The organism is Ensifer sp. ENS08, from assembly GCF_014852195.1.
GTDB lineage: Bacteria > Pseudomonadota > Alphaproteobacteria > Rhizobiales > Rhizobiaceae > Ensifer > Ensifer adhaerens.
Genome location: NZ_JACVBF010000006.1, coordinates 113,128 through 166,709, shown reverse-complemented (window position 1 = coordinate 166,709; position 53,582 = coordinate 113,128). Strand labels below are relative to the sequence as shown.

Below are 53,582 nucleotides of genomic sequence, written 5' to 3'. Positions count from 1 at the left end.
TCCGGCCCGGGCGGTGCGGTGACCGCCACCCGTTGCGCGGAGGCGGGCAAGTCCGTGCTGATCATCGAGGAAGGTCCGCATCTGGCGCTCGAGTCTGCGCCGCATTTCTCCCGCGAGGAAATCCTTCAGAAGTACCGCAACGCCGGCATCAACATCGGCTTCGGCGCGACGAAGATCGCCTATGTCGAGGGCTGCTGCGTCGGCGGCGGCAGCGAGATCAACCGCGGCCTCTACCACCGCACGCCGCAAGCGGTGCTCGACCGCTGGCGCCGCGACTATCGGGTCGATGCCCTGACGCTCGAAGAACTGACCCCGCATTTCGACGCCTGCGAGGCAGTAGCCCGGGTCGAATACCTGCCTGGCCCTGCGCCGCAGCTATCGACACGGCTCGATGAGGGTGCGCAGCGGCTCGGATGGTCTTCCCTCGAAGTGCCGCGCCTCTTTGCCTACGCCGCCGCGGGGGCCGGCGGATCTCCGGGCCGCAAGCAATCGATGTCGGCAACCTTCGTGCCGCGCTTCCTCGACGCCGGCGGTATGCTCCTCGCCGATACCTGCGCGACCAAGCTTACCCATGCGAACGGGCGGTGGACGGTGCATGCGCGCAGCAAGGGACCGGCGGGCACGCGACAGATCGAACTGAAGGCAAAAACCGTCTTCGTTGCCGGCGGCGCGGTGCAGACCCCGTGGCTGCTGCGCCGCTCAGGCATCACGCGCCATGTCGGCGACAGCTTGCGCTTCCATCCGATGCTGAAGGTGGTGGCAGTCTTCCCCGACGAACTCAACACCCCTGGCGAACTCGAACCCGTCCACCAGATCAAGGAATTCGACCCGCGCTTCAGCATGGGCTGCTCGATGAGCAAACGGCCGGCGCTGGCGCTGGCCATGGCGGCGCACCCGGAGATGATCGATGCGGTCGATCGAGACTGGCGGCGCATGGCGATCTACTACGTGCAGAGCACCGGCGGATCCGGCAAGGTGAGATCCCTGCCCGGCTTTCGCGATCCCCTGGTGCGGGTCGGCCTTCAACCGTCGGACCTGAAGGAACTGGCCGTCGGCCTTGCACGCCTCGCCGAAGTGCTCTTTGCCGCCGGTGCCCTTGCAGTCTATCCGAGCATTCCGGGCTATCCGGTGCTGAAATCGCTGGCCGATATCGCCAAGCTTCCCGAAACGCTCCCTCCCAAGCAGGCAAACGCCACTGCGCTTCACCTCTTCTCCTCCTGCCCGATGGGCGAGGACGCCGAAAAATGCGCTGCGAGTTCGTTCGGGCGCGTGCATGGCGCCAGTAATCTCTACATCGCCGACGCTTCGCTTCTGTGCGGGCCGACGGTCGTCAATCCGCAAGGGACAGTGATGGCCGTCGCGCATCGCAACATCACACGCGCGCTCGAGGATCGGGCGATCTGATCAGAAAATTCCCGCAGACAGGGGCTGGAGGGACATATGCGACATCTCATCACCGGCGGATCGGGCTTCATCGGCAACCTCGCAGCTCGACGGTTGCGCGAACACGGCGACGAGGTGCGGGTGCTCGACCTCTGGGAGGATCGCTCCCGCCCGGCGGACATCGAGTTCGTCAATTGCTCCGTGCTCGACCGCGACGGCGTGCGCGCCGCCATGCGCGACGTCGACGTCGTCCACCACAATGCGGCGCTGGTGGCGCAGACGGATGCGGGGCGCGACTACTGGAACGTCAACGTCGAGGGGACCCGTATCGTCTGCGAGGAAGCCGCAAGAGCGGGCGTCCGGTCACTGATCCATGTCAGTTCGACCGCCGCCTACGGCATCCCGCCTTCCGGCCCGATCACGGCGACAACCCCGCTGAGCCCGGTGGAGCCCTATGGAAAATCGAAGCGCGCCGGCGAAGAAGTGGCCGAGGCCATCTGCACGGCCGCCGATATGACCCTGATCACCATCCGGCCCCGCGCCACCCTTGGCGGCGGCCGGCTCGGCATCTTCCAGATCCTCTTTGAATGGATCAGCGAAAACCGCGCCGTCTATGTCATCGGATCCGGCAACATCAAGTTCCAGTTCGTCCACGCCCATGATCTCATGGATTTCTACATGCTGGCGCTCAAGGCCGGTCGGAGCGGCACCTACAATGTCGGCACCGACAGCTTCGGCACGCTGCGCCATGACCTGGAGGCCCTGATCCGCTATGCCGGCAGCACATCGAAAGTCCGGAGCCTTCCGACCTCCGCTACCATCAACACGCTGCGGGCGCTGCATTGGCTGAGGGTCTCGCCGCTGGTGCCCTGGCACTACCTCACCTACCACAAGGAATGCTACTTCGACGTCGAGCCCCTGCTTGCCATGGGCTGGCGGCCGAAATACTCCAACGAAGCCATGCTGCAGGAGAGCTACGACTGGTATCGCCAAAGCGCGAAGCTCGCGTCAGCCGTCACCGCAAAGAGCCCGCACCGCGCGCCGCTCAAGCAGGGCGCGCTCTGGCTGCTCAAGATGATATCGTAAGCGAGCGGGGCGCCGGAGCCGGCGCGCCCATCGGCTGCGGCTCCGTCACTGGCCAAAAGATCTCGTCGTCATAGCCGCGGAATGTATCGACGCCGGCAATTGGGCTTGCGCTGCGAATCAGGGCGCGCATGCCGTGGCTCTGCGCCACCGCCCAGTCGCGCTCCACCCGGTCGCCAATCATGATCGCCTGCTCCGCCGGCACCTGCGCACGATTGAGCACATGGGCAAGACCGGCCGGATGCGGCTTCAAAGCGCCGACTTCGGGATCCATGGCGGAGACGACGATGCTGGCGCCAAGGCCAAGCGCCTTCAGTTTCTCCGACGCCGGATAGTCGGACAAAACCGCAATCGTCTTTCCCTGAACCGCAAGGCCGGCAAACACCCGCTCGACGCCGCGGCACCGGCAAGCCGGAAGGAGATCGAGCGGACGCCGTTCGATCCATTCCTCGACCGTCTTCCGGACGCTCTCCGGCGACTGCCCGCACCGCTCCGCAGTCAGTTCGTATTGCCGGGCTGCCACATCGGTCGCCAACGCATCGCCCAGTTCCTCGCGGCAGTCGCGAAAGGCGCGCAGGACGCGGATGGTGCCAAGGCTGCACCTGCGCGCCGCGTCAGCAACAAGCCGCAGCAGCATCCGCGCCCGCAGCCGCCGCTGGTCGTAGAGCGTGCCGTCGAGATCGAACACCACGAGACGCACCCGATCCCAATCCACCGGTCCATTTGGCAAGGCCCCGTTCGGCAGCGTCGAACCGGTCATTGCAGCGACGATATCGGCACGAGGAACGAAGCGGCCAGGAAGTCCAGCACCGGCACGTTGACGAAGCTCGCGAACAGGAAGACGACGATGGTCAAGGTCAGCATGACGTCCAGCCGCCGGGAGTGAAACAGCCTTTCCGGCCGTTGCACCACCGATCCGGGGCGCGTGGCAAGCCAGAGATAGACGGCGAAGAGGCCGCTGATGAACGGAAAGACGAGGATGTATTCCACCCGGTATTTCACCAGGAAAACGCCAAGCAGAAACGCCGTCATCATCGCGTAGACGAAGCAGGAAACGGTGAGGCTCTCCTCGGTGTAGTATTCGAACGACCGCCTATATTTCTTCAGGACGGCGACCCCCGCATTCGTGGCGATGTCGCGATACTCCCCGAGCCGCTTGGCCGCCATCAGGAAGGCGCCGGCCATCCAGTAGGCCGCAAGCACGCTGACCGGCGGCAAGGTCACCTGATCGACGATGGCCCAGCCGAGCAGGAAGCGGATCGGATTGTTGAGGCATTCCGTCAGCACATCGAGATAGGGCTTGTCCTTCGCCCGGATGGGCTCGACGTTGTAGAGGATGCCGGACAGCAGGAAGAGCAGCGACGTGGCAAAGAACAGCTTGCCGACGACCGACGCAAGCAGCAGTCCGATGACGGCAAGCAGCAGATATTCGCCGTAGACGATGCGCGGCTGCATCTCGACGACGACGGCGCGACGTTGTGATTTGGTCGGATGGGCCGCGTCGCGTTCCCGGTCGAGCCACTCGTTGATGACGTAATTGGCCGATGCGATCGAGACGGCGCTCAGAAGCCCCACGGGAATATTGATGACGAGAGCGGCCGGATCAGGCTCGCTGAGGGCACAGGCAAGGATCAGCCCAGGCAGGATGAAGACGTGCTTGGTGACATGGTCGAACCGGGCCAGCGACAGGTAGTCGCTTGCCCTCCCCCGCGGTTGGGGCCCCAACGCCTCGATAGGCGTCGTCTCTTCCGGGTTTGCTGGCATGTCCCTCTCCTTGTCTAGAGACCACGCGCCTGATTCGGGACGCCTACGGCGCGCCGGTACTTGCCGTCTGGTAGATGCGACCGTCCCTCTCGGAGCGCACGAGCTTCAGCTTGGCGAGTTTGACGAGCTCTTTCTCCGTCACCAGGTAGAACCGCCAGTCGATCGCATCGACGAAGACGACATAGGCATTCTTCTGCGCCATATCCTCGCGAAACCGCTCTAGCTGTACGTCGAGCGAACCCGCGTCACTCTCAAGGCCGGTTCGCCTTTCGCTGTGGGAGGGGATCCAGTCCGTCGAGCGGCGCGTCAGGAAATTGAGCGGGTCGCACGCATTGGTGAAGATGACCGCATCTGCCGGCAACGCCCTGACTGCGCGCACGATCGGCGACGACTTCCAGGCCGTGCTCTGAAACCCCACCCCGTCACGGAAGGCCTCCGCCGTCTGGGCGGTGCTGCGCAGTCCGTGGATGGCGAGAAGGCAGAGCAGGATCAGCGCAAGCGAACGCCGGACGACAGGTGCTGCATCGACGCGACCGCAATAGTCCGCCGCCGCAATTACCAGAACGAAGATGATGGCGACATAGAAGGGAAGCGAGTAGCGCGAATTAAGCTGCAGGTTCGCCTCCACATGCACGGCGAGCACGACGAACAGCAGATAGAAATATCCAAACAGGCCGAAGATGAGGGTCATCAGATCGTGGTCGTCCGGCTGGCGTTCGGGCCAGTTTCGCTTCAGCGTCTGCACCAGAACAACCGTCGCCGCGACAAGCGCGAGAAGCAGCACCGGGATGCGGATCACCTGCGGCACCTGGCTCGGCAGGAGAAAGCTCGCCAGAAGCGACAGCCCGCCTAGCCAGCGATCGGCATCGGCATTGCCATAGAACCAGAGCGCGCGGCCAACCGACCGGCCGACAAGCAGCTTGCTGACGATCACCCAGGCGAGAAAGATACCGGCGCTACCAGCGAACAGGAGGACGACCTCGAGGAGCCTTTGGCGAAGGGATCGCGCCGAATTGTAGAAGAGCGCGATTGTGGCAAAAGCCGCCCCGACCGGAGGCGCCACGAAGCGAGCGAGCATGGCAAGCCCGACGCAGGCAGACGAGGCAAGCAAGGGCCCCCGCCCTTCACCGCGCATATAGCGAATGAAGAAACGGATGGCGAGAAATGTCAGCGCAAGGAACAGCGCCTCCGACATCGCTATCGTGCTCGTCCAGAGGAATGTCGGATTGACGATGATCAAAAGCGTTCCGACGGTCACGAAGAACGGTTGATCCGGTAGCGCCGTCCTGAACAGCGAAAAGACGAGCCAGGTATTGAGAAGATAAAGCAGAAAGGCGATGCCGAGCGCGACATGCTCAAGCGCAAACCCAAGGGATCCCCCGGCACCCAGCATCCACGCGTAAAGCGGCGCGTCATAGGGCGTGCTGACGATCTGCATGTAACGCGTCGAATCCGGTAGGATGCCGATACCGTTCCAGGTGTTCAGCACGAAAAGCACGGCCGCGAGAGCAACAAGAAACATCAATGCGGGATCGGAGCGCAGCCTCTCCAACGCCGGTTCGCCGGTCGTGAGATATCGGTTGACCAAAACTTGCCCCCTCGCCTGAAACAATTACGCGAGCACTGGGTACTGGAGCACTTGGTTACTGGAACGCCTGCCTACTTGAGCACTGGGCACTTTAATTTAGAATTATCTTTAATGCAGAATTTATAACGCGCCGCCTTTCGTCGCAAGGACGTTCGCCTGACCAATTCTAGCTACATCGGGTGGGTGATCCCGTCAGATGGGTTGGCCACCCCCCGGGCGCCATTGCCCGAAGCGATGCGCCGCGACCACAACGCAAGCACAGGATGGCGGTTTCTACCACAATCTCTTGCAATGACCATTGAAGCGGCGCGCAAGCTAGGCTAAGAACCGCTCACAGCCTGCTTCGGCGGCCCTGCCGCCAACGGATGCACCCGTAGCTCAGCTGGATAGAGTGTTGGATTCCGATTCCAAAGGTCACAGGTTCGAATCCTGTCGGGTGCGCCATTTAAATTTCAGCCAGATTGTTCGCCTTCAAACGAGTTGACCCGCAAAGCGCTCATGCGCCTGCGCACAACGGTTCTCGCCATCGAGCTGTGCTTTTGCGGACAGAGCCCGCTCAAGTCGCGTCGCGTTCCGTCCTGAGATTGGAGACGACGCGCCGGTTCTGGACCTTGCAGGAGCGCTCGGTGCAGTCGCGCACCTCGCGGTCGTTGCCGTAGCCTTTGGCCCACAAGCGATTGGGGTCCACACCCTTGGACACCAGATAGGCCATTACCGCATCGGCGCGTTTCTGCGACAGCGATTCCATCTTGGAAACAGAGCCGCTGTCGTCGGAGAAGCCCTGTAGCTTGACCAGCCAGCGCGGGTTGCTGTTGAGCCAGATCGCCTGCTTGTCGAGTGTCGCCTTGGCGACGCTGTCGAGTGCGGAGGAATCCTGGGTGAAGTAGGTCCGGCGGCCGACATTGAGGATAAAGTCCTCTTCGGTACCGACCGATACGGTTTCGAAGCCGGGTGCCGGGTCGTCGGTTTTTCCGGTCATCGGCACGGCTGCGGGCTCTTCGACTGCGGCCATCTCGGTGGTGTTGCAGGAAGCAAGCGTCAAGAGAATGGCGGCCGCGGAAAGCAGCCTCGTCAATCCGGTCATAGCGGGCATCGGGTGATATTCCTCATTCGACCGGAGTTGCGACCGGGGTTGCTTGGCTGACCTCGGGGGCCTTTTCGGCGATATGCGGCAGCACCTGCACCGCCGTGCCGATGGGGCAACGCTGGTAAAGGTCGATCGCATCCTCGTTGAACATGCGGATGCAGCCGCTGGAGGCATCCTTGCCGATGCTGCCCGGCTCCAGCGTGCCATGGAAGCGGTAGCCGGTATCGACGCCGTCGCGCAGCAGGTACATGGCGCGGGGGCCGAGCGGGTTTTTCGGCGAGCCGCCCTCGACGAACTCAGGCAGTTCGGGATGGCGCTCACGCATCTCCGGTGGCGGCGTCCAGCGCGGCCACAGCGATTTCCGGTCGATTGTCGCCCGGCCGTACCATTTGAAACCCTCTTTCCCGACGCCGACGCCGTAGCGGATGGCCGTCTTGTTCTCCATGATTAGGTAGAGAAAGTGGTGCCTGGTATCGACGACGACGGTGCCGATCGGCTCGCTGCTGAAATACTTGACGACCTGGCGCTGCCATTTCCTGTCAATGTTGGCGAAATTGGTGCTCCGGTATGTGACGCCGTTATCCACGGCCGGGCCGGAAAAATAGGCTGTCGCCTTTGCCAGTGCCGGGCTCTGAAGCGCATTGGCGCCAAGCAGCGCCAAACCACCAAGCATAGTCTCCCTGCGGGTCCACACCATCGGCAATATCCCCCGAAAGCCAATTAGCGAGGCTGCAGTAAATCAGATTTTTGAACTGCTACAACAGAAAATTCTCAAGCATCGATTCTTTCGCGACGACCGGACAATAGATTGGATCTTCTCGGCGTTCGTCGCAAACGAACAGCCGGCAGACATCGCCAGCCCACCGCGGACGTGCCTTCGCCCGCCTCGCCGTTGCAACTGCGCGGCGCCGGCCGCGGCGCAAGCGTCAGCTGCGTTTACCGGCAATATGCGGCGAACTACTTGATATCGCGTGCCTGACCTGACGCCCTGAGCTCCGCGAGCGTCTTTCCAAGGCAACTCCCGCCGGCATCAGAGCCAACCGCCTTGGCCGCGCCGTCCAGAGTGATCGTACCGGCGAAGTTGTCAGAAGCCTGATAGGTTGCGGTTCCATCCGCCGTCACCTTGGACAAATAGAAGGCGTGCTGGGTGCCCTTGTATTCGCAGGCAACGGCAAACGGAAATTGATCGAACAGGACGCCTTCGGCACGTGCCGAGGTACCGAAGGACTGAACGCTGGTCGCAACCAGCAGTACTGCCAGAGACTTGGACATATTCGCAGAGCGTATGCGCACCATCGATCCCCCAACCCAGTTAGATAAAGGTATCCGTCGAGCGCGATGGTGCCGCCTAGCATGCGCTTTGACAAGCCCGACTGGCAGATTCAAGCACAGCAAATATCGACCAGCGGTTGGCCGCTCCTTCCCGCTTCAAGCGGATGGCGCCAAGGAACAGGCGGCAGGCGTCGCGCCAGCGCAAACAAGATCGTTCTGAACGGCCAGTCACGCCGGATGGCTGAAGCGGGCGATCTGCGCGCCCCGCATCAGGTTGCGGAAATTCGCGCCGCTCATGTGCACCAGCGTCCGGTGATCGCCGCCTTCGAAATAGACGTCGCTGACATCGCCGAGGCTTTCGTCTAGCAGCACCGGCACGTCATAGGCCGAACCAACCGGCGGCACGGCGCCGATGTCGCAATCGGCAAAGAGATTGCAGACCTCCTCTTCCGAAGCGAGGCCGAGGCGGCGGTCCATTACGTCCTGCAGGGTCGAGAGTTCGACCCGGTGCGTGCTCGGCACGACGGCGAGCACGTAGCCCATTTCGTGGTGAACGACCACGGATTTGGCAAGCCGGCTGCCCGGCACATGCGCCGCCCGTGCCGTCTGGCTGGTGGTCGCGGTGCGGTGATGGTCGACGGTGTCATAGGCGACACCCGAACCGTCGATATAGTCCTGAAGTTTTCTGGCGATCGTCATCGTCGACACCCCTTCTCTCTCGTGGTGGCGCGGAGAGGTTATTGTCCTCCCATCCCTCACGAAGTCAACGACGGGCGGCGACGATCCTGTTCGGCAGCAAAGGGAGCGCCTGGTCGCGCGGCGACATTTGCGAGACCGGCAACGGCCAGCCGATCGCGAGCCCCGGATCGAGCGGGTTAAGCCCGCCTTCGGCCTCGGGCGCATAGGGCTTGTCGTGCAGATAAATCAGCTCGCAATCCTCGGTCAGCGTCTGGAACCCGTGGGCAAAACCGCCAGGGATCATCATCGAGCGACCATTGTCCGCACTCAGCACCTCCCCGTGCCATTGCAGATAGGTCGCAGAATCCGGCCGCAGGTCGACCGCCACATCGAAGACAGCGCCGGAAAGGCAGGAGACGAATTTCGCCTCGTCGTGCGGCGCCTGCTGGAAGTGCAGGCCGCGGATCGTGCCTGCTGCCTGCGTCAGGGTATGGTTGATCTGCGCGATCTTTCCATCACCGCCGAAATCGGCCAGCGCCTCGCGACAGAAGAAGCGCGAGAAGAAACCGCGATCATCGCCCCTGCGTTGCCGCTCGACGACAGTGAGACCCGCTATGGGTGTATAAATTCGATCGAATCGCGACATGGTTCCTTCCGTCCGAACCAAGCACTACCCGTCTTTTCGTCCTTAAGAAACCGCCCTTGACCCTATTTGCAATTGCCGACATGAAAGCGTTCACAGGAAAGCGTTACGAATCGGCGAAAGCGCCATGGATCGCGATTCGCAGTCGAAAACGTATCCATAGGTTGTATCCGAAGAAGGGCATCAGACAGCAATGGCAGTGGAAGACGATCGTCTCGCATTCGAAGCCCACAAGACGGAAATGGCCCTTGCGCTCGGCAAGGACGAGGACGCCTTCCAACAGTCGCTCGACACCTTGGTAACGCTCGACAAGTACGACTATTCCTATCTCTGGTCCTTCATGGGCGTGCCGATCATACAGATGCCGGCTGACGTCATGGCGACCCAGGAAGTCATCTGGAACACGAAGCCGGACATCATCATCGAGACAGGCGTTGCCCGCGGCGGCTCGGTAATCTTCATGGCCGCGATGCTGCAGCTGATCGGCAAGGGCAAGGTCATCGGCGTCGACATCGACATCCGCGCCCACAACCGCGACTCGATCGAAAAACACCCGATGTCTTCGCGCATCAGCCTGATCGAGGGTCCCTCGACGGCGGCCGAGACGCTGGCGAAGGTGAAGGCCGAGATTCCCGCAGGCGCCTCCGTCATGGTCGTTCTCGATAGCGATCACAGCCGGGACCATGTGCTGGAGGAGCTGCGCGCCTATGGTCCGTTGGTGACCGAGGGCCAGTATGCAGTCGTTGCCGACACGCTGCTTGGTTGGGGTGAGGCCTCGCAGACGCCGACAAAGCGTTCAAAGGTCTGGCATCCCGGCGACGAGCCCTATGCGGCGCTGAACGCGTATCTCAAGGAAACGGATCGCTTTGCGGTCGATGAGGTGCTGAACGGTAAGCTCGTCCTTTCCAGTTCACCGGGAGGCTATGTGCGTTGCGTCAAGAAGTAGGATCGGACGTGGGCCGCGTCGCCTTTCGCGATGTTGTCGAGGATGATCTCCCTCTCCTTTTCGAACTGCGCCGGGATCTGTCGCTGCAATCGCTGCTGTTGACCGTACCGGACGCGCTGGACGACGCATCCTTGCAGGCCTGGGTCGCGCGCCGGCGCCAGGATCCGGGCGGCCTGTTCCGGATGATCATCGACACCGCGGCCAACGAGGCGGTCGGATACACGCAAGTCAGCCAGGTTCACCGAAAGAACCGCACCGGCTATGGCGGCATTTCGCTTGCGGCAAAAGCGCGCGGACGAGGTCTCGGCCAGGCAACTCTGAGAGAACTTGTCCGCACCGCCTGCGAAGAGCTTGGTTTGATCAAACTGCTTTCCGAAGTCAGGGTCGATAATTTTGCCGCGCTGCGCCTCAACCTCTCGGTCGGCTACCGCATTGTCGGCACGCTCGAAGATCACTTCACCGACAGCGTCGGAGAGACCCACGATGCTCTGCTCCTCGAGCGAAAGCTGAAACTGACCTGACATGACAGCAGTCGTCATTTCCCAGCCGATGCTTTTTCCCTGGCCGGGCTTCTTCGAGCAACTGATGCTCGCCGATAGCTACATCTATCTCGACGACGCGCAGTTCTCGAAAGGCAGCTTTACCAACCGCATTCAGCTCCTGAACGGCGAAGATCGAAGCTGGATGACGATTCCCCTTGCCGGCAAGGGGAGCTTCCAGAAGATCCAGGACCTGTCGGCGACCGGCGGCGACTGGCGAACCAGCCATCGCTCGCTCCTGCGCCAGTCCTTGAGCGGCGCTCCCTACATCGACGATGCGCTGACGATCTTCGACGAAGTCTATGCCCAGGAGGCGATCTGCGATCTTTTGATCGCCAGCATCGACGTGCCCGCCCGCTATCTCGGCATCGGCGCCGAACGGACCTCACGGCGATCGAGCGAAATGGCGATCGACGGCACCTCGTGGCAGCGCGTGCTCAACCTCGTGCTTTCGGCCGGTGGCACGCGCTATCTGACCGGGCACGGCGCGGCCAACTATCTCGACCATCGGGCATTCGAAGCCGCCGGCGTCCAGGTCGAATACATGAAATATAGCTGCACTTCGTGGGCACAGCCCCGCGAAACCTTCACGCCTTATGTTTCCGTCCTGGACCTCATTGCGCGCACTGGGCCCGATGCGCGCAAGCATTTGTTACCAAAAACCATTTCGTGGCGGGAATTCCTGAAGGAGGAAGCAAGCGTATCATGAAGAACGGCACCATCATTTCCGAAAGCGCGCGCCAGGAATTCGAGACCAAGGGTTATTACGTCGTACCCGGCTTCTATGACATTCAGTCAGAGATTGCGCCGATCCACGAAGGCATCCGCCAGACCCTCGAACTGATCTGCAACAAGTACGGCGTCGACGCCCCGACCGACACGGCGCACGAGGCGATGACGATCGCCTATCGCAAGCTCATTGCGGTCAACCGCTCCTGGGGCGGTGAAGTCTATGATGCGATAAAGCAGATCCCTGCCTTTATGCGGCTCGTCAGCTCGGCTGCCAACGACGAGGTGTTTAAGGCACTTCGGCCCGGCAGCATCCCGGGCATCGCAGCTGGCGGCTACGGCATGCGCATCGACAATCCCGGCGAAGAAAAGTTCCGCGCGCAGTGGCACCAGGAATTCCCATCGCAGCTGCGCAGCGTCGACGGGATCGTCTTCTGGACCCCGCTCCTGCCGGTCACCGAGCACATGGGGCCGGTCCAGATCGCCGAAGGCTCACAGGCCGAGGGCCTCGTTCCGGTCTATGTGGATGACGCCGGCGCCGGCAAGACCGGTGCCTATGCGCTGCATCTTCACAAGGGCGAGGAACGCCTTGCCCGTTACAAGCATGTCGCCCCCTTGAGCAAGCCCGGTGATCTGATCCTCATGGATTTTCTGACCTTGCATCAGTCTGGCCACAACATCTCGCAGACCCCGCGCTGGAGCATCCAGTTCCGCTATTTCAACTTCGCCGAACCCGTGGGCATCCGCATCGGCTGGAAAGGCTCCTTCGCGGCCGGGGTGAAGTTCGCAGAAGTGCTTCCTGAGCTCGTCGCCCCACAAGGAGAACCGGCATGACTGCCTGCCGGGTTTGCGGGACGAACATATCCAGTCCGACCTACGAGGTGCCGGCGCCCGCACTGACATCGATCATGACGCTGCTCGACGTGCCGACGCGGGTTTTCGTATGCGCAGCCTGTGGCCACGCGCAGAGCGACGATATTCCCGACATTCAGGCCTTCTACGATACGGGCTACCGAATCTCCCTGAACAGCGAAGATCACGATCAGATCTTCGCTGTTTCGGCGGATGGTACGATCACTTACCGCACCGACCATCAGGCAGCACTTGCGCTCCGGCTGCTCGACCTGCCAAACGGAGCCTTGATCCTCGACTACGGCGCCGCCAAGGCCGATACCTTGCGAAAGATGACCGTCAGCCGCAGCGATCTGCGCCCGCATGTTTTCGATGTCAGCTCCGACTACGCGGCTGCCTGGCAGAGTTGGGTGCCGCAGGCTGCACAAGCTACCTACTCGGTACCGGGGACCTGGCAAGAGACGTTTGATGCCATAATGAGCCATTTCGTCATCGAACATGTGGCCGACCCGGTCGGCTTCATGCGCGAGGTGCGCGCGCTCCTGCGGCCTGACGGCGCGTTCCTGTTTTCGATCCCCGATGTTGCCGGAAACCCGGGCGACATGGCAGTGGCCGACCATCTCAACCACTTCAGCGAAGCCTCGATTGCCCACGCGCTGGCAAGTGCTGGCTTCCAGTTGCAGACCATCGACAAGACGTCGTTCCCCGGCGCCTTTTTCGTTGTGGCAAAGCGCATCGAGATGCCGGCGCAAACGGCCACCTCCTCCGCCGCGGCCGAAGACGCGGCCAAGCAAGCCCGAGACATCTGCGATTTTTGGGATCAGGCATCCGGGAAGCTCCGGGATGGCACGCAGCACTATGCCCGACGCAAGGTCGCGATCTACGGCGCCGGCTTCTACGGAAGCTGGATCTACTGCCGGATCGGCCAGGCCGTCGATGTCGTGGCATTCCTCGACCGCAACGAGAACATGAAGGGCGCCACCCATTTCGGCATCCCGGTGCTTTCGCCTGAGGACCTGCCAGCGGAAGCCGAAGCACTGTTCATCGGCCTCAACCCGCTGAAGGCCCGCGCTGCGATTGCCGCGCAACCCTGGCTGCAGCGGCCTGGGCTCGACCACGTCTGGCTCTGACAAGAGCACACAGCAAGAAGCCGGAGCGGGACGAAAACTCGACAAAATCCCGCCCGGCATCCACGCCTCTTTCGAACTCCCGGTTCTCACCAAGCGCTCCCCATGAAACCCCGCATCCTCTACACCAAACCTTCGATCACCGACCGTGAAGTGACCTATGCGACCGATGCGGCGGCCAATGGCTGGGGCGAGCGCTGCTACGACTACATCAACCGCTTCGAGGCGGCCTTCGCCGCGCATCTCGGCACGACGCACGCGATCTCGACATCGAGCTGCACCGGCGCGCTGCACATGGGGCTTGCCGCACTCGGCGTCGGACCCGGCGACGAAGTGATCCTTGCGGACACCAACTGGACGGCGTCTGCCGCGCCGATCGTTCACCTCGGCGCAAAACCGGTCTTCATCGACGTGCTTGCCGACAGCTGGTGCATCGACCCGGAAAAGGTCGAAGCGGCAATCACGCCAAGAACCAGGGCGATCCTTGCGGTTCACATCTACGGCAATCTCTGCGACATGGACCGGTTGCTTGAGATCGGCGCCCGGCACGGCATTCCTGTTGTCGAGGATGCGGCCGAAGCGCTCGGGTCCGAGTGGCATGGACGCAAGGCCGGGTCGCTCGGCGCCTTCGGCGCCTTTTCCTTCCACGGCACCAAGACGGTGACGACCGGCGAAGGCGGCATGTTCGTCACCAGCGATGCGAAGCTCCATGAAAAGGTGCTGACGCTCTCCAATCACGGCCGCGCCCGCGGGCAGAAAAAGCAGTTTTGGCCGGACGAGATCGGTTTCAAATACAAGATGTCGAACCTGCAGGCCGCCGTCGGCCTCGCGCAGATCGAGCGCGTCGGCGAGCTGGTCGATCGCAAGCGAGAAATCTTCTACGCCTATCGCGAGCAGCTTGCAGGCGTGAACGCCATTGCCATGAACCCAGAGCCGGAGGGAACGAAGAACGGCTTCTGGATGCCGACCGTCGTCTTTGCGCCGGAAACCGGCGTCACCCGGGAGGCTCTGCAGAACGCCTTTGCGGCCGAGAACATCGACGCCCGCGTCTTTTTCTGGCCGCTGAGTTCGTTGCCGCCCTTCGACGAGGTGCCAGCGAACACCGTGGCCTATGACCTGCCCGGCCGCGCGATCAACCTGCCGAGCTATCACGACATGACATCCGACGAGATCGGCCGCGTAGTCGAGGTCCTGCGGGGCTGCCTCGCCGCCTGAGAGCAGGCGCGCGCAGACCACCTCCGCGCAAGGTCGCCAGGATATTAGGACTTTGCAATGCGCCATGCCGAGTGGCCGGCGCAAATACGGGGCGGTCGCATGAAAATCGTCATTCTCGCCGGTGGCTACGGCACGCGGATCTCGGAGGAGAGCCATCTCCGGCCAAAACCGATGATCGAAATCGGCGGGCGGCCGATTCTCTGGCACATCATGAAGATCTACAGCCACTACGGCTTCTCGGATTTCGTGATCTGCCTCGGCTATCGCGGCTACATGATCAAGGAATACTTCGCCAACTACGTGCTGCATTCCTCCGACGTCACCTATTGCATGGCGACGGGTGAAACCCTGTTCCATTCGAACAAGGCCGAGCCCTGGCGCGTGACGCTCGTCGATACCGGAACGGACTCCATGACCGGCGGGCGCCTGAAACGCGTGGCCGACCATCTCGGCGATACGTTCTGCCTCACCTATGGCGACGGCGTTGCCGACATCGATATCAAGGCGCTGACCGACTTCCACCGCCATCACGGCCGCCAGGCGACGGTCACCAGCGTGGTCCCGCCCGGCCGATATGGCGCGCTTGCTGTCAGCGACGGGCGGGTCAGAAGCTTCATCGAAAAGCCGGCAGGCGACAACGGTCACATCAATGGCGGCTTTTTCGTCCTCAACCGTTCGGTGCTCGATCGCATCGAAGGCGATCAGACGCCGTTCGAAGCGGAGCCTCTGGAAGGTCTCGCCGCAGACGGCCAGTTGATGGCCTTCGAACACGCCGGTTTCTGGCGCCCGATGGATACGTTGCGCGACAAGAACCAGCTCGAAGACCTCTGGCAGAGCGGAGCGGCCCCCTGGAAAGTCTGGGCATGAGCAGGCTTGCGGACCCGTACTTCTGGGCCGGAAAACGGGTGATGCTGACGGGCCACTCCGGCTTCAAGGGAAGCTGGGCCCGCCTGTGGCTCACGCAAATGGGCGCTGAGGTGACCGGATACGGCCTGTCACCGGCGGCCACCCCCTCGCTGCACGCACTGCTCGGATCGGAATCGGCGACCAACGAACATTTCGCCGACATCCGCGACGGCGACACGCTGGCATCCGCCGTCCGCGCTTGCGACCCGCAGATCGTCCTTCACATGGCGGCCCAGCCTCTGGTTCGCGAAAGCTACCGGACGCCGGTCGAAACCTTCGACGTCAACGTCATGGGCACGGCACGCCTGCTGGAGGCAACACGCGCAGCCCCTGCCCTCAAGACCGTCCTTGTCGTCACCACCGACAAGGTCTACCGCAACGACGAAAGCGGCCGGCATTTTCCGGAAGACGCCGTGCTCGGTGGCCACGATCCTTATTCCGGTTCGAAGGCCGCCTGCGAGCTGGTCGTTTCGACCTGGCGGGATTCCTATCTGCGTGAGCGCGGCATAAGGGTGGCAACCGCCCGTGGCGGCAACGTGCTCGGCGGCGGCGATTTTTCCGCGGACCGGCTGGTTCCGGATATCGTTCGCGCTGCCCTTTCGGGCGAGACGCTGGACATCCGCAGTCCGATGGCGACACGGCCCTGGCAGCACGTGCTCGACTGCCTCAACGGATACTTCGTCTATGCCGAGGCGCTTCATGGCGGCCAGACCGATGTGACGGCGCTGAATTTCGGCCCGGCTCCCGACGAGCGACAGATACCGGTTCGGGACGTTGCCGCCGCCATCCAGACCGCAATGGGCTTGCCCACGCAATGGCGTGACGCGTCATCCGAGGACCAGCCGCACGAAATGAAGACGCTCGGCCTCGATCCGGCACTTGCCGGACGGACGTTGTCATGGGCAACCCGTCTATCGCAGGACGAGGCGATCGCCTGGACCGCCCACTGGTATGACGGCTGGCGCCGCGGCGCTGACGCCCGTGATCTGACACTCAGCCAAATCGACGCATTCATGAGAGGCTAACGACTTCGATGTCCCACAACTGCCGTTTCTGCTCGACACCGCTCAAGACCGTCGTTGCCGACCTGGGCTCCACGCCCTGGTCCAATTCCTTTCTCGAACCGACGAAGGAAGCCATCGCCCGCGAGCGATCGTTTCCGCTGAAGGCGATGGTCTGCTCCGAGTGCCTGCTGGTGCAGACGACGGAAAACGTGCCGGCCGATGAAATCTTCACCGACGGCTACGCCTACCTCTCTTCCTTCTCCACAAGCTGGCTCGAACACGCACGCCGCTACGCCGAGAGCATGACCGAACGCTTCGCGCTCGATAACAATTCACAGGTCGTCGAGATCGCCTCGAACGACGGCTATCTGCTGCAGTATTTCGTCGCCAAGGGCATCCCGGCGCTCGGCATCGAACCGGCCGCCAATGCCGCGCGACTGGCCGAGGAGCGGCAGGTCCCGACCGAGGTCGCCTTCTTCGGACGGGAGACGGCAACCGAACTCGTCAAGCGTGGCATTCGCGCCGACCTCACGGCGGCCAACAACGTGCTCGCCCATGTGCCCGATATCGCCGACTTCGTCGGCGGCTTCGCCATCCTGCTGAAGCCCGATGGCGTTGCGACGTTCGAGTTCCCCCATCTGCTGCGTCTGATGGAAGGCGTGCAATTCGACACGATCTACCACGAGCACTATTCCTATCTGTCGCTGGCGGCCGTCGAACGCATCTTCGAAAGCTCAGGCCTCAAGGTCTTCGACGTCGAGGAACTGCCGACCCATGGCGGTTCGCTGCGCGTCTATGCGCAGCTGAGGTCCGGCGTGCGCGAGACCACGCTGGAACTCGAGCGGTTGCGAGCGACTGAGGCGCTTGCCGGGCTGATGCGCATGGAGACCTACACGGCATTCGACGACCGCATCGCCGCCGTCTGCAAGGATTTTCAGAATTTCCTGGCGAACGCCAAGGCGGAGGGAAAAACCGTAGCCGCCTATGGCGCGGCCGCGAAAGGCAACACGTTCCTCAATGTCTGCGGGCTGTCGCCCAGCGAAATCGCCTTTGCCGTGGACCGCAATGACCTGAAGCAGGGCAAGCTCCTGCCCGGTACCCATATTCCGGTGCACGCGCCGACGGTCATCGAGGATGCAAAGCCCGATTATCTCGTCATCCTGCCCTGGAACCTGAAGACGGAAATCGTCGCCGACAACGAGGCGATCCGTGACTGGGGCGGCCGCTTCGTCGTCGCCATTCCGAAGCTGAGCGTCTTCTAATCCTAGACGCCAGGAAGTGTGGACAGTCCTCAACCAGACCGCGTTGAGCCGCCCAAAATCGACTTTATTGATCGCCTTAGGTCGCTTTGCCGTAAATTCGGTGACTTTGCCGTAAATTCGGCACGATCTAAGTGAACGTCAGGGTTGGCGTGGGTATTGACGGTTGAAAAAAATGCACCCAAGGAGGTGCTATGTCCACGATTGACCTATGCCTTGTCGCCACCCGGCGCCCGGACCTGCTTGCCCAGACGCTGGCGAGCTTCCGGGACAAAATCTTTTCCAGGCTCGACCTGCGCGGCGCCTACCTCAATCTCGATCCGGTTTTCGGATCGGAGGAGGATCATCGTGCCTGCGTCGAGATATTCCGCAACCATTTTCCCGACGGAACCGTGTTCCAGCCCGAGAGCCCGGGCTTTTGTGCGGCCGTCGCGAAACTCTGGTCGGCCACCAGCGCCGACTACGTTTTCCACCTGGAGGACGACTGGATCTCGCTGAGGGACATGGGCGAAGAACTGCTGGCGCCCTTCGCGGACCCGGCGATCAGCCAGGTCTCGTTCCACACGGCGGACCAGAACTGGAATATCCGCCGCAAGGGCCATTTCCATCGGCGCAACGAATACGCGTATCTGTTCGGGATCAAGATCCCGCTGTTTCGCACTTTCCCGAAATTCACGACGTCGCCGTCGATCCTTCGCGGCGACTTCGCGCGGCAATGCGCCGGCCTGATGGACCTCTCGCGTGATCCGGAAAAGCAGTTCTATTCGGGCGTCAACCCGGCGATGGAGGCCTATGTCGCCAGTCGCCGCAACTATATCTTCTCACCCGAGGCGCAGCCGGTCATCAAGGATATGGGCCGGGAATGGCGCGAGCAGCGGCGCATCCAGAAGGTAATCACCGACTCGACCTCCGTCTGGCGGCAAAGCGCCTAAGCGGCCGGGCCTGGACCGGATGGCTCGAAACGAAGCGATACAAGCGGGACGATGGCCCCGCTTGTATCGGTACCGTCACGCAGTCACGGCAGCGTCCTTGCGCTGAAAGCCCTTGCTCGCGACCATAAGGCTGCGCGTGTAATCTTCACCGATACGCCCGGCGACGAGGTCCGCCGAGGACAGGCGTTCGACGACACGTCCACCCTGCATCACCGCCAACCGATCGCACATATGGGTAACGACACCGAGATCGTGGCTGACCATGATGAAGGTCAGCTTATGGTCGCGCCGGACCTGTTCCAGGAGGTTCAAGACTTCCGCCTGGACCGAGGCGTCGAGCGCCGAAGTCGGCTCGTCGAGCAGCAGGATCGATGGTTCGAGGATCAGCGCCCGGGCGATTGCAACGCGCTGGCGCTGACCGCCCGACAGCTGGTGCGGATAACGGAAGCGGAAACCCGACCCGAGGCCGACCTCGTCAAGCGCCTTCAGGATGCGCCGCTCGCCGTCGGCCACGCCGTGGATCGCCAGCGGCTCCAGCAATTGCCGGTCGATCGTCTGGCGTGGGTGCAGCGAGCCATAGGGATCTTGAAACACCATCTGCACGGCGCGGTAGAAGGCCTTGTCGCGCTTTGCCCCCTGCAGAACACGATCATGCACGCGAATGGTGCCGCCGGTGACGGGCGCGAGACCGGCGATCGCCCGAAGCAAGGTCGACTTGCCCGATCCGGACTCGCCGACGAGCCCGAAGGATTCGCCCGGCGCAATCTCGACGCTGACGTCGTTCAGCGCCTTGAACTCGTCATAGGTGACGGAAAGGTTCGAAACGGAAACGGTTGAGGTCATTGGGCCCACTCCGGCTTGCGGTCGAGAACCGGCAGAGGATGACGATCGGATCCGATCGCCGGCATGCAGTTCAGCAAACCTTGGGTATAGGGATGCTTGGCATTGGCAAGCTCGGACGCCGCCAGTTCCTCGACAATCCGGCCGGCATACATGACGATCACGCGGTCACAGAAGGACGAGACCAGCCGCAGATCGTGCGATACGAAGATCAGACCCATGCCTCGATCGGCGACGAGCTTGTCGAGGATGCCAAGCACTTCGAGCTGTACCGTCACGTCGAGCGCCGAGGTCGGCTCGTCGGCGATCAAGAGTTCCGGCCCGGCAACCAGCATCATCGCGATCATCGCGCGCTGCCCCATGCCGCCCGAAACCTCGTGCGGGTAGAGATCGTAAACGCGCTTCGGATCACGGATCTGCACCGCGGCCAGCATGTCGAGCGCCCTCTCCCGGGCCTCGCCGCGGCTGACATTTTCGTGCTGCCGTAGCGTCTCGACGATCTGCCGGCCGATGCTCATCACCGGGTTCAACGAGTACTTGGGGTCCTGCAGGATCATCGCGATCCGCTTGCCCCTGAGATCCCGGCGGACCTTCGGCGATGCGGAGAGCAGGTCGATGCCGTCAAAGTTCAACTGCTTTGCCGTCACCTGCGCATGACCAGGCGTCAGCCCCATGATCGCCCGGCCGGTCTGCGACTTGCCGGAGCCGCTTTCGCCGACGATGCCGAGGCGCTCGCGGCCGAGCGTGAAGGAGACGCCGCGCACGGCCTCGACGAGGCCGGTGCGGGTCGGGAACGAGACCTTGAGGTCTTCAACGGTCAGAAGCGCACTCATTGGCCGCTCTCCCGCGGATCGAGCGCGTCGCGCAGACCGTCGCCGAGCAGGTTGAAACCGAGGCTGACGATCAGGATCGCGATGCCGGGCATCGTTGCCACCCACCACTGGTCGAGGATGAAACGGCGACCGGAAGCGATCATGGCGCCCCATTCCGGCAGCGGCGGCTGCGCGCCGAGGCCGAGGAAGCCGAGGCCCGCGGCCGTCAGAATGATGCCGGCCATGTCGAGCGTGACACGCACGATCAACGACGACATGCACATCGGCATCACATGGCGGAAGACGATACGGATCGGCGATGCGCCCATGAGCTGCACGGCGGCGATGTAGTCGGAGTTGCGCACCGTCAGCGTCTCGGCGCGGGCGATACGCGCATAGGGCGGCCAGGAGGTGATGGCGATCGCGATGACGGCGTTCTCGATGCCCGGTCCGAGCGCTGCCACGAAGGCGAGCGCCAGAACCAGTTTCGGGAAGGCGAGGAAGATATCGGTGATACGCATCAGCACTGCGTCGACCCAGCCGCCAGCGTAGCCGGCGACAGCGCCGACGATGAGCCCGACAGGTGCTGCGATGATCGCAACGAGAAGCACGACGGCAAGCGTCAGCCGCGAACCATGGATCAGCCGCGAGAGAATATCGCGGCCGAGATCGTCGGTGCCGAGCAGGTAGCCGGGGGTTCCCGGCGGCAGCAGACGGGCGTTGGCAAGATCCCCGATATAGGGCGAATGCGGCGCTAGGAAATCGGCGAAGGCGGCAACGAAGACCAACGCCAGCAGGATGAGCAGGCCGAGAACGGCGAGCTTGTTGGCGGCAAAACGCTGCCACGTCATATAGGCACGGCCAAGCCGGGCCTGGGTGCGCGACTGCGGGCGATCGGACAGCAGCCATTCGCGACGCGTCATCGCGCGGGTTTCGGTAACGGTACTCATCGCTGGCGCGTCCTCGGGTCGAGCGTCCGGTAGAGAAGATCGGACAGGAGATTGATGCCGATGAAGACCGAACCGATGATGATGGTGCCACCAAGCACGGCGTTCATGTCGGCATTCTGCAGCGAGTTGGTGATGTAGAGACCGAGACCTGGCCAGGCGAAGACGGTTTCCGTCAAGACCGAGCCCTCGAGCAGGCCGGCATAGGAGAGCGCAATCACCGTCACGAGCGGCACGGCCGCGTTCCGGAGCGCGTGGCCCCAGATGATCCGGGTCTCGGACAGGCCCTTGGCGCGCGCCGCGACGATGTATTCCTGCTGCAGCTCGTTGAGCATGAAGCTGCGCGTCATGCGGCTGATATAGGCAAGCGAGAAGTAGCCGAGCAGCGAGGCCGGCAGAATGATGTGGCGGAACACATCCCAGAGCACGTCCCACTGCCGCTGCCAGAGCGCGTCGAACAGGTAGAAGCCTGTGATCGGCGTGAACGTGTACTCGAACACGATATCGATACGGCCGGGATAGGCGACCCACTTCAGCCGCGCGTAGAACACCAGCAGCGACAGGAGCGCCAGCCAGAAGATCGGCACGGAATAGCCGACAAGGCCGATGACGCGCACGATCTGGTCGGCAATGCTGCCGCGCTTGACGGCCGCAAGTACGCCGAGCGGAACGCCGAACAGGGCGCCGATGAGCGTGCCGAGCGTCGCGAGCTCCATGGTCGCCGGGAAGACGCGGCGGATGTCGGTCATGACCGGATTGGTCGTCAGCACCGAAACGCCGAAGTCACCGGTCAGCGCCTGGCGGACATAGATGAAGAATTGTTGGTAGAGGGGCAGATTGAGCCCCATCGCCTCGCGCGTCCTTTCGACGACATGCGTCGGCGCCCGGTCGCCGAGAACGGCCAGAACCGGGTCGATCGGGATTACCCGGCCGATGAAAAAGGTGACGGCCAGAAGGCCGAGATAGGTGGTGACGACAACGACAAGAAAGCGCAGCACCGCTGCCACGATCTTACCGGGACGGGCGCGTTTGCGCCCGCCCACTGTCCCTGTTGCGCTCATGCTCAAGGGAACGATCCTTTCGGTTTATTCCTTCGAGACGGCTTATTCTTTGGTGATGCCGGCGACGAAGTTGGTGTCGAAGCTCGGACCGAGCTTCAGGCCCTTGACGTTGCCGCGGTAGCCGGCGACTTCGGTCTGCTGGAAGATGATGACGAACGGGCTTTCGCCCAGCACCGTCTTCTGCAGTTCCTTGTAGGTCTCCGCACGCTTGGCGCTGTCGCGCTCGAGCAGAGCGTCCTTGGTCTTCTTCGTCAGCTCCGGAACGTCCCAGGCATTGCGCCAGGCAAGGGTCTTGTTCTTGCCTTCGTCGGAGTTGTCAGGGTTGCTGGTGAAGGTTTCGGCGTTCGAGTTCGGGTCGAAATAGTCCATGCCCCACTGACCGATATACATGTCGTGGTTACGGGCACGATACTTCGTCAGCGTCTGCTTGCCGTCGCCGGGGATGATTTCGAGCTTCACGCCGGCCTGGCCCAGCGTCTGCTGGAAGGACTCGGCAATGCCGGTGACCGGCTGGCCGTTGCGAACGTCCATGGTGACGGTGAAGCCGTCGGCAAGGCCGGCCTTGGTCAGCAGTTCCTTCGCCTTGGCAACGTCGAGCTTGTAGGGGTTCTCGTCGAGTGCACCCAGAACGCCCTTCGGCAGGAAGCTCTGGTGGATCTCGCCGATGCCCTTGATGAGGGTCGAGCCGATGGCATCGTAGTCGACCAGATACTTGAACGCTTCGCGCACTTCGGGCTTTGCGAGGTTCGCATTCTTCTGGTTGAGGCTGATGTAGTAGACCGTGCCCTTCGGCGCGTTCGTGGTGGCGAGGTCGGCATTCTTCGAAACGGCGTCGAAATCGCCCGGCTCGAGGTTGCGTGCCACGTCGATATCGCCCGCTTCAAGCGCCAGGCGCTGGCCCGAGCTTTCCTTCATGTGGCGATAGATGACGCGAGCAAGCTTTGCCTGTTCGCCATAGTAGTTTTCGTTGCGCTCGAGAACGATGACTTCGTTGGCGCGCCATTCGCGCAGCTTGAATGGGCCCGAGCCGGCATAGCCGGTCTTCAGCCATTCATTGCCGAAGTCGTTGTCATACTTGTACTCGTCCGTCGGCGTGACCGGCTTGACGTTTTCGAGCACGAGCTTCTTGTCGAGCACGGCGCCCACGGTTGCCGTCAGGCAGTTCAAGACGAAGCTCGGCGCATAGGCCTGATCGACGGTGAAGACAAAGGTCTGCGCGTCCGTTGCCTTGGCCTTTTCCGTCACGTTGTCGCCCGTAAGGCCGAACTGGGTGAGGATGAAGGCCGGGCTCTTGTCGAGCTTCACGGCACGCTCGAAGGACCAGGCGACGTCTTCAGCGGTCACCGGATTGCCGGAAGCGAACTTCAGGCCGGGCTTCAGCTTGAACGTATAGGTCAGGCCGTCGTCGGACACGGTCCAGCTGTCGGCGAGGTCGCCGACGACCTTGGTCGTGTCGTTGATGTCGAGGCGCACCAGCATGCTGTAGGTGTTGCCGGTGATTTCGGCCGCGGTCAGCTCGAAAGCTTCGCCCGGATCCATGGTAATCACGTCGTCGATCGCAAAGGCTTCGACCAGCGTGTCCTTCGGCGTTTCCGCAAAGGCCGGTGCGGTTGCAGCCATCACCATGGCCAGCGCCGCAGAAGCCGTCAGAAGACGAAGACGTCCATTGAGCTTGTGCATCATGTTTGCAGTTCCCTCGTTTGCGCCCTTTTGGGCCCCTTCTTCATGGGTTCAGGCGGCCTCGTGCCAAGCCTGTCCCAGAACTCTCCACCAGTTCTCCCGGCATATCTTTGCCAGTTCGGCATCACCATATCCGGCGCTTCTGAGCGCCGCAACGAGCGCCTGACTACCGGCCGCATCAGCAATCTCCTCGGGGATCGTTGCCCCGTCGAAATCCGACCCGAGTGCGACGCAGTCGATGCCCATGCGCTCGATGAGATAGTCGACATGGCGCACCATGTCGGAAAGCGGCGTTGCGGCATTTTCCTGGCCGTCGGCGCGCAGCATCGTCGTCGCGTAATTGAGCCCCACGAGGCCCTTGCTTTCGCGGACGGCGTCGAGCTGCTTGTCGGTCAGGTTGCGCGCGACCGGGGTCAGCGCATGCGCATTCGAATGGCTGGCGACCAGCGGCTGGTCGGTGGTCTTCGCCACGTCCCAGAAGCCCTTCTCGGTGATGTGTGCAAGATCGATCAGAATGCCCAGACGGTTGCAGGTCCGCACGAGCTCGAAGCCGGCGTCCGTCAGTCCGGGTGCGGTGTCCGGAGACATCGGATAGGAGAACGGTACGCCATGACCGAAGACGTTGTGGCGGCTCCAGACCGGCCCGAGCGAACGCAGGCCAGCGGCATAGAACGTTTCGAGCGCGGAAAGATCGGCGCCGATCGCTTCGCAGCCTTCCATGTGGAGGACCGAGGCGAAGACGCCGGCCTCGACCGCCCTACGGATTTCGGCGGTCGACCGGCAGAGCTTCCACGCCCCTGCCCGGTCGAGGCGGACGGCGATATCGGCGAGCTCCATGGCGATCGCCAGCGACGGCAGGTGCTCGAGCGGTGCCGAAAGCGGCGTTTCGTAGTGACCGTTCTCGTTCGGCGGCTGCAGGACGAGATCTCCCGAGGGCACGTAGATTGCCGAGAGGCCACCAACGAGACCGCCCGCCTTGGCGCGCGGCGCATCGATATGGCCCTGGTCGATGCCGTCGACGAATTCGCGTACCGGGTCCTGGCCCTTCCGGGCGTTCTGCCACAGACGCAGAAGCACGTCGTTATGGCCATCGAAAACCGCCTGCATTCCTGAATTTCCTTATCATTTCAGGGAGATCGGACGGGCCGTTCGGGTCGCGTCCAGGGGAAAGTCGAAGCGATGCTAGTGAAAGCCCAAAGCCTTTTCAATGAATATCAGGGGGTTTTACCCAGGCCTGCCTGTAGCGAAATGTTGCATGATTGCCGCATAGCCGCTGGCAAACACGGTGCCGCAGGGCTTCGAACCCCAGCCAAGGGATGAAAACCCAGCGTTTCTCATGCAAGGAGAATGGCTTGGGCCCACGGATCGGGCCGACATGCTGCATGATGCGGCACAGGGAGGTTGGTGGTGCGTTCGTTTTCTCTTGCGGGCTCGGAGAGGCCCTGGGGCCGCATCGCTGCGACGCTTCTCCTGGCGGCCACCCTTGCGGCCTGCGCCGGACGCCCCGTGGGCGTGCTCGTCCCTTCGGGCACGACGGGTGGCGCCTCCAAGGTCGATCTGCTGGTCGCAACCACCCGTGCCCCCTCCACCGAGCCGGGCGTGCTTTTTAGCGGCGAACGCTCAGCCGAGCTTTCGCTGACGGAAATTGCCGTCTCCATTCCGCCGGAAAAGAACCGCAAGGTCGGCCAGGTGCAATGGCCGACGAAGCTTCCCGCCAATCCGGAGCGGGATTTCTCCACCGTCAGCGTCACGCCGCTCAATCAGGGCAACGACGTGCAGAACTGGGTGAAAGGTCATCTGCCGAAAACCCGGCGCGTACTGATCTTCGTTCACGGCTTCAACAACCGCTACGAAGACGCCGTTTATCGTTTCGCCCAGATCGTGCACGACAGCGGCACCGATGTCGCGCCCGTCATCTTCACCTGGCCCTCGCGCGCCAGCATATTCGACTACAATTACGACAAGGAAAGCACCAACTATTCGCGCGACGCGCTGGAGGAACTGCTGCGGCGTGCCTCAAGCAATCCTGCTGTCGGCGAAATCACCGTCATGGCCCATTCCATGGGGTCGTGGGTGACGGTCGAGGCACTGCGCCAGATGGCGATCCGCGACGGACGCATCGCGCCCAAGATCACCGACGTCATCCTGGCGTCGCCCGACCTCGACGTCGACGTCTTCGGCCAGCAGATCCGCGCCATGGGTACGAAGCGCCCGAAGTTCACGCTGTTCGTATCGCGCGACGACCGGGCGCTGACCTTGTCGAGGCGTATCTCCGGCAATGTCGACCGCCTCGGCCAGATCGACCCGACCGCCGAGCCCTATCGCACGCAACTGGAACAGGCCGGCATCAGCGTCATCGATCTGACAGCGCTGAAGGGCGGCGACAAGCTCAACCACGGGAAGTTCGCCGAAAGCCCCGAAGTCGTGCGCCTGCTTGGCAACCGGCTGATCGCCGGCCAGACCGTGACCGATTCCGATGTCGGTCTCGGCGAACGCATCGGCGCCGTCACGCTCGGCGCCACGCAGACGGTCGGCAATGCCGCGAGCCTGGCGGTTTCGACGCCGATCATGATCTTCGATCCCAACACCCGCAGGAACTACGACGGGCAGCTGCGGCGTCTCGGCCAATCGATGGAAAACACCGTCGGCTCGGCAGTGACCCCTTGGACACCGCCGGAAAGCGGGGGAGCCGCGAAAAGCAACACCCCCGACCGTCACTCTCGTTAGACGGGCAGCTCGCGCCGCTCGGCTTCCGTCACCATCGCGAGGTCGAGCACTTTCTGCAGGTTCGCCGCATGGCGGAACCCGGGCTCCTCCGTCTTGCCCTTACGGACGGCGGCCACGAAGCGCTCGTAGTTCGTCGCGACGGTGCCCGCATCGACATCGCGCCAGGTCGCGGTTTCGACGTCCGCCCCGAGGCAGGCGCGTAGCGTCGATCCATCGGGCGTGTGCACCACTTCGAGGGCACCCTTGTCGCCGTGTAGCCTCAGCCGGAGCTCGTTCAGATGCCCGGTCGCCCAGCGGCTGGCATGGACGACGCCCATGGCGCCGTTGCCGAACTCGGCCGTCATGACGAAGCTGTCATTGGCGTCGAGATCATACTCGCCGATGCGGTTATCAGGCGCCTTGTCGAAGGTCTTCAGCCGCGCGAAGACCCGGGCGGCGTCCGTGCCCGCGCCATAGCCGGCAAAGTCGAGAATGTGGATGCCGACATCGCCGAGCACGCCGTTCGAGCCGTGCTTCGTCGAGAGCCGCCACAGCCATTGCGATTCCGTCGCCCAGTCGCCCCAAGCCTTGGAAACGAGCCAGCTCTGCAGATAGGACGCCTCGATGTGACGCAGCTTGCCAACCTCGCCGACAAGCACCATTGCGCGTGCCTTCTGCAGCGGCGCGACGTTGCGGTAGGTGAGGTTGACCATGGTCACAAGGCCGGAACGCTCGGCCGCTTCCGCCATCTCTGCCGCCTTGGCATAATTCTCGGCGAGCGGCTTTTCGCACAGCACATGCTTGCCAGCGGCAATGAGCGCCAGCGTCGTCGGGTGATGCGCCTTGTCGGGCGTCACGTTCGTCGCCGCATCGAACTTGCCCCAGGCGATCGCCTCGTCGAGCGAGGTGAAGGTCGCGGCAATGCCGTGCTTGTCGGCAAAAGCCTTGGCCCGCGCGGGATCGACATCGACAGCGCCGACCATCTCGACGCCTTCGATCTTGGCAAAGGCCTGGGCATGGCTGTTTGCCATGCCGCCGGTTCCTACAATGAGAAGACGCATGATGCTCACCTGTATCCTGCTTCGCCGGCCTGGTGCAGCCTGGGGCCGCGCTCGACGATCGGCTCCAGCGCCTTTTCGACCGGCACGTTTGGTGCGTCGTGGATCGCCGTGTAGCGGTTGTCGGCGTTGTAGGCCCACTTCACCGAATTGCGCAGCACCTTCTGGACATTGGCGTCGTGATAGGTCGGGTAGGTTTCGTGGCCGGGACGGAAATAGAAGATGTTGCCGGCACCGCGGCGCCAGGTCAGCCCCGAGCGGAACACTTCGCCGCCGGCAAACCACGAGATGAAGACGGTTTCGAGCGGCTCCGGCACCGAGAACTGCTCACCGTACATTTCCTCGTTCTCGAGCACGAAGTTCTCCTCGATGCCTTCGGCGATCGGGTGACGCGGATTGATCGCCCAGACGCGCTCACGCTCGCCTGCTTCGCGCCATTTCAGCGCGCAGGGCGTGCCCATCAGCCGCTTGAAGATCTTGGAGAAGTGGCCGGAGTGCAGCGCGATCAGGCCCATGCCCTCCCAGACGCGCTTGGCAACACGCTCGACGATCTCGTCGCTGACGGCGCCGTGGTCCTTGTGGCCCCACCAGAGAAGCACATCGGTGTTGGCAAGGCGCTCGACGCTCAGGCCATGTTCCGGCTCCTGCAGCGTCGCCGTCGTCGCCTCGATCGCAGCTTCCGTATTCAGCGCCGCCGCGATCGTGTTGTGCATCCCGTTTGGATAGATGCTGCGGACGATTTCGTTGGTCTGCTCGTGAATATTCTCGCCCCAAACAACTGTTCTGATAGGCACGGCCGTTCTCCTTGCGTGTTCGCCCGTTACGGGCCTGTCGTCTTACGATAGATGGGGCCGCCAGGAATTGGCGACCCCGAAGCTCTGGGTGTCTTCAGCTTGATCGGGGTCTGGTCAGGCAGCCCCTTTCATGGGTGCGCGGCCGAGAGCCTGCCCCGATGCATCGAAGCGGTGGATGTTGCCGCCGAGCGGCGAGATGTGAATTGTCTCACCCGGCCGGTGATGCGAGGTGCCACCTTCCCGGACGATGACCGGTTCGCCAGCGCCGATATCAAGATAAATGTAGCTGTCGGACCCCAGCATTTCGGAATGCACCACCGTTCCCGACCATTGCCCCCCACTCGCCTTGATCTCCAGATGCTCCGCTCGGATGCCGATCGTATGGGCATCGTAGGGCGCAGCCAGTGCGCCGGACAGAAAGTTCATCTTCGGCGAACCGATAAAGCCGGCGACGAAGACGGAGTTCGGGCTTTCATAGAGTTCGAGCGGCGTGCCGATCTGTTCGACCCGGCCATCCCGTAGCACGCAAATGCGATCGGCCAGTGTCATCGCCTCGACCTGGTCGTGGGTGACATAGATCATCGTCGTCTTGTGCATGCTGCGATGCAGCTTGGCGATCTCGATGCGGGTCGCAACGCGCAGCGCCGCATCGAGATTGGAGAGCGGCTCGTCGAAGAGAAAGACCTTGGGATCGCGCACGATAGCCCGGCCGATCGCCACGCGCTGGCGCTGGCCGCCGGAGAGCTGCCGCGGCAGCCGCTGCAGATAGGGCGTCAGCTGCAGCATCTCGGCTGCCGCCTCGACGCGCTTCTTGCACTGCTCCTTGTCCTTGCCGGCAAGCTGCATGCCGAAGGACATGTTCTCGAATACCGTCATATGCGGGTAAAGCGCATAGGACTGGAACACCATCGCGATGCCGCGCTTCGACGGCGTCAACTGGTTGACCACCTGGCCGTCGAAGGACAGCGTGCCCGATGAGATGTCTTCGAGCCCGGCGATCAGCCGCAGCAGCGTGGACTTGCCGCAGCCGGAGGGCCCGACAAAGACCATGAATTCGCCGGCCCGGATATCCATGCTGACGCCCTTGATCACCTCGAAGGCGCCGAAGGACTTGCGGATGTTGCGCAATTGAAGCTCTGCCATATTTTCTCCCCTTATCCTTTGACGCCACCGGCGGTGAGCCCGGAGATGATCCGCCGCTGAAAGATCAGCACGAGAACAACCAGTGGCACGGTGACGATGATCGATGCGGCCATGATGTTGCCCCACGGAATTTCGTACTGGCTGTTTCCCGAGAGCAGCGCGATCGCGACCGGCACCGTGCGCTGGCTGTCCGATGAGGTGAAGGTCAGCGCGAACAGGAACTCGTTCCAGGCGGCGATGAAGGCGAGCAGCCCCGTCGTCACCAGCGCCGGCCACATCAGCGGCATGAACACGCGGGTGATGATCACCCAGGGTGTGGCGCCATCGACGATCGCCGCTTCCTCGATCTCCACCGGCAGATCGCGCATGAAGGTGGTGAGCACCCAGACCGTGAACGGCAAGGTGAAGATCATGTAGGAAAAGATCAGCGCCAGGGGCGTGTTGAAGATGCCGACCGAGCGGATGAGTTCAAAGAGGCCGGCAAGCACCGCGATCTGCGGAAACATCGACACCGACAGGATCGTCAGAAGCAGGAGCCCGCGACCGCGGAACCGCACTCGCGCCAACGCATAGGCCGCGGTGACGGCCAGGAGCAACGACACGGCAACGACGATCGTTGCGACCAACAGCGAATTGGCGAGATTGCGCAGGAAGCCGCTGCTGGTGACGATGCCCGCGTAGTTGTCGAAGGAGATCTCGGTCGGCCAATAGTCGACCCGGAACAGCGCCGTCCCGGATTTAAAGCTCGTCAGCACCGCATAGTAGAACGGGAAGACGGCCATGACGATGATGGCGGCAACGAGGGCGTAGAACGCCGTGCGCTTGGCAAGGGTGGCAACCATCAGCGCTCTCCTTCGAGATTGACGCGGCCGAACCACATGTAGGCGACGGTGATCGCCGCGATGATCAGGAACAGCATCGTCGAGGCCGCGGCGCCATAGGCGAACTTGTCGAAGTCGAACAGGTTTTCGCGCGCGAGCACCGACATCGTCTTGGTCTTCGCGTTGTTGGGCGTCAGCACATAGATGAGATCGAAGATGCGCAGCGCATCGAGCATGCGGAAGATCACCGCCACCATCAGCGCCGGCCGGATCAAGGGCAACGTCAACCGCCAGAAGACCTTGAGCGGATGCACGCCATCGATCTTGGCCGCCTCATAGATATCCGACGGTACCATCTGCAGGCCGGCCAGCATCAGGAGCGCCATGAACGGCGTCGTCTTCCAGACGTCGACGATCAAAACGGCGACCATCGCGGTCTCCGGATTGGCGGTCCAGGCGACCTTCTGGCTGATGAGGCCGAGGCCGAGCAAAAGATCGTTCAGGATGCCGAACTGGTCGTTGAGCATCCAGGCCCACATCTTGGCGGACACGATCGTCGGGATCGCCCAGGGAATCAGGATTGCGGCGCGCACCAGCCCGCGGCCCGGGAAATTCGCATTCAGGACCAGCGCGACGATCAGGCCGAGCACCGTCTCGATGGTGACGGAAACGGCCGAGAACTTCAGCGTGTTCCAGACGGCGTTCCACCAGGCCGGATCGGCAAGCAGGCCGTTATAGACGGTGCGCCCGCTCTTCAGCGTGATCCAGGAAAGGTAGTTCTTGAAGCCGACGAACTCGGCGCCTTCGAGGTTGGTCAGCGACGCATTGGTGAAGCTGAAATAGACTGTGCGAATGAGCGGCCAGCCGGCGACGAGTGCCAGCACCAGAAGCGTCGGTGCGAGAAAGATCCAGGCGGAGCGGATGCGCTCGGCGTTGAGATCGGAGCGGATCCGGGCCTGCTGCCCAAGGGCGGAAGGCGGGTCTGCGACGGAAATGTCGGTCATGTCTGTACTCACCCTTGCCATTCGGCGCACGGCCGAGCGGTTGATCGGAGAGAAAAGGCGGTGGCTCGGTGGAGCGAAGGGAGGCTTGACAAGCACTCCCCTCGCCCCCGGGAGGATCACCAGTTGTCGCCCTTCATCTCGGTGAGTTCGACTTCGAGCAGTTCGAGATTTTCCGCTGCCGTGCCGTTGCCGGAAAGCGAGTTGTGCACCGCGTTCCAGAACTTGGCGGAAACCTCGTTGTATTTGACCTTGGTGACGGCCGACGGGCGCGGCACCGCGCTTTCGAAGATCGGTTTCCAGGCCGGCATGAACGGCTGGGCCTTGGCGACCTCCGCATCGTCGTAGAGTGCGGCAACCGTCGGCAGGTTCGAAAGCTCGATCGCCCGGCGCTTCTGCACCTCGGCGGACGACAGGAACTTGGCGAGCGCAATCGCCGCCTCCTGGTCGTCGGAATATTTGGAGACGGCGACGTTCCAGCCGCCGAGCGTCGAAGACGGCTGGTCACCATCGGTGGCCGTCGGCAGCGGCGCGACGGCAAACTTGCCCTTCACCGCGCTGTCATCGCCATTGCCGAGCGCATAGGCATAGGGCCAGTTGCGCATGAAGACGGAATTGCCGGTCTGCCAGACCCCGCGCGATTCCTCCTCCTGATAGGCAAGCACGCCCAGCGGCGAGATCGTGCCGACCCATTCCTTGATCCGGTCGATTGCGGCGGCCGCTTTCTCGTTGTTGATCGAGATCGTGCCGTCGGGCTCGACGATCTGGCCCCCGCCCGACGACTTGACCCATTCGAGTGCGTTGCAGGTCAGGCCCTCGTAGGCATTGCCCTGGAAGACATAGCCCCAGAGATCGGCTTGGCCGGCGGCCCGCTCCTTCTCCTGGATTTCCTTGGCGGTCGCAGCCAGCTCGTCCCAGGTCTTCGGCGGCGTCTTGCCGTATTTTTCGAGCAGGTCCTTGCGATAGAACAGCGCCGGTGCATCGGTGAAAACCGGCAAGGCCACGAGGCGACCGTTCACCGTCTGCGAAGCGATGATCGACGGGAAGTGCTGGCCAACAACGTCCTTTGCCGCTTCCGTCAGATCGACGAACTGGTCGGCCAGTTGCGGCGCCCAGACGACATCGGTCTGGTAGACGTCGACATCCTTGTTTCCGGCAGCAAGCCACAGCCGGTACTGGCTGAACTGCTCGCTGCTCGATGGCGGCATGGTGACCAGGCTCACCTTGTGCCCGGTCTGCTTCTCGAAAATGTCCAGCTGTTCGCGAATGAAATGGACGTTCTTCCCGGTCGTGTTGGCGGCGAGCGAAAGCTCGGCGGCGCCAGCCGTCCCGGCTGCAACGATTGCGGCACAAAAACTCAGCACATTGAGCGTGGTTGTCATTGGGTCGACTCCTCCTGTTCCCCCTCCCACCGCACGAAAGCTCCTCGGCAAATTCGAAAGCGGTTTGGATAAGAAAAAGTTGGCAGAAGACGGAAAAACTGTCAATCCACACACTTAGAAAAGTCCATTTGGCGTGGATTATTACAAATAATCGTTATTTTTCAACCAAATATCAATGGGAGAAAAAAATCGACCGCCCCCCACAGAACCCCATAAAATCAAAGGGGAACTGTATTAATTTAAAACGGTTTGGTAAAATCCATACCCGGCCTGTAGAACCTAGCGTCCCCGACAAACCGATTGTTACGGGCAGCGAAGGTGTATATTTCTGGGACCGGGCTAGGCTTGAGGAAACGCATTTCGAATGAAGCTGAGGGAGTTTGCACAACAACTGGGGCTTTCGCCGACGACGGTCAGCCGGGCGCTGAGCGGTTATCCCGAAGTCAGCGAAAAGACGCGCAAGCGCGTGGCCGAAGAGGCAACCCGCCTTGGCTATCGTCCGAACATCAATGCGGTGCGGCTCGCCACCGGTCGGGCCGGAGCGATCGGCGTGGTCATGGGCCGCTCCGGCGAGTTCCATTTTTCCGAATTCATGGGTGGCCTGGCCGAACGGCTCGGCACCGAGGATATCGACATTCTCGTCAGCCCAATGGACGACAAGAACCCCACGGGCGAAATCCAGCTCTATAGCCGGCTCGCCGTCAGCGGCCGCGTCGACGCCGTGATCGTGCACTCGCCCGAACCGAACGACGAGCGCATCGCCCTCCTCCACAAGCTCGGCATGCCCTTCCTCGTGCACGGGCGCTCCGATATCGACGTGCCGCACGCCTGGCTCGACATCGACAACGAAGGCGCGATCCGCCGCGCGACCTCGCATCTCATCGATCTCGGCCATCGCCGCATCGCCATGATCAACGGCCGGCAAGGCCGCACTTTCTCGCTTCACCGCGACAAGGGGTACCGCGACGCGCTGCAGGCGCGCGGCATCGCCTTCGATCCGCGCCTCGTCGCCCATGGCAACTTTACCGACGAACTCGGCTTCCGCTTCGCGCGCTCGTTCCTGGAGCAGACGCCCCGCCCGACCGCCTTCGTTGCCGGCTCGATGATGACAGCGCTCGGCATCTACCGGGCAGCACGGTCCATGGGCCTGGAGATCGGCCGCGAGGTCTCGGTCATCGCCCATGACGACGTTTTCCCTTACCTCACGGCCGACAACATGGTGCCGTCGCTTTCGGCGACACGCTCTTCGATGCGTGCGGCGGGCGCGCGCTCGGCCGACCTCGTGCTGCAGCTTCTCTCAGGCCGGCCGACCGAAGAGGTTCACGAACTCTGGCCGGTGGAACTGATCCTCAGGGAATCGACCGCGCCACCGCAGGGCGCTTGAGGACAGGCGCTGCCGACCGCTTCAGTGGAAGGTCGACTTGGAAAAGAGATTGAGGACCACCACGCCTGCTATGATCAGCCCCAGTCCGAGGATCGCCGCCAGATCGAGCTTCTGCCCGAAGGCGAAGTAACCGACGAGCGAAATGAGCACGATGCCGAGCCCGCTCCACACCGCATAGGCGATGCCGACGGGGATGAAGCGCAGCGTGTAGGACAGGAAGAAGAAGGCGATCGCATAGCAGACCACCATCATCACCGTCGGCCCCAGCCGGGTGAAATGCTGCGCGGCCTGCATCGCCGAGGTGCCGAGCACTTCGAAGACGATGGCTGCAACTAGGACGGTATAGAGCATGGCGGGGTTCATCGGGGTCTCCATTCCGGACCAGAGCAGTTCCAGGAAAAGTGCAAAGCGGTTTTCCGTCCGGAACTGCGTGATTTCAAAGACTTAGATCACTTCAGTGTTTCGATAAAACGATGAAGTGATCTATTGCGCCGAAAGCGCCTTGAGATTTTCAACGAGACCGACCCGCGCCTCGGCATCGAGGTCGTGGCTTTGCATCAGATCCGCAAGCCAGACGCCGTCGCAGGCGAAACGCGCAAGCACGCAGCCGGTCGAACCGTCCGTCTCCGCGAACTCCGCGGATCGCCGGCCGACCCAGTCGCGCCAACGGCTCTTCAGATGCGGCTCGGCAATCAGCGCGATGGTCAGCATGCGCCAGCCCGGCACGTCTGTTGCCGGATCGAGCGCGAAGCAGACATCGATATAGGCGCGGGTGAAGCGGCCCTTCGCCACCGGATCGCGCGCCATCGCCGCCTCGATCTCGCGATCGAACCGTGTCACCAAGTCGTCGAACAGCCCGTCGAGCAGCGCGAGCTTGTTCGGGAAATGGTGCAGCAGCCCGCCCTTGCTGACCCCGGCTGCCTGCGACACGGCATCGAGCGTGATGCCAGCCACGCCCTGCTCGTGCGAAAGGCGTGCGGCAACATCCAGCAATTGCTGGCGCACCTGTTCCGGCTGTTTCTTGCGACGATGGGCTTCGGTCATGCATCCATAAAGATACCGTCTGGACGGTTTGTCAAGAGAAGTGTTGTTTGACCGCGATGAAACACCGCAAATTCGCGTTCTGATAACCGTTGTCCGCCCGGTCGCGGCGCGCTAGGACCGAACGAACGAAGGACGCAGAGCATGGCGGAACCGGAAACCACGACCCTCTACGAAGCCATCGGCGGTGACCCGACGGTCCGCGCCCTGACGCGCCGTTTCTATGAGCTGATGGACACGTTGCCGGAAGCGGCGCGCTGCCGTGCCGTGCATCCGCCCGATCTTTCCGGAAGCGAAGAGAAGTTTTACGAGTACCTGACCGGCTGGCTCGGCGGGCCGCCCATCTATGTCGAAAAGCGCGGCCATCCGATGCTGCGCCGTCGCCATTTCGTCGCCGAGATCGGGCCCGAGGAACGGGACGAGTGGCTGCTTTGCTTTACCCGCGCGCTTGAGGAAACGATCGACCATCCCAAGCTCCGGCAGATCATTCTCGACCCGATCACCCGCCTCGCCCTTCACATGCAGAACAAGGAATGACCATGTCGCACAGCGGATTTCGCGCCACGACGCTATTTGTTGCCGGTTTGATGGGCCTGACCGGCGTCGTCAGCGCGGCCGCCGCTTCGCATGGCGATGACCCGAGGCTGCTTGCCGGCATTTCGGCGATGTGCCTCGCCCACGCCCCGGCATTGGTGGCGCTCTACGCCGCCTGGCCGCACTTTCGAACGGCGGCCGTTGCCGCGCTCCTGATCGCGGTTGGCACGGCGCTGTTTTCGGCCGATCTCGCCATGCGCCATGTTACAGGCCACGGCCTCTTCCCGATGTCCGCTCCGCTCGGCGGCACGACGATTATGGCGGGGTGGCTCGCCGTTTCGCTCGGCGCCTTCCTGCCGAAGAAGACGGCCTGACCCCAAAAACAATTCGCCTCCCGGAGAGGTCCATCCGGGAGGCGAATAACACGCAAAATCAGGATCATATGTCCGCGCCGGCGCGCGGATCAGGCGCCTTCAACGGCCGAAAAACCCTCGAACTTCGGCGGACCGAGATACATCGCCCTGTTCTCGCCGGCGTTCTTGTGGGCCGCGCGAAAATTCTCCGACTTGGTCCAGGCTGAAAACGAATCCTTGTCCTTCCAGACCGAGTTCGAGACGAAGAGCGTGTAGCCCTCCTCCGGCACGCTGTCGCCGCGCAGCAGGTGGAAGGAAACGAAGCCGGGCATCTCCGACAGGCTGGAATCGCGCCCCTTCCACACCGCTTCGAAAGCCTCTTCGTGGCCGATGGCGATACGAAAACGGTTCATGGCAACAAACATCTTGGTCTCCTAGGTCCTTTCACCGATACGGCAAAACGATCCAACTCTTTGAATGGACGCAACCCCGCACGGAAAACCGCTTCGCACTTTTCCTGGAATTGCTTCCTAGCTTACGCATTTCCGGACGGAAAACCGCTTCGCACTTTTCCTGGAATTGCTAGGCACTTTCCTTCTTGAGGGCGGCATCGCTTGTGGCCCGTGGAAAGGCGAGGATAGTTCCTTCCTTCGGCTCCGCAAGCCCGAACGGGTCCCGCACCGGCGGGCGCGCCTGCCAGGTGGGGAACTCGGCGACATTGGTATTCTCTTCCACCATGCGCGCCCGTCGCGTCAGGATCTCGTAGAGCTCGGGCACCAGGCCGTCGCCCTGCTGGGCCGCCAGCTTGTGCAAGCCGATCATCATGGCGAGGTCGGGACGTTCTTCGTTCATTGCAAATTCTCGTCTTGTCTTTCAGAGGATTACCGCTCGTTGCGGCTGGTGGTCAGGTCCTGGAGCGCGCGTTCCAGGCTCGACTTCGAGCCGTTGCGCAGCGGCACGAAGGCCTTGCCCCACTTCTTGCAGCCGGTCTTCACGCGAAGACATGCGTCATGGCTGATGCAGTCGATCGGGCAGAAGACGCAGTCGACAGACGGCAGCACGCGGTCGATACGCGAAACGGCCTCACGCAGGCCACCGTCGTGGTGCAGCAACTCGGCGCCGAAGGAGCTGGCGATTTCGCGCAAGTGCGCCACCTGGCAATCACGGCCACCGACATACAGGAAGCTGCGCCCTTCGAGCGTCGCCTTGCCGGCCTCCTGGCGGGCCTCGACCGGTTCCGAACCCGAGCGACCCTTGCCGTTCTTCGCCGCATTCTGGTGACGCTTGCCGCGCATGCAATCTTCTCCGTCTGGTCGCGCAACAAGGGCCTTCGTCAGGCAGCCGGTCGCATCGGGATATCCTCTCGACACACACCCTTCGGCTGCGTGACGAGGGCAACCTATTAAACTTGATAAACAGAGTAAAGTATAAACATGAGTTTTCTAATCATATTTTTTCTTGCAGCTTCTGCGCGAATCCCACGGCAAGGGGAAAAGGTCAGCGGACGGTCGCAACCATCGGCACGATGAAGGATTCGGAGCTTGGCGCTCCGGCCGGAAACGCCGGGAATGGCGCAGCGCGGCGAACCGCATCAATGGCGGCCTCGTCGATCGCCGGCGAGCCGGAACTGCCCGCGAGGCTGACACGCGTCAGGTTTCCATTCGACGTCAAGGTGAAACGAACGGTCGCCGTGCCGGATACGCCGTCGCGTCTTGCAGCCGACGGAACCTTGAACCGGCGTGTGATCCGCTTGCGGATCTTGCCGCCATAATTCTCCATGTTGGCGTTGCCGACCTCGGACGCGCGGCTGTTGCCATTCGCAGCGGACGAACTGCCATTCTCCTGGCCGTCCTGCTTGCCCTTGACCTGATTTTGCGCCTGCTCGCCCTGATCGCCCGCCTTCTTGCGGGTGACCTTCTTCTTTTTCACCGGCTCCTTCTTCGGCTCCGGCTTTTCGACCTTTTCCTTCTTCGGCTCCTCGGGCTTTTCTTCCGGCACGACAGTCTCGACCGGCGCGACGCTCGCCGTCACCACAGCCTCGGCGACTTGCAGGGTAGGCATTTCCTCCGCCGGCAGGATCACGTCTGCCTCCGTCGCCGTCAGGTCGTGGGGTTGCTCTGCAGCAATCTCCTGCGTGGGGGCAACATCCTCGACCGGCTGGATCTCGGCGGGCTGAACCTCCTCGGGCAGATCTTCCGTGGGCTCGACGATTTCGGACACTTCACCGGACTGAAGCGTTTCCTCGAATGCATCGCCGAGAAGCGCCACTTCGACGCTTTCGCCACCCTGGATCAGATCCAGTTGCGTCTCGGGCGGGCTGCTACCAAACAGCGTCGCGAGCACGACGCCGTGGGTTGCAAGCGATAAGACGGCGGCCCCGCTCCAGATGACGATACGCTTCATTTCAGCCTTACCTTCGTCGCACCAGGGCGACGCAAACCTCATGCTCGGATTGCCGGACGCGCTAAGCCCCAGTCCCGCTCACCCCTTGAGTTCGACCGCCGACTTAGAGCCGGTCTTGATCCCGCTCATGCAGGCGCCCGGCTGAACCCCGTCGCCGACACAGGCCGGCGCGTCGTTGATCAGCAGGCTCTTCACCGCATCGCAGTTGGTGCCGGGCAGATCGAACTGGCGAACCTTGGTCTTGCCGGCGGGAAGGTCGCGGAAATCGAGCACGGCCATGCGTTCGACCAGCCCCTTCTGGTCGAAAATGACGAACTCGAAGGAAACCTTGCTCAACGACTGCGCGAATTCGTTGCCGGCAACGAAGGTGAGCTTGCAGCCCTTCTGGGACGGAGCCACCTCGTTGAGCTCGATCGTCAGCCCCCCAGCCGCTGCGGTCTCCTGCGCCTTGGCAGCGGTTGCGGCAACGAGAGCCGCAAGAGCAACGGAAACAATCGGAAGGCTGGGAAACTTCATGACGACACCACTCCAAAGGATCGAGCACACCACCGAACGCCGGCCGCACGCCCTTGTCCACAAGCCGGCAGCAACTAACTTGAGTTTGTAAGTCCGGTATTGCGTCCATAAATAAATATGAGTAATGAAGTCAAGATAGTAATCGAATTGCACGGCGGGAAATGCGGGAAAATCAGCGCGGCCTGCCCACTCGAAACGGCCGAAACACAGTGACCAACGACAACAATCTCGCACGCCCCTCGGAGCCTCCGGTGCTGACCGGACGGGCGCAACGGATCATCGAAAGTCGCGAGCTCTTCGGCACCGAAAACGAGATTCTCATTTCCCACGACGGCGCGATCTACCGCATGAAGATCACCCGCCAAGGCAAGCTGATCCTGAACAAATAGGCAGATGAAAATGACCGAGAGCCTTCGCCCCACTCCCGTTGAAATCCGCGCCTACCGCGCCGAAAACCCGAAGTTGCGCGAGCGTGATATCGCAGCCCAGCTCGGCGTTTCCGAAGCCGCGCTGGTCGCTGCCGAATGTGGGCTGACCGCCGTGCGCATCGATGCCGACGCCAACCGCTTCCTGTCGCGGGTCGAAGAGCTCGGTGAAGTCATGGCGCTGACCCGCAACGAAAGCGCCGTCCACGAAAAGATCGGCGTCTACGAGAAGATCACCACCGGCGAGATGGCGAGCATCGTACTTGGCGAACAGATCGACCTTCGTGTTTTCCCGAGCGCCTGGGCACACGCCTTCGCCGTGACGAAGACGGACGACAAGGGCGAAGTCCGCAAGAGCCTGCAGTTCTTCGACAAGTGGGGCAACGCCGTGCACAAGGTACATCTGCGCGCCGCATCGAACGACGCAGCCTACGAAAAGCTCGTCGCGGATTTCCGCCTCGACGATCAGACGCAAGAGTTTGTAGCCGACACCAGCGTTCAGCCGACCGACGACAAGCCGGAAACCGTCGTGGACGTCGTCGAGCTGCGTGAGCGCTGGACGAAGATGACGGACACCCATCAGTTCCACGGCATGTTGCGCAAGCTGAAGATCGGCCGCCGCCAGGCGCTGAGCAACATCGGCGACGATTTCGCCTGGCAGCTCGACCCGCAGAGCGTCGAAGCGATGATGCAGGCAAGCGCCGAAGTCGGACTGCCGATCATGTGCTTCGTCGGCAACCGCGGCATGATTCAGATCCATTCCGGCCCGATCGCCAAGATCGCCACGATGGGCCCCTGGCTCAACATCATGGATCCGACCTTCCACCTGCATCTGCGCACCGACCACATCGCCGAGCTCTGGGCCGTGCGCAAGCCGACAGCTGATGGCCATGTCACCTCGATCGAGGCGCTCGACGCCAAGGGCGAAATGATCATCCAGTTCTTCGGCAAGCGCAAAGAGGGCCTTGTGGAACGTCCCGAATGGCGCTCGATCGCCGAAGGCCTGCCGCGCCTCGACACGACGGTTGCCGCCTGAGCGAGAGAATAGGATACGCAAGATGATCAACGGTCTCGACTTCCGTCGCCTTCGCCGCTCGGGGCTGGCGCTCGGCGCCTTCGCCCTTTCGGCGACCTTCCTGCTGCCGGCAGTGGCACCCGATGCCCCCGCCTTCATCCGGACGGCCATGGCCGAGGACACGCAGAAGGCCGACGTCTCGCGCGTCGTTTCGGTCGGCGGCGCCGTCACCGAGATCATCTATGCGCTCGGCGAAGAAGGCCGTCTCGTCGGGCGTGATTCCACCAGCACCTATCCGGAAGCAGCAAAGACGCTTCCGGATGTCGGTTATATGCGCCAGCTCGCGCCCGAAGGCATCATTGCGGTCAATCCGAGCGCCATCGTCGCAGTCGAAGGCAGCGGCCCGCCGGAGGCACTGGCGGTGCTGAAGGAGGCCAACATCGCCTTCACCAGCGTGCCCGAGACCTTCGACAAGGCCGGCATTCCCACCAAGATCCGCGCCGTTGGCGCTTTTCTCGGCGTCGAGGACAAGGCCGAAACGCTCGCCAAGAGCGTCGAAGCCGATCTCGATGCAGCCGTGGCGGAGGGTGCCGCGCGCGCCGACAGTGAGCGCAAGCGCGTGCTGTTCATCCTGAGCACCCAGGGCGGCAAGGTCATGGCCTCTGGTCAGGGTACCGCCGCCAACGGCATCATCGAACTCGCCGGCGCGGTGAACGCCGTCGCCACCTTCCCCGGTTACAAGGCACTCACCGACGAAGCGATCGTCGAAGCCAAGCCCGACGTCATCCTGATGATGGATCGCGGTGGCGAACACGCCGCCAAGGCGGAAGAACTCTTCGCCATGCCGGCATTGAGCCTGACCCCTGCTGCCCAGAACAAGGCGCTGGTGCGCATGGACGGCCTGCACCTGCTCGGCTTCGGCCCGCGCACGGCAAGCGCCGTTCGCGAACTGAATGCCGCCATCTACGGGAAGAAGGCCAATGCCTCGCAGTGAGGCATTGGACCGCGGCATGCGCCTGACCGGATTGGCCGCCGACATCCGCAACGAATGGCGTGCGGGCAACCGCTCGCGGCTGGCCCGGCTTCTCGTCGTCGCCCTCGTGGTAATCGCCATCGCCACCTTCGTCGGCTCGATCATGACCGGCGCGGCCGACGCGTCGCTCGCCAATGTCTGGCGCTGGCTGATCGGCGAGGCCGACCAGGCCCTGAGCATCCGCGACCGCATCATCATTCTCGATATCCGGCTCCCTCGCGCCGTGCTCGGCATGCTCGTTGGCGCGTCGCTTGCGGTTTCCGGCGTGGTCATGCAGGGGCTCTTCCGCAATCCCCTGGCCGATCCCGGCCTCGTCGGCGTTTCCTCGGGCGCGAGTCTCGGCGCCGTGCTGCTGATCGTGCTTGGAACCGCCACCTTCGGGCCGCTGTTTGCCCTGTTCGGTTTTTACGCGCTGCCGGTCGCTGCCTTCTTCGGCGGCCTCGTCACGACGCTTTTGCTCTACCGCATTGCCACGCGCGGCGGGCAGACCTCGATCGCCACCCTGCTTCTGGCCGGCATCGCGCTTGGCGCGCTGACCGGCGCCGTCACGGGCGTGCTCGTCTTCATGGCCGACGACAAGCAATTGCGCGACCTCACCTTCTGGGGCCTCGGCTCCCTTGCCGGCGCCAACTGGACGAAGATCCTGGCCTCGGCGCCGATCATTCTGCTTTCGCTCGCCGTCACCCCTTTTCTCGCCCGCGGCCTCAATGCGATCACGCTCGGCGAAGCGGCAGCCTTCCACATGGGCATTCCCGTCCAGCGGCTGAAGAACGTCGCGATCGTCAGCGTTGCTGCGGCGACCGGCGCGTCGGTTGCCGTCAGCGGCGGCATCGGCTTCGTCGGCATCGTCGTGCCGCATCTGCTGCGCCTCGTCATCGGTCCCGATCACCGCTACCTGCTGCCGGCCTCGGCCCTGCTCGGCGGCACGCTGTTGATCCTTGCCGACATGATCGCCCGCACCATCGTTTCCCCGGCGGAACTGCCGATCGGCATCGTCACCGCTTTTATCGGCGCACCGTTCTTCCTCTGGATCCTGCTGCGCGGCCGTTCGAACATGGGATTGTGAGCGAAGCCATGATCAACGTTTCCAATCTCTCCGTCCGCCTCGGCGGGCGATCGGTCATTCACGGCGTTTCGCTCGAGGCCCGACCCGGCGCGCTGACCGCGATCGTCGGTCCCAACGGCTGCGGCAAGACCACGACGCTGAAGGCCATTTCCGGAGAGCTTGCACCAGCAGGCGGGACGATCCGCATCAACGGCCGCGACCTGCGCGGCCTGAAGCCCTGGGAACTCGCGTCGATGCGCGGCGTGCTGCCGCAATCGACCGTCATCTCCTTCCCGTTCACGGTGCGAGAAGTGGTTCGGCTCGGGCTTGCCGCCGGCGCAAACGCCGACGCCGCCCTGCACGACCGGATCGCGGCGGAAGCGCTCGAAGCGGTCGATCTCGGCGGCTTTGCCGGGCGTTTCTATCAGGAACTGTCCGGTGGTGAGCAGCAGCGCGTGCAGCTTGCCCGCGTGCTTTGCCAGATCTCAGAACCCGTTGCCGATGGCCAACCGCGTTACCTTCTGCTCGACGAGCCCGTCTCCAGCCTCGATATCCGCCACCAGCTGGGCATCATGCAGCTCGCACGCAGCTTCTGCGAACGCGGCGGCGGTGTCGTTGCCGTCATGCACGACCTCAATCTCACCGCCATGTTCGCCGACCATATGGTGATGATGAAGGCCGGCAAGGTCCGCGCCAGTGGCGCGCCGGCCGAGGTACTGACGGACGAGACGATGGAAGCGGTCTTCGGCTGCCGCATGCGGGTGGGCGTGGCTCCGCCAGCGCCGGTGCCCTTCGTGCTGCCGCAAACCGCATCGCTCTGACGCAAGCGCACGTCCTCATTCTTCCGAGAGCCAACACCAAGATTTATCGAAACAATTTCCGCACTTGCGCGTTGTTCTCCCGAAGCGCCGGCGTAGGCCTGCAGTTGTGCCCGCCGGTTTGATCAGGAAGCGCCGACCGTTCGCGGCCGGCGCATGTGTGAAAGGGAGTATTCGTCATGGCGTCAGGCCTCTTCTCCGGTTCGAGCTCGCGTTCGACAAAAAGCAACGGCAAGCTCGCCGACATCTCCATCGAGGAACAACTGGGCGAATTGCGCAATGATGTGGCGACGCTTGTCGCCCTCTTGGCCGATCGCGGATCGACGGCTTCGCAGCAGGCGCGCAGCAAGGCACAGGATGCCCGCGAACAGGCTGAAGCGGGCCTCAGCGAACTGTTGGCAAGCGGTGAAGATCTGCTGGCCGAGCTTCGTGATCGCTACGCCGGCACGGAAAAGCAGGTTCGGCACGCCGTGCGCGAACATCCCGTCGCAACCCTCGGCGCCGCCGCCCTGATCGGTCTGGCCATAGCCGCGCTTCTTCGTCGATGAAGAAGATGCAAGCCGGTGAGGCGGATGGGTTGCGCCCATCCGCTGAGATCGAGGGGAAGATGATCGGGGGCAATTCATGGGACCATTGACGGCAGCCCTGACCGCGCTCATGAGCGCCGATATCGGCGCGGCCACTGCGCGCGTGAAACGCAATGCGATCTTATGGGGCATTATAGGATTGCTGCTTGCCACGGCCTATGTCTTCGGCCTCGCAGCCGCGTTCCTGTATCTCAGCGCACTTTACAGTCCGGTCACAGCCTCCGCCGCGATCGCGATCGCGTTTTTCGTGACCGCGCTGGTGCTGTTCGGCATCATTGCGATGCTGCAAGGACGCGACCGCCGCCTGGCCGAGGAGCGTCGCCGCCGCAGACAGATGCAAACCAACCTGACACTGCTTGCCGCGGCGGGCATCCTGCGCAAACAGCCGCTGCTTGCGGTCGCCACCGCTCTGGCGATCGGGGCACTCGTGGGAACTGGCAAACGGCGCGAGCGCCGACGCGACGACTGACGCTTAAACAAGCGTCCCAAACCAGTTACGGACTCGTCCGCCGCGACTGCGATCAACGCCTTAAAGCGGCAGGCGAATGAGCGCCGTGACGCCTGCCGGCAGATATTCCACCTTGACCGAGCTGCCCAAGACCTTGTCGAGGCTGCGCTCGATCAGGATCGAGCCGAAGCCGCGCCGTTTTGGCTCGCGCACCGGCGGCCCGCCGACTTCGGTCCAGGTGAGATGCAGAACGTTGTCGCCATCCTCGATCATGTTGCGCGCCGTCAGAACCACCTTCCCCTTCGGCACCGACAGCGACCCATATTTGACGGCGTTGGTGGCGAGCTCGTGCAGAACCAGACCGAGGCCGACCGCCTGGTCAGGCCCGAGCGATATCTCGTCCTTGTGGATCTCGATCTGCTCGGCATAGCAGTTGACATGCGGCAGCAGCTGCTTGGCGATGAGGTCGGCGAGCCGGATGGTGCCCCATTCGTGATCGGAAAGCAGGCCGTGCGCTTCGGAGATCGCCTGCAAACGGCCGGCAAATGCGGTCATGAATTCCGCCGGATCGCTGGTCTGGCGCAAGGTCTGGCGGGCGAGCGACTGCAGCATCGCGAGCGTGTTCTTGACCCGGTGGTTGAGCTCCTTCAGCAACAGCCGCGTGCGCTGTACCGACGCCTGCTGGTCGGTGACATCGATCGTGACGCCGATGAACGTCAACGGATTGCCCTTGCTGTCGCGATCATGCACGCGGCCGCGCCCGAGCAGCCAGCGGCCGGTGTCGCCGACGCGGAACATGCCGTCGTACTCGTCGTCGGCCTTCATCGCCTGGCGTAGCTTGGAAAAAGTCGCGCCGCGATCGTCGATATGGATCGCTCCGAAGATCTCGCGGGCGCCGACGAAGCTGTCGGCCGGCAGCCCGAACATGCGTTTCATCGCGCTGTTACCGGCAATGACCCCGGAGCGGATATCCCACAACCAACTGCCGATGTTCGCTGCTTCGAGCGCCATTGCGTGGCGCTGCTCCTCGCGTGACAGCGCCGCCTCTTTCAGCGCGCGCCGGCGCGCTTCGTCCTTGATCTTGAAGAGGGAAGCGGCCAGCCCGGCGAGCCGGCTCAGCTGGTCCATCAGCGCCTGTGGCACGTCGGCGCGCGGCTTGTCGTCGAGAACGCAGACCGTGCCGACGGCCTGCCCGTCGAGCATGATCGGCGCGCCGGCATAAAATCGCAGGAACGGCGGCCCTACGACCCGCGAACGTCGCATGAACAGCGGATCAGTCGATGCGTCGAGCACGACGAGACTGGTGTCGGCTTCGGCCGCCACCTGCACGCAGAAGGACTCCTCCGATGGCGCCCGGCTCTCCGTGGTTCCGACGGCCGCCTTGAACCATTGCCATTCGCGGTCGATCAAGGTCACCAGCGCAATCGGCGCGTCGAAGAGGCCGGCCGCAATTCCAACGATGCCGTCGAAGTCCCGATCCGGCACCGCCATGTCGGGCACGGTCGCGTGCAAGACGCTCAGACGCTCAGGCGCGTCGAGCAGCGTCATGACGGGCAGGTCTGTCCTTTCAGTCCTCATGCGCATTCGGTCTCAATTCCCAATCTGAGCGGCTTGGGGAGCCCTTGCAGGCTGCACCCGCATCTCGCTCGGTTCTGGGCATATCGACCCAAAATCGTCATGATTGCGCTCTGCCTCCACCACCCGCCTGCCCCTCGGGCACAGGCGTCAGTGAAAGCAGGACACCGCCGCTTTTGCAACGGTGTCCGGCTCGAAACTTTCCTCAGGAAACAAAGGCGCGCGACGTGATCGGGGCCGACGTCTCGTCGGGGCCGTAGTCGTTTTCGCCCTTCACCTGAAGAATGTCCTGCAAGCGCTGGCGCGCCCGGTTGACACGGCTCTTGATCGTTCCGAGCGCGCAGCCGCAGATCGTGGCCGCTTCCTCGTAGGAAAAGCCGGAAGCGCCCACGAGGATGATCGCTTCACGCTGGTCGGGCGGCAACATCTCCAGCGCCTTGCGGAAATCCTGCAGGTCCAGCGAGCCGTATTGTTCAGGATGATGGGCGAGAGACTCGGTGAAATGTCCGTCGCTGTCCTGAACTTCGCGTCCTCGCTTGCGCATCTGGCTGTAGAGTTCGTTGCGCAGGATGGTGAAGAGCCAGGCCTTCATGTTGGTGCCCATCTCGAAGTGGTCCTGCTTCGCCCAGGCCTTCATGATCGTGTCCTGAACCAGGTCGTCGGCACGGTCGTGACGGCCGATCAGCGACATGGCGAAGGCACGCAGACTCGGCAACGCGGCCAGCATCTCACGCTTGAAATCATTCTTTTCGGATGACATTCCGGTACTTACTCCCTGCCCTGCAGCGCCGATTGCTGCTCGGCCGCGTCGAGTTTTTCCAGAAGATCGAGAAAACGCGCGGGTATCGCCTCTTCCTGCACGGACTGATAGAGCGCCTTCAGCTTCGCTGCAATTTGCGCATTTGGATCTTCTGTCCATAAGGTCGTGCCGGTGGTCCGCCCTGCCCCTGTTTTATGTTTCATTTTCAAACTGTCGCCTTCAAGTGTCGAAATCGCCAAAACTGTCCATAGCCGCCATAACGCTGTTGAAAATTGAAATGTTCCCTCGCGGAACCTTTTTTTACGCGGAGCGTTCTCGCAACGTCACCGTAAAACGATTTTCGAGGGAGTTCCTCTATGACTTTGTCCACGCGGATCGCACCGCTCCTGCCGTATCTGCGCCGCTACTCACGCGCGCTAACCGGCTCGCAGACATCAGGCGACGCCTATGTTGCCGCCGTTCTCGAAGCGCTGATCGCCGACACGTCGATTTTCCCCGAAGCAAGCAATGATCGCGTTGGCCTGTTCCGCCTGTTCACCTCGCTCTTCGGCTCCTCGTCCGTGCTCGTGCCTGAACCAGTTTCTCCGTTTGCCTGGGAGCAGCGCGCGTCGATCAATCTCGCAACCGTCTCGCCGCTTGCCCGCCAGGCATTCCTTCTGGTCTCGGTCGAAGGCTTCCGGCCGGAGGAAGCGGCCGAAGTTCTCGATGTCAGCATCGACAAGGTCGGTGGCCTGCTCGATCGCGCCTCGCAGGAAATCTCGCGCCAGGTCGCGACCGATATCATGATCATCGAGGACGAACCGCTGATCGCCATCGATATCGAGCAGATGGTCGAGAGCCTTGGCCATCGCGTCACCGGGATCGCCCGCACGCGCGACGAAGCGATCGCGCTCTACAAGAAGACACGGCCGAGCATGGTGCTTGCCGATATCCAGCTTGCCGATGGCAGCTCCGGCATCGACGCGGTCAACGACATCCTGAAGACGAGCGCCATTCCGGTGATCTTCATCACCGCCTTCCCGGAGCGGCTCCTGACCGGCGAACGGCCGGAACCGACCTTCCTGGTCACCAAGCCGTTCAACCCGGACATGGTCAAGGCGCTGATCAGCCAGGCTTTGTTCTTCAACGAATCCACCAAGGCGGCGGCCTGAGCGCGACTGCATGTTTCCCTCGACTGTAAGCGGTCGAGGGGCATGCGCCGATCCAGATCTTGCAGCGGCGCGCGTCTTACGGCGCGTAGGCCGCTGCAGGTCGTTTCGGGGCTTGTTTGGCAAGATTGCCGGAACGTCCCGAGAACTCTCTGAGGTGACATGAGCAATTTCGTCACTGGACCTGCGCATTCACCGGCGGCTTCTGCCAATCTGCGCGTACCACCACACTTCGCCAGGTTTCTCGCAAAGGAAGCCCCTGAAAACACAACAGCCAGTGCCGAGGGAAGGCACTGGCTGGTATGTGCAACTCACTCGGGGAGTGTGAGTTGTAGGCCGGCGGTCTGCCTCCGGCGCCGCATTGGGGGCTATGCGCGCCACCGTCCGGTCAACAACAGAATGCGCGACACGGAAAAAGGTTCCATGACCCCGCAACAACCTTTTCGGCAGCAGCAGTCACGCCATCTTGTCGAGCTCGTCACGGTGGCGATAGAGCGCCAGGAAGCGGCGATAGTCGCGATCATAGGCGTCGCGAACCGCCGTGTTCGGCAGGCGCTCGTGCCCACCTGACGCCATTTCGGCGCCGGCCGCGGCGAGATCCGCGTGCATGCCGCCGGCAACCGCTGCCGCCATTGCCGTTCCGAGCAGGACGGCATCCGGCGCTTCCGGCGCCACAACCCGGCAGCCGGTAACGTCACAATAGAGTTCCATGAGCAGCGCGTTGCGCACATGGCCACCGGTGACATGTAGTGTGTCGAGTTGGTAGCCGACCTCGCGCATCATCTCCAGGATATGGCGGATGCCGAGCGCGATCGCGACGCAGGTGCGCCAGTAGAGCCGGCAGAGCGCGTCGAAGGAGGAATCAAGCGGCAGGCCGCTGATGACGCCGAGGCCATGCGGATCGGCGAGCGGCGAGCGGTTGCCGTGGAAATCCGGCAAGACATGCAGGCGATCGGCAAAGGCCGCGCCCTGCTCGGCGCGCAGTTCCTGCACCCGGGCGATGATCCGGCCATGGGTTTCAGCGGTCGGTTCGAGACCGCCGCCATGGAGCCGCACGATATGGTCGAGCAGCGCGCCGGTCGCCGATTGCCCGCCCTCGATCAGCCAGGCGCCGGGCAGCACCGCCTCGTAGTACGGGCCCCACATGCCGAAACCCGGCTTCATGTCCTTGGAAAAGGCGACGATGCAGCTCGACGTGCCGGCAATCAGGGCCAGCTGTTTTTCGAGTTTCTCCGGCTTGCCGATGAAGCCGCCGACGACGCCGAGCGCGCCGGCATAGGCATCGATCATGCCGGGGGCTACCTGGCAGGTCTCGTCGAGGCCAAGCTCGGCGGCGGCCGCAGCGTTCAGACGGCCGACAGAGCTTCCGATCGGCAGGGTCTCTTCCGGCAGCCCGCCGCGCTCAATGAGATCCTCGAGCCCAATCTTTGCGAGATAGTCCGGCTGCCAGCCGCGCTTCTCATGTGCCAGGTAATTCCACTTGGCCGTCAGTGTGCAGCGCGAACGCGCAGCACTGCCGGTCGCCCGCCAGGAAAGATAGTCGGCAAGATCGAAGAAGAAGCCAGCCTTCTGCCATTGCTGCGGCAGATTGCGCTTCAGCCACATGAGCTTCGGCATTTCCATTTCCGGCGACATCACGCGGCCGGAGAAATCGAGCACCGGATGGCCGGTCGCCGTGCAAAAATCCGCCTCGGCGAGCGCCCGGTGATCGAGCCAGACGATCGTGTCCCAGCGCGCCTCACCCTTGCGATTGACCGAAAGCGGCTTGCCCTCGCGGTCGCGCACCACCAGCGAGCAGGTGGCATCGAAGCCGATCGCTCCAATATCCTCCGCAGCGATCCCGGCCTTTTCCTTCGCCGCTTTGACAGCGCCGCAGACGGCGCGCCAGATATCTTCGGAATCGTGCTCGGCGTGGTTTTCTTCCGGCCGGTTCATGGCGATCGGCAGGTCGGCACGCGCAAGCAACCTGCCCTTGCCGTCAAAAATACCGGCGCGCGCACTGCCGGTACCGACATCGACCGCAACGACGAATTCACGCATCAAAGAAAGTCCCCGCCCCCAAGATCACGATGATTTAGGATCTGCCCGACCCAATCACAACCGCGATCGATTGTCATGAAGGAGAGCGGACGTGCGGGCGGAAAACCGCACACATGTTCCTCGTCCCGCTCCCGTTTCGTCCCTGCTGCTATCGGCCGACAAACTGTAGCAATTCGCCCATGTCGTCAAACAGCGCGTCGGGACTGAGAGCGGCAAGACTCTGCCGGTGCTTGTCGGTGCGCGCGTGGCTGCCGCCGGCAAAGGCAAAGACCCGCATGCCCGCCGCCTTCGCCGCTTCGATGCCGGCCGGACTGTCCTCGACGACGACGCAGTCGTGGGGATCGAAGCCCATCTGGCGGCTCGCGTGGAGAAAGAGATCCGGTGCCGGCTTGCCGTGTTTCACCATGGTGGCGGAGAAGATGTTGGGCTCGAAGAGGTCGATGAGCCCCGTGACGGTCAGCGACAGGCGGATGCGCTCGGGCTGGCTGGAAGAGGCGACGCAACAGGCGCCCTTCAGGCCTTCAACGGCGCCCCGGATGCCGGCGATCGGCTGGAGTTCGGTGCGGAAACGGTCGTAAAGCCGGAGGCGCATGCCTTCGAGAAACGCATCGTCGGTGGCAAGCCCGTATTCGTCGTGCAGGATCGCCGACATGCTCTTGAGGCTGCGTCCGAGAAAGCGTTCGGTCGCCTCCTCGGTGGTCATCGAGACGCCGGCGGCCGAGAGCACGTCCACCAGCACCTCCAGCGAGATCGGCTCGCTGTCGACGAGTACCCCGTCGCAGTCGAAGATCACCAGCCCGGACGCCGCATCCGCCATCGCATTTTATCCCTCAAGCTTGCCGTCCAGATAAAGCTGGAGCGTAGCGCGCGTACCCTTTTCCCAGAGGGTTTTCAATGCATCGGCGAAACGACGTCGGAAGAGATCGGAGCGAGCGACGTCGCCGAAGATGTCGCCGAGCGCCAGGAAGGCCATGGGATCGTCCTTGGCGGCAAGCGCTGCCTTGTTCAGCCGGTCGGCGCTCTGGTCGTTGAAGGCGATCGTCTTGCCGCTGTCCGACGTGCCGGCAAAGTATCGGCACCAGAGCGCTGAAACGAGCGATAGCCCGACGACATCCTCGCCGCGCGCCAGCCGATCGACCGTCGAAGGCAGGATGAACTTCGGCTGCCGGTTGGAGCCGTCCTGGGCCAGCCGCGGGATCGTGTCGCCGATCTTCGGATTGGAAAAGCGCGTCTCGATCAGCTTGTAATAATCGCCGAGATCGGTGTTGGGCACCGGCGGAATGACCGGGATGATCTCGTCATGCTCCAGCTTGGCAAGGAAGGCGCGGATCAGCGGCTCCTCCATCGCCTCGTGGACAAAATGAATGTCGAGCAAGGCGGCGGGATAGGCGATCGCCGCATGGCCGCCATTGAGAATGCGGATCTTCATGTGCTCATAGGGCGCCACGTCAGGCACGAACTGGACGCCGACCTTCTCCAGGGCCGGGCGACCGAGTGGGAAGTGATCTTCGAGCACCCACTGCTTGAATTCCTCGCAGAACACCGGCCAGGCATCCTCGATGCCGTAGTCGTCGGCGACGATGCCGATCTCGCGCGCACCGGTTGCCGGCGTGATCCGGTCGACCATGCCGTTCGGGAAGGCGACATTGGCGTCGATCCAGTCGGCAAAGGCGGGATCATGGAGACGGGCCAGCCCCGAAACCGCCGCATGGGTAACCTCGCCGTTGCCCGGGATGTTGTCGCAGGACATCACGGTGAACGGCGGCACGTTTTTGCCTCGGCGCGCCTTCAGCCCGGCAACGATCAGCCCGAACACCGTCTTCGGAGCCGCCGGGTTCTGCGCATCGGTAACGATATCGGGGTGGGTCGGATTGAACACACCCGAGGCCGGATCGATGAAATAGCCGCCTTCAGTGATGGTCAGCGAGACGATGCGGATCGAGGGATCAGCGAGCCTGGCAACGATCCCGGCGACGTCGCCCGGTTCCAGATAGTCGATCATTGCGCCGGTGACATGGGCGCCTGTGCGGTTGTTGTCCTGCTCGACGACGGTCGTCAGGAAATCCTGCGCCGCGAGCTTGGCCCGCATCGTTGCGTCGGAGGGAAGGACGCCGGCACCGATGATCGCCCAGTCCCTGTCGTGGCCGGCGTTGAAAAGATCGTCGAGATAGACGGCTTGGTGCGCCCGGTGGAAGTTACCGACGCCGAAATGCACGATGCCCGCCGTCAGTTGCGACCGATCGTAGGCAGGCACGCCGGCTTTGGCCTTGATCGTGTCGAGGGCGGCAATTGAGAGTTTGGTCGTCATGATCCCGTATCCTTTCGAGGCTTCACCGACTGGCGCCGGTTCAGCTCATCCAATTGCCGCCATCGACGTTGTAGGTCTGCGAGACGACGTAGTCGCTCTCGGCTGACGCGAGGAAGATCGCCATGCCCGTCAGGTCCTCTGCCGTTCCCATCCGGCCGAAGGGCACCTCGGCGCCAACGAGCTTCTTCTTTTCACCGCGCGGGCGGTTCTCGTATTTGGCAAACAGCGCATCGACGCCGTCCCAGTGTTCGCCATCGACCACGCCGGGCGCGATCGCGTTGACGTTGATGCCGTGCTTGATGAGGCCGAGGCCGGCCGACTGGGTGAGACTGATGACCGCCGCCTTGGTGGCGCAATAGACGGCGACCAGCGCCTCGCCGCGCCTGCCTGCCTGGCTTGCCATGTTGATGATCTTGCCGCCCCTGCCCTGATCGATCATCTGCCTGGCTGCGGCCTGCATCGTGAACAGCGTGCCGGATACGTTGATCGCAAACAGCCGGTCGTAGCTCTGACGGCTGATCTCGACGATCGGCGCAAGATCGAAGAGCGCGGCATTGTTGACGAGGATGTCGAGCCCGCCCGCTTGCCGGATGACGGCGGCGATCGCCTCGTCGATCGACGCCTGTTGGGTCACGTCCATCTCCACCGCATAGGCGCCGGCGCCGATCTCGGACGCTGTCTCACGCGCCCGCTCGATGTTGATGTCGGCGATTGCGACCGTGGCGCCCTCGCGGATATAGGCCTCCGCGAAGGCACGACCGATCCCTCGCGCAGATCCGGTGATCAGCGCGCTCTTCCCGTCGAGCCTCTTCATCGAACCGCCAGCCCCTTTTCGTCGAACCTGTGGACGCGCTGCGGATCGGGCGTCAGGAAGACCCGGTCACCATGGGTCACGGC

59 protein-coding genes and 1 tRNA gene (2 of these 60 only partly in view) are annotated in these 53,582 nt (G+C 62.9%); 25 read left to right on the top strand and 35 right to left on the bottom strand.

Annotated features, from left to right (window positions below):
* On the top strand, nucleotides 1–1,404 hold the 3' portion of the coding sequence (locus IB272_RS16125; protein WP_060582446.1) for a GMC family oxidoreductase. The gene continues 66 nt to the left of window position 1, outside the view; the window shows 1,404 of its 1,470 coding nt (coding positions 67–1,470); the start codon falls outside the window, past its left edge; the stop codon is at nucleotides 1,402–1,404.
* A 36-nt stretch (nucleotides 1,405–1,440) separates the two neighbouring features.
* On the top strand, nucleotides 1,441–2,469 hold the full coding sequence (locus IB272_RS16120; protein WP_060582445.1) for an NAD(P)-dependent oxidoreductase: 1,029 nt from the start codon (nucleotides 1,441–1,443) through the stop codon (nucleotides 2,467–2,469).
* Here the strand turns inward: IB272_RS16120 and IB272_RS16115 are convergent.
* Genes IB272_RS16115 through IB272_RS16105 form a run of 3 tightly spaced genes read right to left on the bottom strand, consistent with a single transcriptional unit; the run spans nucleotide 2,453 to nucleotide 5,752 of the window.
* Complete coding sequence (locus IB272_RS16115; protein WP_051659299.1) at nucleotides 2,453–3,226, bottom strand: HAD family hydrolase; 774 nt, start codon at nucleotides 3,224–3,226, stop codon at nucleotides 2,453–2,455. The two genes, IB272_RS16120 and IB272_RS16115, sit on opposite strands and share 17 nt — an antisense overlap.
* Nucleotides 3,223–4,230 carry a UbiA family prenyltransferase gene (locus tag IB272_RS16110; RefSeq protein ID WP_060582444.1) on the bottom strand — a complete coding sequence of 336 codons (1,008 nt, stop codon included), beginning with the start codon at nucleotides 4,228–4,230 and terminating at the stop codon, nucleotides 3,223–3,225. Before IB272_RS16110 ends, IB272_RS16115 begins: the two co-directional genes overlap by 4 nt.
* 43 nt (nucleotides 4,231–4,273) lie before the next feature.
* Nucleotides 4,274–5,752 carry a glycosyltransferase family 39 protein gene (locus tag IB272_RS16105; RefSeq protein ID WP_162732979.1) on the bottom strand — a complete coding sequence of 493 codons (1,479 nt, stop codon included), beginning with the start codon at nucleotides 5,750–5,752 and terminating at the stop codon, nucleotides 4,274–4,276.
* Between the two features lie 433 nt (nucleotides 5,753–6,185).
* Here IB272_RS16105 and IB272_RS16100 point away from each other — a divergent pair.
* A tRNA-Arg gene (locus IB272_RS16100) sits at nucleotides 6,186–6,262 on the top strand.
* 112 nt (nucleotides 6,263–6,374) lie between these two features.
* Here the strand turns inward: IB272_RS16100 and IB272_RS16095 are convergent.
* The 5 genes from IB272_RS16095 to IB272_RS16075 all read right to left on the bottom strand — a co-directional run bounded on the left by IB272_RS16095 (nucleotide 6,375) and on the right by IB272_RS16075 (nucleotide 9,501).
* Nucleotides 6,375–6,911 carry an OmpA family protein gene (locus tag IB272_RS16095; protein ID WP_060582442.1) on the bottom strand — a complete coding sequence of 179 codons (537 nt, stop codon included), beginning with the start codon at nucleotides 6,909–6,911 and terminating at the stop codon, nucleotides 6,375–6,377.
* A gap of 13 nt (nucleotides 6,912–6,924) precedes the next feature.
* Nucleotides 6,925–7,602, bottom strand: coding sequence for a L,D-transpeptidase (locus IB272_RS16090; RefSeq protein ID WP_034793947.1), 678 nt, complete (start codon nucleotides 7,600–7,602; stop codon nucleotides 6,925–6,927).
* A gap of 260 nt (nucleotides 7,603–7,862) precedes the next feature.
* Nucleotides 7,863–8,177 (bottom strand): hypothetical protein, encoded by a 315-nt coding sequence (locus IB272_RS16085; RefSeq protein WP_051659302.1) that lies wholly within the window; start codon nucleotides 8,175–8,177, stop codon nucleotides 7,863–7,865.
* A 228-nt stretch (nucleotides 8,178–8,405) separates the two neighbouring features.
* On the bottom strand, nucleotides 8,406–8,876 hold the full coding sequence (locus tag IB272_RS16080) for an aminoacyl-tRNA deacylase (protein WP_034794215.1): 471 nt from the start codon (nucleotides 8,874–8,876) through the stop codon (nucleotides 8,406–8,408).
* Nucleotides 8,877–8,940: 64 nt separating this feature from the next.
* Nucleotides 8,941–9,501 carry a dTDP-4-dehydrorhamnose 3,5-epimerase family protein gene (locus IB272_RS16075; RefSeq protein ID WP_060582441.1) on the bottom strand — a complete coding sequence of 187 codons (561 nt, stop codon included), beginning with the start codon at nucleotides 9,499–9,501 and terminating at the stop codon, nucleotides 8,941–8,943.
* 190 nt (nucleotides 9,502–9,691) lie between these two features.
* Between IB272_RS16075 and IB272_RS16070 the strand changes: the two genes are divergently transcribed.
* From IB272_RS16070 to IB272_RS16025, 10 genes are all read left to right on the top strand, one after another.
* Nucleotides 9,692–10,444: a CmcI family methyltransferase gene (locus tag IB272_RS16070; protein WP_060582440.1), complete on the top strand. Its 753-nt coding sequence runs from the start codon at nucleotides 9,692–9,694 to the stop codon at nucleotides 10,442–10,444.
* Nucleotides 10,445–10,452: 8 nt separating this feature from the next.
* Nucleotides 10,453–10,965: a GNAT family protein gene (locus IB272_RS16065; RefSeq protein WP_113135526.1), complete on the top strand. Its 513-nt coding sequence runs from the start codon at nucleotides 10,453–10,455 to the stop codon at nucleotides 10,963–10,965.
* Between the two features lies 1 nt (nucleotide 10,966).
* A complete protein-coding gene (locus IB272_RS16060; protein WP_060582439.1) occupies nucleotides 10,967–11,692 on the top strand; it encodes a WbqC family protein in 726 nt (241 codons plus the stop codon).
* Complete coding sequence (locus tag IB272_RS16055; RefSeq protein WP_060582438.1) at nucleotides 11,689–12,546, top strand: phytanoyl-CoA dioxygenase family protein; 858 nt, start codon at nucleotides 11,689–11,691, stop codon at nucleotides 12,544–12,546. Before IB272_RS16060 ends, IB272_RS16055 begins: the two co-directional genes overlap by 4 nt.
* Nucleotides 12,543–13,694 (top strand): class I SAM-dependent methyltransferase, encoded by a 1,152-nt coding sequence (locus IB272_RS16050; protein ID WP_060582437.1) that lies wholly within the window; start codon nucleotides 12,543–12,545, stop codon nucleotides 13,692–13,694. The genes IB272_RS16055 and IB272_RS16050 overlap by 4 nt, the downstream gene beginning before the upstream one ends.
* Before the next feature lie 102 nt (nucleotides 13,695–13,796).
* On the top strand, nucleotides 13,797–14,906 hold the full coding sequence (locus IB272_RS16045) for a DegT/DnrJ/EryC1/StrS family aminotransferase (protein ID WP_060582436.1): 1,110 nt from the start codon (nucleotides 13,797–13,799) through the stop codon (nucleotides 14,904–14,906).
* A 99-nt stretch (nucleotides 14,907–15,005) separates the two neighbouring features.
* Nucleotides 15,006–15,773, top strand: a complete 768-nt coding sequence (gene rfbF, locus IB272_RS16040; RefSeq protein ID WP_034793969.1) for a glucose-1-phosphate cytidylyltransferase — start codon at nucleotides 15,006–15,008, stop codon at nucleotides 15,771–15,773.
* Nucleotides 15,770–16,837: a CDP-glucose 4,6-dehydratase gene (gene rfbG / locus IB272_RS16035; RefSeq protein WP_060582435.1), complete on the top strand. Its 1,068-nt coding sequence runs from the start codon at nucleotides 15,770–15,772 to the stop codon at nucleotides 16,835–16,837. Before rfbF ends, rfbG begins: the two co-directional genes overlap by 4 nt.
* A gap of 8 nt (nucleotides 16,838–16,845) precedes the next feature.
* Nucleotides 16,846–18,078, top strand: coding sequence for a class I SAM-dependent methyltransferase (locus IB272_RS16030; protein WP_060582434.1), 1,233 nt, complete (start codon nucleotides 16,846–16,848; stop codon nucleotides 18,076–18,078).
* A gap of 191 nt (nucleotides 18,079–18,269) precedes the next feature.
* A complete protein-coding gene (locus tag IB272_RS16025) occupies nucleotides 18,270–19,007 on the top strand; it encodes a hypothetical protein (RefSeq protein ID WP_226020614.1) in 738 nt (245 codons plus the stop codon).
* A gap of 75 nt (nucleotides 19,008–19,082) precedes the next feature.
* Here IB272_RS16025 and IB272_RS16020 read toward each other — a convergent pair whose 3' ends face one another.
* The 6 genes from IB272_RS16020 to IB272_RS15995 are packed head-to-tail and all read right to left on the bottom strand — an operon-like array spanning nucleotide 19,083 to nucleotide 25,454.
* A complete protein-coding gene (locus tag IB272_RS16020; RefSeq protein ID WP_060582433.1) occupies nucleotides 19,083–19,850 on the bottom strand; it encodes an ABC transporter ATP-binding protein in 768 nt (255 codons plus the stop codon).
* A complete protein-coding gene (locus IB272_RS16015; protein ID WP_060582432.1) occupies nucleotides 19,847–20,680 on the bottom strand; it encodes an ABC transporter ATP-binding protein in 834 nt (277 codons plus the stop codon). The genes IB272_RS16020 and IB272_RS16015 overlap by 4 nt, the downstream gene beginning before the upstream one ends.
* Nucleotides 20,677–21,609 carry an ABC transporter permease gene (locus IB272_RS16010; protein ID WP_034793984.1) on the bottom strand — a complete coding sequence of 311 codons (933 nt, stop codon included), beginning with the start codon at nucleotides 21,607–21,609 and terminating at the stop codon, nucleotides 20,677–20,679. The genes IB272_RS16015 and IB272_RS16010 overlap by 4 nt, the downstream gene beginning before the upstream one ends.
* Nucleotides 21,606–22,667 carry an ABC transporter permease gene (locus IB272_RS16005; RefSeq protein ID WP_034793987.1) on the bottom strand — a complete coding sequence of 354 codons (1,062 nt, stop codon included), beginning with the start codon at nucleotides 22,665–22,667 and terminating at the stop codon, nucleotides 21,606–21,608. The genes IB272_RS16010 and IB272_RS16005 overlap by 4 nt, the downstream gene beginning before the upstream one ends.
* A 42-nt stretch (nucleotides 22,668–22,709) precedes the next feature.
* Entirely contained in the window at nucleotides 22,710–24,350 is a 1,641-nt protein-coding gene (locus tag IB272_RS16000) for an ABC transporter substrate-binding protein (RefSeq protein ID WP_034793990.1), read from the bottom strand.
* A gap of 48 nt (nucleotides 24,351–24,398) precedes the next feature.
* Nucleotides 24,399–25,454, bottom strand: a complete 1,056-nt coding sequence (locus IB272_RS15995; protein ID WP_034794001.1) for a dipeptidase — start codon at nucleotides 25,452–25,454, stop codon at nucleotides 24,399–24,401.
* A 345-nt stretch (nucleotides 25,455–25,799) separates the two neighbouring features.
* On the opposite strand from IB272_RS15995, the gene IB272_RS15990 reads away from it, so the two are divergent.
* Nucleotides 25,800–27,074, top strand: coding sequence for an alpha/beta hydrolase (locus IB272_RS15990; protein ID WP_234798763.1), 1,275 nt, complete (start codon nucleotides 25,800–25,802; stop codon nucleotides 27,072–27,074).
* Here IB272_RS15990 and IB272_RS15985 read toward each other — a convergent pair.
* From IB272_RS15985 to IB272_RS15960, 6 genes are all read right to left on the bottom strand, one after another.
* Nucleotides 27,071–28,114, bottom strand: coding sequence for a Gfo/Idh/MocA family oxidoreductase (locus IB272_RS15985; protein ID WP_060582457.1), 1,044 nt, complete (start codon nucleotides 28,112–28,114; stop codon nucleotides 27,071–27,073). The two genes, IB272_RS15990 and IB272_RS15985, sit on opposite strands and share 4 nt — an antisense overlap.
* A gap of 5 nt (nucleotides 28,115–28,119) precedes the next feature.
* On the bottom strand, nucleotides 28,120–28,905 hold the full coding sequence (locus IB272_RS15980; RefSeq protein WP_060582431.1) for a ThuA domain-containing protein: 786 nt from the start codon (nucleotides 28,903–28,905) through the stop codon (nucleotides 28,120–28,122).
* Nucleotides 28,906–29,019: 114 nt separating this feature from the next.
* A complete protein-coding gene (locus IB272_RS15975) occupies nucleotides 29,020–30,048 on the bottom strand; it encodes an ABC transporter ATP-binding protein (protein ID WP_060582430.1) in 1,029 nt (342 codons plus the stop codon).
* A gap of 11 nt (nucleotides 30,049–30,059) precedes the next feature.
* Nucleotides 30,060–30,890 (bottom strand): carbohydrate ABC transporter permease, encoded by an 831-nt coding sequence (locus IB272_RS15970; RefSeq protein WP_060582429.1) that lies wholly within the window; start codon nucleotides 30,888–30,890, stop codon nucleotides 30,060–30,062.
* Entirely contained in the window at nucleotides 30,890–31,873 is a 984-nt protein-coding gene (locus tag IB272_RS15965) for a sugar ABC transporter permease (RefSeq protein WP_034794007.1), read from the bottom strand. The genes IB272_RS15970 and IB272_RS15965 overlap by 1 nt, the downstream gene beginning before the upstream one ends.
* Before the next feature lie 116 nt (nucleotides 31,874–31,989).
* Entirely contained in the window at nucleotides 31,990–33,252 is a 1,263-nt protein-coding gene (locus tag IB272_RS15960) for an ABC transporter substrate-binding protein (RefSeq protein WP_060582428.1), read from the bottom strand.
* A 364-nt stretch (nucleotides 33,253–33,616) separates the two neighbouring features.
* Between IB272_RS15960 and IB272_RS15955 the strand changes: the two genes are divergently transcribed.
* A complete protein-coding gene (locus IB272_RS15955) occupies nucleotides 33,617–34,636 on the top strand; it encodes a substrate-binding domain-containing protein (RefSeq protein ID WP_034794009.1) in 1,020 nt (339 codons plus the stop codon).
* Nucleotides 34,637–34,657: 21 nt separating this feature from the next.
* Here IB272_RS15955 and IB272_RS15950 read toward each other — a convergent pair whose 3' ends face one another.
* Both IB272_RS15950 and IB272_RS15945 read right to left on the bottom strand, forming a co-directional pair.
* Nucleotides 34,658–34,999 carry an SMR family transporter gene (locus IB272_RS15950; RefSeq protein ID WP_034794243.1) on the bottom strand — a complete coding sequence of 114 codons (342 nt, stop codon included), beginning with the start codon at nucleotides 34,997–34,999 and terminating at the stop codon, nucleotides 34,658–34,660.
* 120 nt (nucleotides 35,000–35,119) lie between these two features.
* Nucleotides 35,120–35,680: a TetR/AcrR family transcriptional regulator gene (locus IB272_RS15945; RefSeq protein ID WP_060582427.1), complete on the bottom strand. Its 561-nt coding sequence runs from the start codon at nucleotides 35,678–35,680 to the stop codon at nucleotides 35,120–35,122.
* A 141-nt stretch (nucleotides 35,681–35,821) separates the two neighbouring features.
* Between IB272_RS15945 and IB272_RS15940 the strand changes: the two genes are divergently transcribed.
* Complete coding sequence (locus IB272_RS15940; RefSeq protein WP_034794012.1) at nucleotides 35,822–36,214, top strand: group II truncated hemoglobin; 393 nt, start codon at nucleotides 35,822–35,824, stop codon at nucleotides 36,212–36,214.
* A 2-nt stretch (nucleotides 36,215–36,216) separates the two neighbouring features.
* Nucleotides 36,217–36,585: a DUF423 domain-containing protein gene (locus IB272_RS15935; RefSeq protein ID WP_060582456.1), complete on the top strand. Its 369-nt coding sequence runs from the start codon at nucleotides 36,217–36,219 to the stop codon at nucleotides 36,583–36,585.
* An 89-nt stretch (nucleotides 36,586–36,674) separates the two neighbouring features.
* On the opposite strand, the gene IB272_RS15930 is transcribed toward IB272_RS15935, so the two are convergent.
* The 5 genes from IB272_RS15930 to IB272_RS15910 all read right to left on the bottom strand — a co-directional run bounded on the left by IB272_RS15930 (nucleotide 36,675) and on the right by IB272_RS15910 (nucleotide 39,483).
* Complete coding sequence (locus tag IB272_RS15930) at nucleotides 36,675–36,989, bottom strand: antibiotic biosynthesis monooxygenase (protein WP_034794014.1); 315 nt, start codon at nucleotides 36,987–36,989, stop codon at nucleotides 36,675–36,677.
* A 157-nt stretch (nucleotides 36,990–37,146) separates the two neighbouring features.
* Nucleotides 37,147–37,416, bottom strand: a complete 270-nt coding sequence (locus tag IB272_RS15925; protein ID WP_034794016.1) for a hypothetical protein — start codon at nucleotides 37,414–37,416, stop codon at nucleotides 37,147–37,149.
* Between the two features lie 29 nt (nucleotides 37,417–37,445).
* The gene (locus IB272_RS15920; RefSeq protein WP_034794019.1) at nucleotides 37,446–37,859 is read right to left on the bottom strand and encodes a DUF2325 domain-containing protein; all 414 of its coding nucleotides are present in this window, start codon (nucleotides 37,857–37,859) and stop codon (nucleotides 37,446–37,448) included.
* A 202-nt stretch (nucleotides 37,860–38,061) separates the two neighbouring features.
* Nucleotides 38,062–38,967 carry an energy transducer TonB gene (locus IB272_RS15915; protein WP_034794022.1) on the bottom strand — a complete coding sequence of 302 codons (906 nt, stop codon included), beginning with the start codon at nucleotides 38,965–38,967 and terminating at the stop codon, nucleotides 38,062–38,064.
* Between the two features lie 78 nt (nucleotides 38,968–39,045).
* Nucleotides 39,046–39,483 carry a hypothetical protein gene (locus IB272_RS15910; RefSeq protein WP_034794025.1) on the bottom strand — a complete coding sequence of 146 codons (438 nt, stop codon included), beginning with the start codon at nucleotides 39,481–39,483 and terminating at the stop codon, nucleotides 39,046–39,048.
* Between the two features lie 209 nt (nucleotides 39,484–39,692).
* Here IB272_RS15910 and hemP point away from each other — a divergent pair, with 209 nt between their 5' ends.
* The 7 genes from hemP to IB272_RS15875 all read left to right on the top strand — a co-directional run bounded on the left by hemP (nucleotide 39,693) and on the right by IB272_RS15875 (nucleotide 44,875).
* Complete coding sequence (gene hemP, locus IB272_RS15905; RefSeq protein WP_268089706.1) at nucleotides 39,693–39,872, top strand: hemin uptake protein HemP; 180 nt, start codon at nucleotides 39,693–39,695, stop codon at nucleotides 39,870–39,872.
* Between the two features lie 10 nt (nucleotides 39,873–39,882).
* Nucleotides 39,883–40,944: a ChuX/HutX family heme-like substrate-binding protein gene (locus tag IB272_RS15900; protein WP_060582455.1), complete on the top strand. Its 1,062-nt coding sequence runs from the start codon at nucleotides 39,883–39,885 to the stop codon at nucleotides 40,942–40,944.
* 22 nt (nucleotides 40,945–40,966) lie between these two features.
* Entirely contained in the window at nucleotides 40,967–41,917 is a 951-nt protein-coding gene (locus IB272_RS15895) for a hemin ABC transporter substrate-binding protein (RefSeq protein ID WP_192444561.1), read from the top strand.
* On the top strand, nucleotides 41,904–43,022 hold the full coding sequence (locus tag IB272_RS15890; protein ID WP_060582424.1) for an iron ABC transporter permease: 1,119 nt from the start codon (nucleotides 41,904–41,906) through the stop codon (nucleotides 43,020–43,022). Before IB272_RS15895 ends, IB272_RS15890 begins: the two co-directional genes overlap by 14 nt.
* An 8-nt stretch (nucleotides 43,023–43,030) precedes the next feature.
* Entirely contained in the window at nucleotides 43,031–43,822 is a 792-nt protein-coding gene (locus tag IB272_RS15885; protein WP_060582454.1) for a heme ABC transporter ATP-binding protein, read from the top strand.
* A 176-nt stretch (nucleotides 43,823–43,998) separates the two neighbouring features.
* Entirely contained in the window at nucleotides 43,999–44,367 is a 369-nt protein-coding gene (locus IB272_RS15880) for a DUF883 family protein (protein WP_034794036.1), read from the top strand.
* 76 nt (nucleotides 44,368–44,443) lie between these two features.
* Entirely contained in the window at nucleotides 44,444–44,875 is a 432-nt protein-coding gene (locus tag IB272_RS15875) for a hypothetical protein (protein ID WP_060582423.1), read from the top strand.
* Nucleotides 44,876–44,935: 60 nt separating this feature from the next.
* On the opposite strand, the gene IB272_RS15870 is transcribed toward IB272_RS15875, so the two are convergent.
* From IB272_RS15870 to IB272_RS15860, 3 genes are all read right to left on the bottom strand, one after another.
* Nucleotides 44,936–46,438: an HWE histidine kinase domain-containing protein gene (locus IB272_RS15870; RefSeq protein ID WP_060582422.1), complete on the bottom strand. Its 1,503-nt coding sequence runs from the start codon at nucleotides 46,436–46,438 to the stop codon at nucleotides 44,936–44,938.
* 196 nt (nucleotides 46,439–46,634) lie between these two features.
* Entirely contained in the window at nucleotides 46,635–47,189 is a 555-nt protein-coding gene (locus IB272_RS15865; RefSeq protein WP_034794051.1) for an RNA polymerase sigma factor, read from the bottom strand.
* A gap of 8 nt (nucleotides 47,190–47,197) precedes the next feature.
* Nucleotides 47,198–47,392, bottom strand: coding sequence for a NepR family anti-sigma factor (locus IB272_RS15860; protein ID WP_034794063.1), 195 nt, complete (start codon nucleotides 47,390–47,392; stop codon nucleotides 47,198–47,200).
* A gap of 153 nt (nucleotides 47,393–47,545) precedes the next feature.
* On the opposite strand from IB272_RS15860, the gene IB272_RS15855 reads away from it, so the two are divergent.
* Nucleotides 47,546–48,340: a response regulator gene (locus tag IB272_RS15855; RefSeq protein WP_034794073.1), complete on the top strand. Its 795-nt coding sequence runs from the start codon at nucleotides 47,546–47,548 to the stop codon at nucleotides 48,338–48,340.
* A gap of 453 nt (nucleotides 48,341–48,793) precedes the next feature.
* On the opposite strand, the gene IB272_RS15850 is transcribed toward IB272_RS15855, so the two are convergent.
* The 5 genes from IB272_RS15850 to IB272_RS15830 all read right to left on the bottom strand — a co-directional run.
* A complete protein-coding gene (locus tag IB272_RS15850) occupies nucleotides 48,794–50,377 on the bottom strand; it encodes an FGGY-family carbohydrate kinase (RefSeq protein WP_060582421.1) in 1,584 nt (527 codons plus the stop codon).
* A 148-nt stretch (nucleotides 50,378–50,525) separates the two neighbouring features.
* Nucleotides 50,526–51,194, bottom strand: coding sequence for an HAD family hydrolase (locus IB272_RS15845; RefSeq protein ID WP_060518898.1), 669 nt, complete (start codon nucleotides 51,192–51,194; stop codon nucleotides 50,526–50,528).
* Between the two features lie 6 nt (nucleotides 51,195–51,200).
* Entirely contained in the window at nucleotides 51,201–52,685 is a 1,485-nt protein-coding gene (locus tag IB272_RS15840) for a mannitol dehydrogenase family protein (RefSeq protein WP_060582420.1), read from the bottom strand.
* A gap of 40 nt (nucleotides 52,686–52,725) precedes the next feature.
* Nucleotides 52,726–53,499, bottom strand: a complete 774-nt coding sequence (locus IB272_RS15835) for an L-iditol 2-dehydrogenase (RefSeq protein WP_060582419.1) — start codon at nucleotides 53,497–53,499, stop codon at nucleotides 52,726–52,728.
* Nucleotides 53,496–53,582: the 3' end of an ABC transporter ATP-binding protein gene (locus IB272_RS15830; RefSeq protein ID WP_034794095.1), read on the bottom strand. 915 nt of this gene lie beyond the right edge of the window; only the last 87 of its 1,002 coding nucleotides appear in the window; its start codon lies off the right edge, out of view; it ends in the stop codon at nucleotides 53,496–53,498. Before IB272_RS15830 ends, IB272_RS15835 begins: the two co-directional genes overlap by 4 nt.

What these genes read in the sequence shown, in the direction of transcription:
- IB272_RS16120 (WP_060582445.1), top strand. Translation starts at nt 1,441, where the DNA reads ATGCGACATCTCATCACCGGCGGATCGGGCTTCATCGGCAACCTCGCA.
- IB272_RS16115 (WP_051659299.1), bottom strand. Translation starts at nt 3,226, where the DNA reads ATGACCGGTTCGACGCTGCCGAACGGGGCCTTGCCAAATGGACCGGTG.
- IB272_RS16110 (WP_060582444.1), bottom strand. Translation starts at nt 4,230, where the DNA reads ATGCCAGCAAACCCGGAAGAGACGACGCCTATCGAGGCGTTGGGGCCC.
- IB272_RS16105 (WP_162732979.1), bottom strand. Translation starts at nt 5,752, where the DNA reads ATGTTTCTTGTTGCTCTCGCGGCCGTGCTTTTCGTGCTGAACACCTGG.
- IB272_RS16095 (WP_060582442.1), bottom strand. Translation starts at nt 6,911, where the DNA reads ATGCCCGCTATGACCGGATTGACGAGGCTGCTTTCCGCGGCCGCCATT.
- IB272_RS16090 (WP_034793947.1), bottom strand. Translation starts at nt 7,602, where the DNA reads ATGGTGTGGACCCGCAGGGAGACTATGCTTGGTGGTTTGGCGCTGCTT.
- IB272_RS16085 (WP_051659302.1), bottom strand. Translation starts at nt 8,177, where the DNA reads ATGTCCAAGTCTCTGGCAGTACTGCTGGTTGCGACCAGCGTTCAGTCC.
- IB272_RS16080 (WP_034794215.1), bottom strand. Translation starts at nt 8,876, where the DNA reads ATGACGATCGCCAGAAAACTTCAGGACTATATCGACGGTTCGGGTGTC.
- IB272_RS16075 (WP_060582441.1), bottom strand. Translation starts at nt 9,501, where the DNA reads ATGTCGCGATTCGATCGAATTTATACACCCATAGCGGGTCTCACTGTC.
- IB272_RS16070 (WP_060582440.1), top strand. Translation starts at nt 9,692, where the DNA reads ATGGCAGTGGAAGACGATCGTCTCGCATTCGAAGCCCACAAGACGGAA.
- IB272_RS16060 (WP_060582439.1), top strand. Translation starts at nt 10,967, where the DNA reads ATGACAGCAGTCGTCATTTCCCAGCCGATGCTTTTTCCCTGGCCGGGC.
- IB272_RS16055 (WP_060582438.1), top strand. Translation starts at nt 11,689, where the DNA reads ATGAAGAACGGCACCATCATTTCCGAAAGCGCGCGCCAGGAATTCGAG.
- IB272_RS16050 (WP_060582437.1), top strand. Translation starts at nt 12,543, where the DNA reads ATGACTGCCTGCCGGGTTTGCGGGACGAACATATCCAGTCCGACCTAC.
- IB272_RS16045 (WP_060582436.1), top strand. Translation starts at nt 13,797, where the DNA reads ATGAAACCCCGCATCCTCTACACCAAACCTTCGATCACCGACCGTGAA.
- rfbF (WP_034793969.1), top strand. Translation starts at nt 15,006, where the DNA reads ATGAAAATCGTCATTCTCGCCGGTGGCTACGGCACGCGGATCTCGGAG.
- rfbG (WP_060582435.1), top strand. Translation starts at nt 15,770, where the DNA reads ATGAGCAGGCTTGCGGACCCGTACTTCTGGGCCGGAAAACGGGTGATG.
- IB272_RS16030 (WP_060582434.1), top strand. Translation starts at nt 16,846, where the DNA reads ATGTCCCACAACTGCCGTTTCTGCTCGACACCGCTCAAGACCGTCGTT.
- IB272_RS16025 (WP_226020614.1), top strand. Translation starts at nt 18,270, where the DNA reads ATGTCCACGATTGACCTATGCCTTGTCGCCACCCGGCGCCCGGACCTG.
- IB272_RS16020 (WP_060582433.1), bottom strand. Translation starts at nt 19,850, where the DNA reads ATGACCTCAACCGTTTCCGTTTCGAACCTTTCCGTCACCTATGACGAG.
- IB272_RS16015 (WP_060582432.1), bottom strand. Translation starts at nt 20,680, where the DNA reads ATGAGTGCGCTTCTGACCGTTGAAGACCTCAAGGTCTCGTTCCCGACC.
- IB272_RS16010 (WP_034793984.1), bottom strand. Translation starts at nt 21,609, where the DNA reads ATGAGTACCGTTACCGAAACCCGCGCGATGACGCGTCGCGAATGGCTG.
- IB272_RS16005 (WP_034793987.1), bottom strand. Translation starts at nt 22,667, where the DNA reads ATGAGCGCAACAGGGACAGTGGGCGGGCGCAAACGCGCCCGTCCCGGT.
- IB272_RS16000 (WP_034793990.1), bottom strand. Translation starts at nt 24,350, where the DNA reads ATGATGCACAAGCTCAATGGACGTCTTCGTCTTCTGACGGCTTCTGCG.
- IB272_RS15995 (WP_034794001.1), bottom strand. Translation starts at nt 25,454, where the DNA reads ATGCAGGCGGTTTTCGATGGCCATAACGACGTGCTTCTGCGTCTGTGG.
- IB272_RS15985 (WP_060582457.1), bottom strand. Translation starts at nt 28,114, where the DNA reads ATGCGTCTTCTCATTGTAGGAACCGGCGGCATGGCAAACAGCCATGCC.
- IB272_RS15975 (WP_060582430.1), bottom strand. Translation starts at nt 30,048, where the DNA reads ATGGCAGAGCTTCAATTGCGCAACATCCGCAAGTCCTTCGGCGCCTTC.
- IB272_RS15970 (WP_060582429.1), bottom strand. Translation starts at nt 30,890, where the DNA reads ATGGTTGCCACCCTTGCCAAGCGCACGGCGTTCTACGCCCTCGTTGCC.
- IB272_RS15965 (WP_034794007.1), bottom strand. Translation starts at nt 31,873, where the DNA reads ATGACCGACATTTCCGTCGCAGACCCGCCTTCCGCCCTTGGGCAGCAG.
- IB272_RS15960 (WP_060582428.1), bottom strand. Translation starts at nt 33,252, where the DNA reads ATGACAACCACGCTCAATGTGCTGAGTTTTTGTGCCGCAATCGTTGCA.
- IB272_RS15955 (WP_034794009.1), top strand. Translation starts at nt 33,617, where the DNA reads ATGAAGCTGAGGGAGTTTGCACAACAACTGGGGCTTTCGCCGACGACG.
- IB272_RS15950 (WP_034794243.1), bottom strand. Translation starts at nt 34,999, where the DNA reads ATGAACCCCGCCATGCTCTATACCGTCCTAGTTGCAGCCATCGTCTTC.
- IB272_RS15945 (WP_060582427.1), bottom strand. Translation starts at nt 35,680, where the DNA reads ATGACCGAAGCCCATCGTCGCAAGAAACAGCCGGAACAGGTGCGCCAG.
- IB272_RS15940 (WP_034794012.1), top strand. Translation starts at nt 35,822, where the DNA reads ATGGCGGAACCGGAAACCACGACCCTCTACGAAGCCATCGGCGGTGAC.
- IB272_RS15935 (WP_060582456.1), top strand. Translation starts at nt 36,217, where the DNA reads ATGTCGCACAGCGGATTTCGCGCCACGACGCTATTTGTTGCCGGTTTG.
- IB272_RS15930 (WP_034794014.1), bottom strand. Translation starts at nt 36,989, where the DNA reads ATGTTTGTTGCCATGAACCGTTTTCGTATCGCCATCGGCCACGAAGAG.
- IB272_RS15925 (WP_034794016.1), bottom strand. Translation starts at nt 37,416, where the DNA reads ATGAACGAAGAACGTCCCGACCTCGCCATGATGATCGGCTTGCACAAG.
- IB272_RS15920 (WP_034794019.1), bottom strand. Translation starts at nt 37,859, where the DNA reads ATGCGCGGCAAGCGTCACCAGAATGCGGCGAAGAACGGCAAGGGTCGC.
- IB272_RS15915 (WP_034794022.1), bottom strand. Translation starts at nt 38,967, where the DNA reads ATGAAGCGTATCGTCATCTGGAGCGGGGCCGCCGTCTTATCGCTTGCA.
- IB272_RS15910 (WP_034794025.1), bottom strand. Translation starts at nt 39,483, where the DNA reads ATGAAGTTTCCCAGCCTTCCGATTGTTTCCGTTGCTCTTGCGGCTCTC.
- IB272_RS15900 (WP_060582455.1), top strand. Translation starts at nt 39,883, where the DNA reads ATGACCGAGAGCCTTCGCCCCACTCCCGTTGAAATCCGCGCCTACCGC.
- IB272_RS15895 (WP_192444561.1), top strand. Translation starts at nt 40,967, where the DNA reads ATGATCAACGGTCTCGACTTCCGTCGCCTTCGCCGCTCGGGGCTGGCG.
- IB272_RS15890 (WP_060582424.1), top strand. Translation starts at nt 41,904, where the DNA reads ATGCCTCGCAGTGAGGCATTGGACCGCGGCATGCGCCTGACCGGATTG.
- IB272_RS15885 (WP_060582454.1), top strand. Translation starts at nt 43,031, where the DNA reads ATGATCAACGTTTCCAATCTCTCCGTCCGCCTCGGCGGGCGATCGGTC.
- IB272_RS15880 (WP_034794036.1), top strand. Translation starts at nt 43,999, where the DNA reads ATGGCGTCAGGCCTCTTCTCCGGTTCGAGCTCGCGTTCGACAAAAAGC.
- IB272_RS15875 (WP_060582423.1), top strand. Translation starts at nt 44,444, where the DNA reads ATGGGACCATTGACGGCAGCCCTGACCGCGCTCATGAGCGCCGATATC.
- IB272_RS15870 (WP_060582422.1), bottom strand. Translation starts at nt 46,438, where the DNA reads ATGCGCATGAGGACTGAAAGGACAGACCTGCCCGTCATGACGCTGCTC.
- IB272_RS15865 (WP_034794051.1), bottom strand. Translation starts at nt 47,189, where the DNA reads ATGTCATCCGAAAAGAATGATTTCAAGCGTGAGATGCTGGCCGCGTTG.
- IB272_RS15860 (WP_034794063.1), bottom strand. Translation starts at nt 47,392, where the DNA reads ATGAAACATAAAACAGGGGCAGGGCGGACCACCGGCACGACCTTATGG.
- IB272_RS15855 (WP_034794073.1), top strand. Translation starts at nt 47,546, where the DNA reads ATGACTTTGTCCACGCGGATCGCACCGCTCCTGCCGTATCTGCGCCGC.
- IB272_RS15850 (WP_060582421.1), bottom strand. Translation starts at nt 50,377, where the DNA reads ATGCGTGAATTCGTCGTTGCGGTCGATGTCGGTACCGGCAGTGCGCGC.
- IB272_RS15845 (WP_060518898.1), bottom strand. Translation starts at nt 51,194, where the DNA reads ATGGCGGATGCGGCGTCCGGGCTGGTGATCTTCGACTGCGACGGGGTA.
- IB272_RS15840 (WP_060582420.1), bottom strand. Translation starts at nt 52,685, where the DNA reads ATGACGACCAAACTCTCAATTGCCGCCCTCGACACGATCAAGGCCAAA.
- IB272_RS15835 (WP_060582419.1), bottom strand. Translation starts at nt 53,499, where the DNA reads ATGAAGAGGCTCGACGGGAAGAGCGCGCTGATCACCGGATCTGCGCGA.